Origin of the sequence: Dyella sp. 2YAF14, assembly GCF_052114725.1 — a bacterium.
Classification (GTDB): domain Bacteria; phylum Pseudomonadota; class Gammaproteobacteria; order Xanthomonadales; family Rhodanobacteraceae; genus Dyella.
This window is the reverse complement of the sequence record NZ_JBFRFH010000002.1, coordinates 286,111-342,814: the sequence shown is the minus strand read 5'-3', so window position 1 is coordinate 342,814 and position 56,704 is coordinate 286,111. Positions and strand designations below refer to the sequence as shown.

Below are 56,704 nucleotides of genomic sequence, written 5' to 3'. Positions count from 1 at the left end.
GATCGATGATATCGGCCGATGCCCGGGAAACACCCGTGAAGTACAGCACCAGCGAGGCCTCGAGTTCGGCCCACACCCAGTCTTTCACGCGCAGCGGGTTAACGATCACCCGATCGTTCCCGTAGAACTCCATGAAGTTGAATCCGCCGAAGGTCGCTGCGTACTGGTCCTGCTTTCCGCCGGCCAACCTCAGATCCATGCGTTCAATATCGTAGGCAAGGTGCGCTACTTCGTACTCGCCAAGCGGCAACGCGAAATGCTCCACGAATGCCTGAAGCAATGCGACAACCATGGTCGACGACGATCCAAGGCCCGATCCCGGCGGCGCATCGGAGAAGGTCTGGACACAGAGCGGCGGTTGCTCTCCGCGAAGGAAATCCCGCGACACGCGCGAGTAGACACCCTTCAGGAGCCTGAGGGGGCCGTCGGTGTTGACCTGCTCTTTGGACGTATCGAAAGCTTCCTGGATGTCCACGTCGATGGCGTTGAAGCGAAGCTGTTTGTCGCTCGACTGACCCACCAGGGCGTACGCATAGCGATCGATGGTGACGTTCATGACGTTGCCGCCATAAACATCGCAATAAGGCGACACGTCAGTGCCGCCACCGGCAAGTCCAAGCCTGAGTGGTGCTCGTGCGCGTGTGGTCATGTAGCCTCCTTGGCAGCATGGCGACAAGCCCTGTGCCAACAGGGCGCATCAACCTGGTTCGTTCTCGGAAATTCAGCCCAACGGCCACTCAGGCTGATGGATGCCACACCATCGGGCGTGGCAGACACGTCAACCTGCTGTAAATCATTCAGAATATTCATGGCGCATCTCAGTTTTCAAGCGTTGGGCACTGCCCATCCGCTCCTTGATCCGTCAGCGATTAGCCATCTTCGCGGCAGGCCACTGAACGTCAAGGGACAGGACATCCCATAGGGCCTTCTCCGAGAAGCGGCTCTTCACGAACCGTTGCGACTCACGTGACACCTGGACCCAATGGAGGTCATCCCGCAGGAGTGACACCACGTGATCGGCAAAAATCTCCGCATCATCGCTGGCGGCGAGGAAATGGGACGTTCCCTCCAGGCCCTGAGCGCCGGCCGACGTGGTCACGCACGGCACGCCATAGCGCAGTGCCTCGATCACCTTGCCCTTGAGACCACCGCCAAAACGCAGGGGCGCCACCGCCACCTTGGCGTTCGCGTAGTGGTGATCCAGCTCCTCGTCGCTTACAAACCCCGTGACGGTGATGTCCTCACGGGCAAGCGCCTTCACCTCGTCGGTGGGATTGGAACCAATCAAGTAAAGGTGCACGCCCGGTACGCGCTGCTTGATACGCGGGAGGATCTCCTGCACCAGCCACTTGGCACCGTCGACGTTCGGCGAGTGTGCAAAGCCTGCGACGAAGATCAGATCCTTGCGCTCGCCAAGATTGTTCTCCGGCTGCTCGGGGAACGATTCGAAGGCATATCCCGGCACTGTACGGGCAGGCGTTTCCAATGCATGCGATTGCAGCCAACGCTGCACGTACTCCGTTTCGCCATCAGCCGGGTAATAGATCGTATCGACCTTTGACCAGACCGATTCCTCAAGCGAGGAAAAACGTTCGCGCTCCTTCAGCAATTCGGGAGTCGGCTGGATCTTCAGCTGCTCACCGATGCGCAGATGATGAATGTCGTGGCCGTAGTAAAGGACATTCGCCTTGCTGTGACGACGAATGGGCTCCAGGAACGGACCGGCGACATGCGGGCGACTAACAAGCACACAATCGATGCTTTCACCGTTCTCGCGCATCCATTTGGCAAAGCCGTTCCGGTACTCCACGCCGTAGATCACTTCCACGCCGATCTGCTGCAACTTTTCGCCGTAGGCAGCGTCGTACCAGAGATTCTCCGGCCAGAACTTCACATCGACGCCGTGGTCCCTGAACGTCTTGATGAACTGCCACATGGTGCGCGACCCCGCATCGCGGTCCGGTTGCGGGATGTAGTGGTCGATGATCAGCAAAGTAGGGGTTTTGCCAGTCCGTCCACGGGCCAATTCGACGTGTTCGGCATTGGGGAAATGGTTTGCCTCAAGCGTGGCCTGCCATTTCTTGAAGAACTTTTTCTGGTTCTCGACCTGATAAGCCTTGATGCCGGAGTTCACGTCAGTGCCGTGCGAAACGCCTTCGAAATGGATGACCACCGACTTCGGCTGGTAGTAGAGCTTCAGGCCGTGCGCACGCACCTTGAAGGCAAGGTCTGAATCTTCGCAATAGGCTGGCACATAGATCTCGTCGAACCGACCCAGCGCCTGGAAAAGGTCGTTGCGCAACAGAATCGAAGCGCCCGAACAATAATCGGCTTCACGAACGTAGTTGTAGATGCTGCGCGAAGGATCATCGAGGCGCCCATAGTTCCACGCGCTACCGTCTCTCCAAAGGATGCCGCCGGCCTCCTGCATGCGGCCGTCCGGATACACGAGCTTGGAGCCAACCATGCCGCAGTCGGGAAACGTGTCGAACACCTCGAGCATGGCGTCGAGCCAGCCGGGAGTGACTTGCGTATCGTTATTGAGCAGATAGAGGAATTCGCCCTTGATCAGGGTCGAAGCCCGATTGCACGAGCGAACGAAACCGAGATTAGTCGGATTTTCCTCAAAGCGAAGGCCAGGAACCGATCCAAGCCACTTGATGGCTTCGTCGCCGGAAGCATCCTCGACCACCAGCACCTCATAGGGCACCTTGGGTGGATTTTCCATGATCGAGCGAAGACAGGCACTCGTATAAGCGAGCTGCCCGTAAGCAGGAATCACGATGCTGACAAGAGGGCTGGGGAAGGTCGGAAAAGATAGCCCCGAGATATGTTCAGCCGGCGTCTTTTCCTGTCGCACCTGGTTGACGGCGGGTGCCGTGCGCGGAGCGCGACCTCGCCGGCGTTGCAGCACATCGCGAAAATAACCCACGTCGCCCCGCCCCAAACGGGCAAGCGCCCGCAACGGTCGGGTGATACGCCAGGAATGCGAACCAAGGACGTGCGACATCTGGGTCTGCAAAGCCACCAGTTCGGATTCCAGCGAAGCGGCCCTCAGCTCGGAAGCCTTGCGATCGCGCCGCAGCCGCAAAAGTTCTTCAGTGGAGTTTGTCTGCGTTGCAAGTCTGTTCTGGGCGTCGGAGATCGCTCCAAGCCCTTTACAAAGCTCTACAAGCTCCGCCTCTTCGCGATTCTCCAGTTCCTCGTAAAGCCGCCCCAGAGCAGTTCGCTCGCTCTTGAGATCCTCGACTTCCTTGTTGAGCGATGTCGCCCAGGCGCCAATTTTTCGATGGTCTTCATCCAGTGCGGCATACAACCGTCGGGATGTCCCCAGCTCAGCGTCCAGACCCTGTGCCCAGGCAACCGTATCGTGGTGCTCCTGCACAAGGCTGGCGTAGGTTTGGTTTAGCTGATCGAAATCCTTGCTTACGCGCTGCCCCCAACGAGCTACCTCACGATGGCGCAAGTAAAGATCCTCGCCTTCCGTCATTAACACGGATGGCGTCGACTCCGGTAGTTCCACGTCTTGCGCCGCCGCGACGGCGATGAAGTACACCGGGTCGACCAACTGCGAAGTGCGCGCGACAACCGTGTCGCCCGTATCGGTCAGGGCGGAAATCTCCGGCCTTGCATCCGAATCGTCCATCGGCATGAGCGCGGAGGCCACGGTCATGCGCTGCCCGTAGTAGCGCACACGCGGAAAATGCGCGCGCAGCAGTACGTCCAACTCAGTGAAATCAAGTTCCTTTACATGGAACTCGTTGTGGTGGCCGGCCTTGTCTGAATATACGGGGCGATTGGGCGAGGAAATCACCAGGAAGCCGCCGGGGCGAAGTACACGGCGGATCTCGGTGATCATTTCTTCGTGCTTGTCGTGATGCTCGATCGTCTCGAAGGAGACAACAACATCCACGGAGTGATCCGGCAACGGAATGGCCGCCGCATTTCCTTCCTTGAATTCCAGCCCGGAACGCTCGCCATAGGCTTCGCGCGCATGCGCGACGGCTTCGGCCGAGATGTCCACGCCGATCACCGACGCCGCGTATTGGCTGAGCATGGCGCTGCCATAGCCCTCGCCACACGCGATATCCAGTACGACCTTGTCCTTGACCAACGGGCAACACCAGGCATAGCGATGGAAGTGCTCTTGCCTGATCTCCCCGGCTTCGGTTGGAACAAAACGCTCTCCGGTAAATTCCACAGCTCAACCCTCGATTCGCTGGATCTTGATCGAATGCATAGGTATACCCACCAGGCCGTGCTTCATGGTGCTTTCGCTCGCCCGGAAGGTCAGCGCGTCATGAATCCAGTGCTGCTGGGTGTGGTCGTCCTGAGAACCTGAAGCCAACGCTACATCGATCGAGTAGTCGCCAGTGGGAAGAATGGGCATACGAAAATCGAATTGCGCCCGAAGGACTGTGCCGGCCTGAGCCATCATCGGCGTGCTGCTGTAGGTCAGATAGCTGTTGTCGCCGAACAGCCGTTGCCCAAGGCGATCCTTCACGTAGAAACCGAAAATCGGCGTCTCTACGTCGGCGTTCACCTCGGCATCAATTTGGAGGCTGACCACCTCCCCACCGGTAAACAGCTGGGTATCGGATCCATCGCCGCCAACGAGCTTCGCACCTGAAATGCGCGCCTGCCCCGCGCCGAACTGGTTACCCATGTTCTCGGGATCAAAAGCGAAGACCTTGATGCGGTTGAGACCTTCTTGTCCCTGCAGCACGGCTTGACGAGCGTCCACGACGTCTTCAGGGATCGATGGCGCTGCCGGGCGTCCAATGGACTTCACGCCAGACGTAGAAGCTGGCTTGACGGTGACAGCCTGCCCCCCGGCGAGTCGATCGGCAGCATGCTGTTCAGCCAGGTACCGTTCGACCACATCACGAGTAGAGCCGTCCATCAGCTGGCGTCCCTTGTCCAACCAGATGGCGCGATCGCACAAATTGGTCACTGCGCCCGTATCGTGACTTACGAACAAAAGCGTGCCCCGCTTTTGGAAGTCCCGCAGAAAGCGCATGCACTTCTGGGTAAACCTGACGTCGCCAACGCTCAAGGCCTCATCGATGATGAGGGTGTCCGCATCGACATGAGCGGCAATGGCGAACGCAAGGCGCACGTACATGCCGCTGGAGTACGTCTTGACCGGCTGATGGATGAAATCACCGATGTCGGCAAAGGCCAGGATCGAGTCGAACCGCGCGCGCAACTTGACGTCCGAAATACCGTAGAGAAGCCCACTCAGGTAGACGTTCTCTTCACCCGTAAACTCCGGATTGAAGCCGGCGCCCAACTCGAGCAAGGCGGCAATGCGCCCGTTCGTGCGCACCTCGCCTTCGGTGGGGGTCAACGTACCGCAGACCATTTGCAGCAGGGTCGACTTGCCCGAACCATTGCGTCCGATGATGCCAACCGTTTCACCGCGCCTGACGCTGAAACTCACGTCGCGCAATGCCCAGAATTCGTTGTGGTAGGCAAGATCGTGGCGACCCACCACGCGACCCAGTCGCGGAAGAATCATTTGCTTGAGGCGATCGGCCGGGCGAGCGTAGATATCGTACTTCTTGCCCAGAGACTCCACGGAAATGTTGTGGCTATCAGAGGACATCGGCAAACCCCTTGCGCGTACGTTCAAACCAGCCAAAAGCAAACCAGGCAAAGACACATGCCGCCACGGCGTAACCGCCGAGCAATGACCAGGAGGGCATATGGCCCCACACCAGGACGTCGCGCGACGCCTCGACGATGACGGTCAATGGGTTGAGATAAAGGAGGTTCCGATACTGCTCCGGGATGTACTCCGGCGGATAGAAGATCGGCGCCAGGAACATCAGCATCGCGGTAATGATGCCGATCGCCTGCTTCAGATCGCGCAAGAACACGCCAAGCGAACTAAGCAGCCAGATCATGCCTGCGACAAAAGGAATAAACGGCAGAACCACCAGGGGAAAAAGTATCGCGGTCCAGGGAATGCTGCCGCGCACAAGCAAAGAAAACCCCAACAGGACCACCGTCGAAACGAGCAAGTGAAACAGAGCCGACCCCAGTGTGCTCCAGGAGAGCGTCTCCAGCGGGAACACCACCTTCTTCACGAAGTTGGTGTTTTCCACGATCAAGGTCGGGGCTCGATTGGCACATTCCGCAAACATCGTGTTGATGTTGAGGCCGGCAAAGAGGATGACAGCGAATTCGAACTGCCCCGTGGTCTGCCCCGTCCAGCGCGACTTGAAGATCAGGCCGAACACAAGGGTATAAACCCCCAGCATGAGCAGCGGGTTGAAGAATGACCACAGCAGTCCTATGAAGGACCCGCGATAGCGGCCGATCACATCACGCCGGGCCATTTGCACGACCAGGGGCAGATGACGCAGCAAAGCTTTGTACGGGGAGGCTGGGTCGCTAAGGCGATAGGGTGAAAGCATGCTTATCCAGTGGATCTGAAAAGATGGTGCATCGCCCGGATTTCTGGAACCCGGGCGCTGCGGGACGGCGTCCATGGCGTCTTGCGCTGGAAACGTGCTTACGCCAGGGCTGCGGCCAACTCATTTTGCAGATCACGCAGGTCCTCGACGCCAACCGATAGGCGAATGAGGGAGTCGCTGATCCCCAATCGCTTGCGATTGGCAAGCGGAACGGATGCGTGGGTCATGATGGCCGGATGTTCGATCAGGCTCTCAACACCACCCAACGATTCGGCCAACGCAAACAGGTTGCATCGCTCCAACACCCGGCGAGCCTTCTTCAGGCCGCCCTTCACTTCCACACTGATGATCCCGCCGAACCCGTCCATCTGTCGCTTGGCGAGCTGATGCTGGGGGTGGCTTTTCAGGCCTGGATAAATAACCCGTTCGATCGCCGGATGAGCTTCGAGCCACCGCGCGAGTTCCATGGCGCTTTCGCAATGGGCGCGCATCCTCAGATGCAGCGTCTTGAGACCACGCATGGCGAGGAACGCATCGAAGGGGCCCGAGACGGCGCCCACGGAATTTTGCAGAAAGGCCATTTGCTCGGCGAGTTCCTGCGTTCCCGCCACCACGATGCCGCCGACCATGTCCGAATGACCGTTCAAGTACTTGGTGGCCGAATGGAGCACCAGGTCGGCCCCGTATTCGAGCGGGCGCTGGAGCATGGGCGAGCAGAAGGTGTTGTCCACCACGAGCAGCAGGCCATGCTTCTTGGCGAATGCAGCCAATTTGGCGAGATCGACCAGCTTGAGCATGGGATTGGTGGGCGTTTCGGCCCAGATCATGCGTGTATTGGGCTTCAGCGCAGCCTTCAGGGCCGACGCATCGTTCAAGTCCACAAAGGTGAAATCGAGCCCCGCCGAGCGACGACGAACACGCTCAAACAGCCGGTAAGTACCGCCGTAGAGATCATCCATCGCAATGACATGGCTACCCGAATCGAGCATGTCCAGTACGGTGGCGGCTGCGGCCAGGCCCGATCCAAATGCAAAACCGGCTTTGCCGCCTTCCAGTTCCGCCACGCACCGCTCATAAGCCATGCGCGTGGGATTCTGGGTCCGGGAGTACTCATACCCCTTGTGCTTGCCGGGGCTCTCCTGAACGTAGGTGGAGGTGGCGTAGATGGGCGTCATGATCGCGCCAGTCGTCGGGTCAGGATGTTGCCCTGCGTGTATCGCCAGGGTTCCCAATCCAAACTTCGACTGTTTTGATCCTGCTCTGGTCTTTGTAGCCATAGTTTTAAGCTTCTGTCCCGCCCGAACCGAAAGTTCTACATCTTACCTGTCATGCCTGCGGCAACGTAGGGCCCGAGGCCGTGATCATTCATTAAAGCCCTGCTGGCGGGCTCTGGGTCTCGATTCTGTGAAATGGTTTTATTTACGATAATTACAATATCTTAACTATTGATCGTAGAATCCCTACGCCAAATGTTACGCTTTGATTACGCGGAAGCCGTCGCTAAACTGACGGCATGCGTGCTTCGCCCGTGCTGGTTCACTACCACATATTCAAGAACGCAGGCACCAGCATCGACGAGTGCCTACGCCATTCGTTTGGCGAATGCTGGGGTGCCTACGAGGGGCCTCACGCTCATGCCATCCAGTCGAGCGAACAGCTGGCCGCGCACCTTCAGGCCAATCCGCAGCTGGCTGCGGTATCCAGTCACCTGGCGCGTCCCCCGGTACCCACCCCAAACTGTCTGCCGATCGCGTTTATCCGCCACCCGTTGCTGCGGGCTTACTCCGTCTACCGGTTTACCAGGCAATGTCCCTCGCAACCTTTCTCTGATGTCGCGCTGGCCACGGGTTTCGATGGATATATCCGCTGGGCGCTGCGCAAGGAGCCGGGCAGCATCGTGATACGGGATTATCAGGTAGTGCACTTGTCCGATGCCTCCTGGCGGTGTGACCACATCCTCGACGCCAGAGCGCTGCCGGAGGATCTGGAACAAGCACGCGCCCTGATCTCGTCCTGGGGGGTTGTGGGCGTCGTCGAACAGTTCGACCTTTCCATCCAAACCTATCAGGCGTTGTACGGGCCGCAAATGCCGAAACTGGTCTTGATGCCATGCCGAGAGAACTGCACGACCGGTGGCCGAGCATCCACCGAAGAGCGCGTCGAGGCGCTGAAACAGCTACTAGGACAGGATCTCCACGACCAATTCATGGCTGCAAATCGGTTGGACCTTGCCCTGCATGCGCATGCCACCCATGTCTTGCAGCAAGCGGGACGGCGCCTGGATTTGCCCCGTCTGGATTGAGAGGGCGCGCCAGCGCGCCAGGCGGTTCAAGCGCCAGCCAGCACACAACTGGCGTTAACCGCTCCTTTCCGGGCCGCCTTGGGAATAACCGCCATTCCTTGGTTGTAAGCAATAGTGCAGGCATTATTAGCAGCCATCGGGAAATGGCTGCCAGCCTCGGCTGCCATTGACTTGAAAGCTACGCATCAACGACACACGGAATATGTCCATGAGTTTCAGCTCAAACAGCGGCGCCACCCTTCTGGTCACCGGCGGCGCCGGCTTCATTGGCGCCAATTATGTGCTCCAGGCCGTGGCCCAGGGACATAAGGTGCTCAATCTGGACAAGCTCACCTATGCGGGCAACCTCGATACGTTGTCGTCCTTGGACGGCAATGACCGGCATATATTCGTGCAGGGCGATATTGGCGACCGCGAGCTCGTCTCCAGCCTCTTGAAGACACATCACGTGGATGCCGTGGTCAACTTCGCCGCCGAATCCCATGTCGATCGTTCGATCGACGGTCCTGCCGCGTTTATCGAAACCAATGTCGTGGGCACGCTGGGCCTGCTGGAAAGCACCCGCGATTACTGGCGCTCGCTGGACGGCAGCGCACGAGCAGGTTTCCGCTTCCTGCATGTCTCGACCGACGAAGTCTACGGCTCGCTGGGTGACGAGGGTCAGTTCAAGGAAACGACGCCCTATGCGCCGAATTCGCCCTATTCCGCGTCCAAGGCCGCATCCGATCACCTGGTGCGCGCCTTTCATCACACCTATGGCCTGCCCACGCTGACGACCAATTGTTCGAATAACTACGGCCCGTACCAGTTCCCTGAAAAACTGATACCGCTGGTTATTCAAAAGGCCTTGGCGGGCGAGTCGCTGCCGGTTTACGGCGATGGCCTGAACGTGCGCGACTGGTTGTACGTAGGCGATCATTGCACCGCGATCTCGCGCGTGCTCGAGGCCGGTCGCGTGGGCGAGACCTATAACGTTGGTGGCAATGCCGAGCGTGAAAACCTCACCGTGGTCAAGACCATCTGCGCCCTGCTGGACCAACGCAGCCCGCTGGCCGATGGTCGCAAGCGCGAATCGTTGATCACGTTTGTCAAAGATCGCCCTGGTCATGATCGTCGCTACGCCATCGATTCGTCGAAACTCCAGACCGAGCTCGGCTGGCGTCCATCGCAAACGTTCGAATCGGGCATCAAGCACACGGTCGACTGGTATTTGGGCAACACGGCGTGGGTTGCACGCGTGCTGGATGGCAGCTATCGCATGGAGCGACTGGGCGCATGAGCAACTCAAAGGGCATCATCCTGGCCGGCGGCTCAGGAACACGGCTCTATCCGATCACGCAGGCAGTGAGCAAACAGCTGCTGCCCGTGTACGACAAACCGATGATTTATTACCCGCTGGCCACGCTGATGCTGGCGGGCATCCGCGACGTGCTGATGATCAACACGCCGCACGAACAGGCCTTGTTCCAGCGCCTGCTGGGCGACGGGAGTCAGTGGGGCATCAACATCACGTACGCGGTGCAGCCCTCTCCCGATGGCCTGGCGCAGGCCTTCATCATCGGCCGTGATTTCGTCGGCAATGACCGCAGCTGCCTCGTCCTGGGCGACAACATTTTTTATGGCGTGGGCTTTACCGAGCGCATGAAGCGCGCCGCGGCCCGCGAACGCGGCGCCACCGTGTTCGGTTACTGGGTCAAGGATCCGGAACGCTACGGCGTGGCCGAATTCGACCAGACGGGCAAGGTCGTCGGGCTGGAAGAAAAACCCGCCGTCCCCAAGTCGCATTACGCGGTGACCGGTCTGTATTTTTACGACAACCGTGCACCTGACTTCGCCGCAAGCCTGAAGCCCTCGCCGCGCGGCGAGCTGGAGATCACCGATCTCAACCGCTGCTATCTCGACGACGACTCCCTGCACCTGGAGCAATTGGGTCGAGGCTATGCCTGGCTGGATACCGGTACCCATGAGTCCCTGATGGAAGCAGGCAACTACATTCAGACCATCGAGAACCGCCAAGGCCTCAAGATCTGCTGCCCCGAAGAAATCGCCTACGTCAACAAGTGGATTGATGCAGAACAACTGCTACGCCTGTCGGCGCCACTGTCCAAAACCGGCTACGGGCAATATCTACAGAACCTGATCAAGCAAGGCTACGTGGGATGAAGTTCATTGAATCCTCACTGCCCGGCTGCTTCGTCATCGAACCGCAGGTCTTCGGCGACTCGCGGGGCTTCTTCTATGAAAGCTACAACGAGGCCAAGTATCGCGAGGCGGGCATCGACAGGAGATTCGTCCAGGCGAACGTTTCGCGCTCGGCCCGCGGCGTACTTCGTGGCTTGCACTACCAGTGGCCGCATCCGCAGGGCAAGCTGGTCAGCGTCCTGGAGGGCGAGGTCTACGATGTAGCGGTAGATATCCGCCGAGGGTCGCCGACCTTCGGCCAGTGGGCGGGCGTGATGCTCACTGCGGAGAACCATCGCCATTTCTGGATACCCGAGGGCTTTGCCCATGGATTCTGCGTGGTTTCCGAATTCGCCACGTTCTCCTACCAGTGCACCGATCTCTACGACGCAAAGGCCGATGGCAGCATTCGCTGGAATGACCCGGCGATCGGCATCGACTGGCCCATCTCCGCCCCCCTGCTTTCCGACAAGGATGGCAAGGCGCCCCTGCTTGCCGACGTGGCGCTGGACCGCCTCCCGGAGTATCGCGCTTGAAGATCTTGCTGTTGGGCGCAAACGGGCAGCTGGGCCGCACCTTCTTGAGCCATGGCGGGCTTGCGTCCCGCGGAACAGTGGTCGCCGCCACCCGTGACGGCAAGCTCATCGACCAAGGCGCCGGCATTGCGGCCGACCTGTCGGCCCCGGAAACCCTGGCGACGTTGCTGGATCATCAGCAACCGGACGTTATCGTCAATGTCGCTGCCTATACGGCAGTGGATCGCGCCGAGCAGGAAGAAGCCATCGCCACCCGCATCAACGCCGAAGCCGTCGGCGTCCTGGCCCGATGGGCCAAGGCCAACGACGCGCTGCTGGTGAACTACTCCACCGACTATGTGTTTGCGGGCAACGCCAACCATCCTTATGGCGAAGATGCCGCGGTAGCGCCTGCCGGAGCCTATGGCCGCAGCAAACTGGCCGGTGAGCAAGCGCTTGTGGCCAGCGGTGCGCACTATTTCAACTTCCGCACGGCATGGGTGTATTCGCCGGTCGGGCAGAACTTCCTGCGCACCATGCTGCGCCTCGGCGGTGAGCGAGACGAACTTCGCGTCGTTGCCGATCAGATCGGCAGCCCAACCGACACCATCTTGATTGTCGAAGGCAGCTTGACGGCCATCGATCGCTGGTTGAGCGCCGACGCAAACACGCGAAAGAACCTGGAAGGAACCTACCATCTGACGGCAAGCGGCCAGACGAGCTGGTTTGGCTTTGCTTCCGCCATTGTGCAAAGGGCGGCCCAACGAGGGCTTCTTTCGAAAACGCCCATCGTGCATCCCATTGGCAGCAGCGATTTCCCGACGCCTGCCAAACGGCCCGCCTATTCGGTGCTCGACAATGCGCGGTTTGTCCGCACATTTGATCATCCCCTACCTGATTGGCAGGCAGGGCTGGAGCGCACGCTCGATATGCTCACCCCCGTCCACAACTGAACCCTTATGCTCATTCCCCTCATACTCAGCGGTGGCAGCGGGACCCGGCTATGGCCGATCTCGCGCAAGAATCTCCCCAAGCAGTTCCTTTCACTGGCTGGCAGCGAAACACTGTTCCAGCAAACCGTGAAGCGCGCCTTGCGCCTTCCGGATGTCGCTGCACCCGTCGTCGTTGCAAGCGACGACCATCGCTTCCTGGCGGCCGAACAGCTGCAGGAGCTGCAGGTTCCCGATGCAAGCATCTTGCTGGAGCCGGTCGCCCGCAATACGGCGCCTGCGATCGCCGTAGGTGCGCTGCAAGCCCTGGCCAGGGATCCTCAGGCGATCCTGCTGGTGCTGCCGGCGGATCATCTGATCGGCGACGATGAAGCGTTCGGGGATGCGGTTGCCAAGGCTCGCCCGCTCGCCGAGCAAAACTGGCTGGTGACGTTCGGCATTCGCCCCGATCGACCGGAAACCGGCTTTGGCTACATCCGCCGGGGCAAGCCGCTGGAAAGCGAGACGTTCCAGGTCCAGCAGTTCGTGGAAAAGCCCAAGCTCGAGGTGGCCGAAGGCTATGTATCGAGCGGCGAGTACGACTGGAACTCCGGCATGTTCATGTTCCGGGCCTCCACGTATCTGGACGAGCTTGGCGCACACGCACCGGCCATGCTCGCCGCCGCTCGCGCGGCATTCGATAAGGCGAACACGGATCTGGACTTCATCCGCCTCGACAGCGAAGCCTTCGCCTCGGCGCCGAGCGACTCGATCGACTATGCCGTGATGGAGAAGACCTCGCGCGCCGCCGTGGTACCGGTGGCTTGCCGCTGGTCCGACATCGGTTCATGGGACGCGCTCTGGCTGGCTGCCGAGAAGGACGCCCAGGGCAACCATCTCGAAGGCGACGTCATCGCACTAGACACCACCGGCAGCCTCGTACGCTCACACGACCGCCACCTGGTGGCCACGGTTGGCCTGGAAAACATCGTGGTCGTGACCACGCCCGATGCCACCCTCGTGGCACGCCGCGATGCATCGCAAGACGTGAAGAAAATCGTGGAAGCGCTGAAGGCTGCCGACCGCACCGAACACGATCTGCATCGCGTCGTGCGCCGCCCCTGGGGCATGTACGACTCCCTGGAAAGCGGTGACCGCTTCCAGGTGAAGCGCATCGTGGTCAAGCCTGGCGCTGCCTTGAGCCTGCAGATGCACCATCACCGCGCCGAGCACTGGATCGTGGTCAAGGGCGTGGCTGAAGTCACTTGCGACGACAAGGTGTTCCTCCTCGCGGAGAACCAGAGCACCTACCTGCCCTTGGGCAGCAAACATCGCCTGCGCAACCCGGGCAAGGTGCCCGTGGAGCTGATCGAGGTGCAGTCGGGAAGCTATCTCGGCGAAGACGACATCGTCCGCTACGACGATGTCTACGGTCGCGCGTAAAGGCCGCCCTGCCGCTGCAAGAACACGCATGACCACCAGATGAGAAAGGGCCCCGCAGGGCCCTTTCCTTTACGCGCGTATCAGGTCGGACAACTCGCGAGTCTTCGCTTCCATCAAGGCGGCGTCACCGCGCGACTCCACATTGAGTCGCAGCAGCGGCTCCGTATTGGACGAGCGCAGATTGAAGCGCCAGCTTCCAAAATCAGCGCTGACGCCATCCACATAATCGAGCGTCGGCTGCTGTGCGGCAAAGTGCTCGAGCACTTTCGCCACCACGGCCTTCGCGTCGGCCACCACGAAATTGATTTCGCCGCTGCACGGGTAGGCAGCCATGCGTTCGGCCAACATGTCCGCGAGCGTCACGCGGGTCTTGGAGACGCGTTCGGCCACCAGCAACCACGGAATCATGCCCGAATCGCAATAGGCAAACTCGCGGAAGTAATGATGGGCACTCATCTCGCCGCCGTAGATCGCGTCTTCAGCACGCATTCGCTCCTTGATAAAGGCATGCCCGGTCTTGCTTTCGATAGGCACGCCACCCGCCTGTCGCACCATGTCGATCGTGTTCCACGTCAATCGCGGATCATGGATGATCTTTGAACCGGGGTGCTTCTGCAGCAGCTGGGCAGCAAGCAGGCCGACGATGTAGTAGCCCTCGATGAATTCGCCCTTCGCATCGAAGAAAAAGCACCGATCAAAATCGCCATCCCAGGCAATGCCGAAGTCAGCACCATGCTGGCGGACCGCGTCGGCCGTGGCGTCGCGATTCTCCGGCAGCAACGGATTGGGAATGCCATGGGGGAAGCTGCCGTCGGGCTCGTGGTGAATCCGGATGAATTCCAGCGGCAGATGCGCATCCAGCAGGTCGATCACGCCACCCGCGCCGCCGTTGCCCGCGTTGACCACGACCTTGAGCGGACGCATGGCTTGCGGATCGACATAAGACAGCAAGTGTTGAATATAGGCCGACTTGTCGTGATCGCGCGCGACCGAGCCGCGCGTCGCCGCTATCGGGCCGAAGTCATTCGCTTCGACCAGTTGTTCGACGTCACGCAACCCGGTATCGCCGCTGATCGGTCGCGAGCCTTCGCGAACCAGCTTCATGCCGTTGTAGTCGATGGGATTGTGGCTGGCGGTCACCATGATGCCGCCCGCCACCTGCCGATGGAACGTCTGGAAATAGACCTCCTCGGTGCCGCACAGGCCGATATCAATCGCGTCGCGCCCCTCGTCATTCAGGCCGCGAATGATCGCTTCTGCGAACACAGGGCTATCGCGACGGATGTCAAAGCCAACCACGACAGCGCCCTCGCCAACAGCACGAGCGAAAGCGCGCCCTAGCCGATAAGCGATGTCCTCGTTGAGTTCATCCGGCACGCGGCCGCGAATGTCATAGGCCTTGAAACACTTCATGGAGAGCGACCGCAAGAGTGGGAAGCGCTCATTGTATCGCCTGTGGCAGCGCACTCCTGCCAGCGGGTCGCCCGGCGTGGGCGACGTCGCCGGCTCTCAGGCAAGAGCCGGCGAAACTCCTGGCGTACCAGAGCGCGCGCCTGTGCCGTTACTCCACCGTCACCGACTTCGCCAAATTACGCGGCTGGTCCACATCGGTGCCGCGCAGTACTGCCACGTGATAGGCGAGCAACTGCAGCGGCACGGTGAACACGGCGGGGGCGATGAAATCGCCGCCGCCGTTGATGCGCAGCGTGACGCCGCGGGCGCCGTTGCCTTCGAGGCTGGCTTCGCCATCGGCGAACACCAGCAGTTCGCCGCCGCGGGCGCGCACTTCCTGCAGGTTGGACTTGAGCTTGTCCAGCAGCGGGCCGTTGGGGGCCACGGCGATGACCGGCATGTCTTCATCGACCAGCGCCAGCGGGCCGTGCTTGAGCTCGCCCGCCGGGTACGCCTCGGCATGGATGTACGAGATTTCCTTGAGCTTGAGCGAGCCTTCCAGCGCCACCGGGTATTGCGCACCGCGCCCGAGGAACAGCGCATGCTGGCGATGGATGAGGTGCGCGGCCAGGTCGATCACCTGCGGTTCCAGCTTGAGCGCGTCTTCGAGCGCACGCGGCAAATGCTGCAGCTGGGCACAGAGATCGATATAGCGGGTGTTGTCCATGCCGCGGTGCTGCGCAAGATGAAGCGTCAGCAGGGCGAGCGCGGCGAGCTGCGTGGTGAACGCCTTGGTCGAAGCCACACCGATTTCCGGACCGGCGCGCGTCATCAGCTTGAGGTCGGCTTCGCGCACCACGGACGATTCGGGCACGTTGCAGATCGCCAGCGTCCCCAGATAGCCGCGGCGACGGGACTCGCGCATCGCCGCGAGGGTATCGGCCGTTTCGCCGGACTGCGAAATCGCCACGAACAGCGTGCCATCGGGCACCACGGCCTCGCGATAGCGATATTCGCTCGCTACTTCCACGCTCACCGGCAGGCGTGCGTGTTCCTCGATCCAGTACTTGGCGACCAGGCCCGCGTGGTAGCTGGTGCCGCAGGCAATGATGTGCAGGCCGCGCACCTTGGCGAGCAGTTCGTCGCCGTCCACGCCGAAGATGTTCGGCAACACGCCATGCGGACCGATGCGCGCTTCAAGCGTCGCGGCCACGGCGTGGGGCTGCTCGAAGATTTCCTTCTGCATGTAGTGACGATATTCGCCGCGTTCCACCGCGTCGGCCGAAAGCTCGCTCTCGTGCATGGAACGCTCGACCCGCTGGCCGTCGAGATTGAATATCTCCACCTGGTCGCGGGTGATCTCGGCGACATCGTCTTCGTCGAGATAGATGATCTTGTTGGTGACCTGGATCAGCGCCTGGGCATCCGAGCCAAGGAAGTGCTCGCCAATGCCCACGCCCACCAGCAGGGGCGCACCGTGGCGCGCGCCGACCACGCGCCCCGGCTCCGTGCTGCTGATCACGGCAATCGCATAAGCGCCTTCCAGTTCGCGCACGGTGGCCAGCACTGCTTCGCGCAGGCTTACGCCGGACTGCACATGCTCGTTGATCAACGCCGCCATCACCTCGGTGTCGGTTTCCGAGGTGAACACATGGCCGCGCGCCTGCAGATCCGCGCGCAGCGTGGCGTAGTTCTCGATGATGCCGTTGTGCACCAGGGCCACGCTGCCGGCCATGTGCGGATGCGCATTCGCCTCATTGGGCACGCCATGTGTCGCCCAGCGCGTATGCGCGATGCCGGTGCCGCCGGGAAACGGATCGGCCAGATACAAGGCTTCCATCTCACGGACCTTGCCCTTGGCGCGCACGCGCTGGACTTCGCCTCGATCCAAAACGGCCAGGCCCGCCGAATCGTAGCCGCGGTATTCGAGCGCCTTGAGGCCGGCGATGAGCAAGGGGGCCACGTCACGCTGGGCGGCGGCGGCAACGATTCCACACATGAGCTGTTACTCCTTAGAACGAACGCGGCCAGTCACGGTCGCGAAACCGCGACTTTGGTCGCAGCCGATTTCAGCAAACTTTCGGGGGCCATGGGCGGTTGATCCGATGGCCTATGCTGGACGCACGCTTACACGGTCTTCAATGCACCTTGCGGCGTAGATAGTTCAGCAGATCAATGCGGGTGATCAGGCCCAGGAACTGTTCGCCGTCCACCACGATGGCCACATGGCCGCGGTCGAACACCGGCAGCAGGGATTCGATCGGCGAGCGCACGTCCAGCATGTGCAGGCTGGTGATCATGGCGGTGGATACCGGGTCGCGGAATCTGGCTTCGTCCGCATGCACGTGCATCAGCACGTCCGATTCATCGAGGATGCCGACCAGGCGGCTGCCATCCATCACCGGCAGCTGCGACACGTCGTACAGCTTCATGCGCGTATAGGCCGTCATCAGCAACTCGTTCGGGCCGATCACCACGGTATCGCGCTGGGCGAAGGGACGCAGCAGCAGGTCGCGCAGGTCGCCCCGCTGTTCGCGCTCGATGAAGCCGTTGTCGAGCATCCAGTAGTCGTTGTACATCTTGGACAGGTACTTGTTGCCCGTATCGCATACCAGGGTGACCACGCGCTTCGGCTCTGTCTGCTCGCGGCAATAGCGCAGCGCAGCGGCCAGCAGGGTGCCGGTGGACGAACCACCGAGGATGCCCTCCTTCGCCAGCAGCTCGCGCGCGGCCAGGAAGCTTTCCTTGTCGGGGATGGCATAGGCCTTCTTCACGCGCGTGAAGTCGCTGATGCTCGGCAGGAAGTCCTCGCCGATGCCTTCCACCATCCAACTGCCCGACTTGGTCGAGAGCACGCCTTCGTTGATGTACTGGGCCAGGATGGAGCCGACCGGATCGGCCAGCACGAAGTCGGTGTTGGGCGAATGCTCGGCGAAGAATTTGGACAGGCCGCTGAGCGTGCCCGACGATCCGCAGCCGACCACGATGGCGTCGACCTTGCCATCGAGCTGTTCGAGAATTTCCGGGCCGGTGGTGGCGATATGCGCGGCCGGGTTGTCCGGATTGCCGAACTGGTTGATGAAGTAGGCGCCTGGCGTTTCGCGCGCGATGCGCTCGGCCATGTCCTGGTAGTACTCCGGGTGGCCCTTGGCCACGTCCGAGCGCGTCAGCACCACCTCGGCGCCCATCGCCTTGAGGTTGAAGATCTTCTCGCGGCTCATCTTGTCGGGCACCACCAGGATCAGGCGGTAGCCCTTCTGCTGGGCGACCAGCGCCAGGCCCAGGCCGGTGTTGCCGGCCGTGCCTTCCACCAGGGTGTCGCCCGGGCGAATCCGACCGGCCCGCTCGGCGCCTTCGATCATCGACAGGCCGATGCGGTCCTTGACCGAGCCGCCGGGATTGGCGCTTTCCAGCTTCAGGAAGAGCTCGCACGGTCCAACGTCCAGGCGCTGCGCGCGTACCATCGGGGTACGTCCGATCAGTTCAAGGACACTGTTGTGGACCGACATAAAAACTCCTTCCTGTAGGCAGCGGCTGCTTCTTGGCGACCGCTCGGGAGGACGATGATAACCGAGCGGCTCTCACCCTTCGCCGACCCCAGAAACAACGCGGCCCCGGAGCCGTGAGGCGCCGGGGCCGCGTTCATGCGAAAACGTCGCAGATTCAGTTGATGTGGTGCGCTCGGCTATCCCACATGCGCTGGAGTCGCTCCTTCGCGTGGAGTTTCTCCTTCTTCATGCCCGATAACGTCATGTCATCGATGGGAAGCACGCCGATTTCGGCGTCGTGCACCTTGCTGTCGAGTTCTTTGTGGTGCTGATAGAGCCGACGGAATTCGGCATCGGCCTTCATCAAAGCTTCGACATCATCACGCTGCTGGTTTTCAAACATGATGGAACCTCCTCTGGAGAGTACGGCGGGGACCGTTTTGGGGACACCCGCTGACGAGGAATCACGCACACGCACCCRCCATCCATGCCGGTTGTCCGGTCCATGGAGATCGATAAAGGAGGAAGGTTGGGCGCATGACTCACGTCGGTGACCCAGGCGCGGAGATGCCCCTGGGAACTTGACCCTACTCCCCGATCTGGGGTCATGCAAGCGTCATATGAGCGGCAGGAAATAGCGGAACTTTCCTAAAAAAGACTGCCAGAACAGTCTTTTGCACAAGTCGAACGGCGGCGTCGCGAAATTTGAACAGAGCGGCTCGCGGCCGGCGATATCTCAGCGACACAGGGACAAAACAAAGGCCGGCGGGTTGACCGCCGGCCTCGTGAACACCTGGGCAGGACTTACTTGCCCTGGTCCTTGTTGGTCGTGCTGTCGCCCTGCATCTGCTGGCGCATGGCGCGCGCGGCCTGCGCGGCCAGGTCCGCTTGCTTCTTGGCGGCATTGGCGACCTTGGCCTGGGCGGCGGCCAGCTTCTTGGCCTGGTCGGCCTGGGCCTGGGCCTGGGCGGCGGCTTCGGCGCCGGCAGCGAGCTGGCGGGCCGATTCTTCCTGGGCGGCCTGGTATTGCAGGCGCTGGCGTTCGAGCTCGCGGCGCGCCATTTCCGTCTCGCGGCGGCTGCCGTCGAGCTGGATCTGGTCGTGTTCGCGATCGAGCTTGCCGATCTGCAGCTGCGCGTCCTGCAACTGGGCCGTGGCGCGGGCCAGGTCGACGCGACGCTCGGCGATGTAAAGCGCATGCACGCGGTCACGCGAACGGGCTTGGGCCAGCTGATTCACGGCGTCACGGGCGCGCGCCTGCTCGGCCTGGGCATAGGTGCCGATGGACGGATCGCTGGAGAGCTGGTCGAGGCTATTGGTGAGCCGGGCCACGTCCATATCGTCCTTGGCCGCATGGACGCTGCCCACGGCGGCTACTGCAAACAGCAGCGTCGAAAGGCGGAGGGTCAGGTGTTTCATAGATGGCCTCCCTGGTCAGTGCTCGACGGAGGTGCCGGCTGGTCGGGATTGGGATTCTGCGGGTAGGTCTGGAAGCCCTGCCCCTGCGGTACAGGCTCGCCCAGCGCGGAACTCGGCGGCGCCGGCATATCGCCGGTCTGCTGTTGTTGCGGCAGGCCGGACGCCTGGCTCTGGTTCTGCTGTTGCTGGTCGGCCAGGGACTGGTCGATCTGCTCGCGCAGCTGCTGGTTGGCCGACGTCTTGTTCTGGATCTGCGCCCGGGCGGCGCCCAGGCGGGCCTTGGTGCGGGCCAGTTCGGCGCTGGCCCTGGCCTCGTCGGCCAGTTGGGCGGCGACGTCGTAATCGCGCTTGGCTATCGCGTTCTGGGCCTGCTGGAACTTGTCCTGGGCATTGCCCAGGTCGATCGGGTCGTAGACCGCCGCATCGGCATCCCGTGCCGCCTGCAGCTGCATCTGCGCCTGATTCATGATCCCGTCCGGCGGTGGCGCGGACGCGCAACCCGCCAGCGCCAGCGTCATGGCCAGCGCCAGGGTGGATACCGCAAGGCGCGCGAACTTGGGTCGCTGCCCTGGCGGGGAAAAGATGTGCACCATCACTCAGTCCTCTCAGAGTGTCACAGCGTATTGTGGGCGGGCATAATCCACTTTAGCAATGCGCACGGAACTAGGGGATTCGAGTGGACATTGGTTATTTCCTCAAGCTAATGGTTGACAAGGGCGCGTCGGATATGTTCCTGACGACGGGCGCCCCTGTGAACATTAAGGTCGAGGGCAAGCTTTACCCGCTGGGCAATACCGGCCTGCCGAGCGGCATGGTCAAGAAAATCGCCTATTCGCTGATGGACGAGGGCCAGGTACCGCAGTTCGAGCGCGACCTGGAGCTGAACATGGCGCTGGCTGTGAAGGAAGCCGGCCGTTTCCGCATCAACGTGTTCAAGCAGCGCGGCGAAGTGGGCATGGTCATCCGTGCCATCAAGAGCGAAATCCCCAGCATCGACCAGTTGCAGCTGCCGAGCATCTTCCGTGAATTGATCATGGAACCGCGCGGGCTGATCCTGGTGGTGGGCGCCACCGGCTCGGGCAAGTCGACCACGCTGGCGGCGATGATCGACCATCGCAACCAGAATTCCTCGGGCCATATCCTCACCATCGAGGATCCGATCGAATACCTGCACCGCCACAAGAAATCCATCGTCAACCAGCGCGAAGTCGGCCTGGATACGCACAGCTATCACGAAGCCCTGCGCAACGCGATGCGTGAAGCGCCCGACGTGATCATGATCGGCGAAATCCGCGATACCGACACCATGGAAGCGGCCATCGCGTTCTCCGAAACCGGTCACCTCTGCCTGGCGACGCTGCACTCGAACAACGCCGACCAGACGCTGGAGCGCATCCTCAACTTCTTCCCGGAATCGGCGCACAAGAACGTGCTGATGAACCTCGCGCTCAACCTGCGCGCGGTGATCAGCCAGCGCCTGGTGATCGGCAAGGACGGACGCCGTCTGCCGGCTACCGAAGTGCTGCTCAACACGCCGCTGATCCGCGACATGATTCGCCGCGGCCAGGTGCACGACGTGAAGGAAGCGATGGATCGCAGCCTGCAGGAAGGCATGCGCACCTTCGACCAATCGCTGTATCGCCTCTACAAGGAAGGCCGCATCGAGCTCGAGGAAGCGCTCAACAAGGCCGACTCGCGCGATGGCCTGGCACTCAAGGTGCGCCTGTCCGATAGCGGCGGCAACACGGAAAACACCGAGCTGGCGGGTAACGATCCGTACGGGCTGGGCTTCTAAGTTCGATCCTTCAAGTCGAGGGGCGCACGCCGCCCCGCGCACTTTGCTCAGACCGCCGCCGGCGCATCCGGCTGTGCTTCCGGCGCCGCCCGCTGGAACGCCGGCAGCGCCTCGCAGGCTTCATGGATGCGACGAATGGTCGGGTAATCATCCATCGGCAGCTTCCAGCGCACTGCGTTATAGACCTGCGGCACCAGGCACGCATCGGCCATGCCGGGCGTATCGCCATGACAGAACCGGCCCGTCGCCACGTTGCCCGCCAGCATCGTTTCCATCGCCTGCAGGCCCAGGCTGATCCAGTGGCGGGACCACACGCCCTTGGTGGCATCGTCGACCCCGAGTTGCGAGCTCAGGTACTGAAGCACCCGGAGGTTGCCCAGTGGATGCAGGTCGCACGCGATGACCTGTGACAGCGCCCGGACACGTGCCCGCCCGACCGGGTCCGAAGGCAGCAACGGCGGCTCGGGACGGGTCTCGTCCAGGTATTCCATGATCGCCATGGACTGGGTGAACACCCGCCCGCCATCGACCAGGGCCGGCACCAGCTCCTGCGGGTTCAAGGCCTGGAAGTCCGGCAGATGCTGCTCGCCGCCGTGGTTCACCAGGTGTACCGCTTCGGACTCGTACGGCAAGCCCTTGAGGTTCAAGGCGATGCGCACGCGGTAGGCGGCGCTCGAGCGCCAGTAGCCGTACAACACCAGATCCTGCCCCATACCTTGTCCTCCAACCACGGTGAGGTTCATAGGATACCTGTCATACGGTTTGCATCACCGCGAACCGGGCGGGACAATAGGCGGTTCGCGCCCAACGGCGCCGCATTCATGAATCCAAACCAGGGAGTTGCGCCGTGTCCGTTACCCGCATGAGCGATCTTGATCTGCGCGGCAAGCGCGTGCTGATTCGCGAAGATCTGAACGTACCGATCGAGAACGGCCGGATCACCTCCACCCAGCGCCTCGATGCGGCGCTGCCGACGCTCAAGGCCGCCCGCGACGCCGGCGCCAGGCTGATGGTGCTGTCGCACCTGGGCCGCCCGAAGGAAGGCCAGTTTGACGCCGAGTCCTCGCTGGCGCCCGTCGCCAAGTGGCTGAGCGACAAACTGGGCCAGCCGGTGCGCCTGGTCGCCGACTATCTCGACGGCGTCGACGTTGCCGAAGGCGAAGTGGTGGTGCTGGAGAATTGCCGCATGAACGTCGGCGAGGGCAAGGACGACAACGCGCTGGCGAAGAAGTACGCCGCGCTGTGCGACATCTTCGTCATGGACGCCTTCGGCACGGCGCATCGCGCGCAGGCTTCGACCCACGGCGTGATCAAGTTCGCCCCCATCGCTGCGGCCGGCCCGCTGCTGTCAGCCGAACTGGACGCGCTGGGCAAGGCGCTGGAGCATCCCGCCCGTCCGCTGCTGGCGATCGTCGCCGGCTCCAAAGTCTCGACCAAACTCACCTTGCTGGAAAACCTCATCGGCAAAGTCGACCAGTTGATCGTGGGTGGCGGCATCGCCAACACCTTCATCGCGGCCATGGGTTATTCCGTGGGCAATTCGCTGTACGAACCCGACCTCATCGGCGCCGCCAAGAAAGTGATCGCCGACGCCAAGCGCCGCAACGCTGACGTGCCGCTGCCGGTGGATGTGGTCGTCGCGCCGGAGTTCTCGGCGCATGCGCCCGCCACGGTAAAGCCGGTGGACGCGGTCAAGGAAGGCGAGCTGATCCTCGACATCGGGCCGGAGACCGCGCGCCGTTATGCCGAGATGATCGCCAAGGCCGGCACGGTGGTGTGGAACGGTCCGGTCGGCGTGTTCGAATTCGACGCCTTCGGTCATGGCACCGAGACCCTGGCCCGCGCCGTGGCCGCCTCGCCGGCGTTCTCCATCGCCGGCGGCGGCGACACGCTGGCCGCCGTGGACAAGTACGGCATCGAAAAAGATGTGTCGTACATCTCCACCGGCGGCGGCGCCTTCCTCGAATTCCTCGAAGGCAAGGAGCTGCCCGCCGTGGCAGCCCTCAAGGCGCGCGCGGGCAAGTAATGCTGTGTCTGTTTGATCTCGATGGCACGCTGATCGATTCGGAGATCGGCATCCTGGGCTGCGTCCGCCATGCGCTGACGCAGCTGGGTGTGGCGCATCCCCCGGAGATGCGCCACTGGATCGGCCCGCCGCTGCGGCACAGCTTTGCGCCGCTGCTCGACCACGATCACGAGCGCATCGAACAGGCGGTGGAGTTCTACCACGAGCGCTTCCACACCATCGGCTGGCAGGAGCACTCGGTATACCCGGGCATCGAGGCGATGATCGGGCGCCTTCAGGCCGCCGGCCACACGCTGGCCGTGGTCACCAGCAAGCCGGAACGGCACGCGCGGCCGATCATCGAACACCTGCCGTTCGGTCCCGCATTTAGCCGTCTATATGGCCCGGACCCGAGCAGCCCGCACAGCGAAAAGGCAACCATGATTGCCGCCGCCCTGGCCGATTTCGGCGCCGAGCCGGAGCACACAGTGATGATCGGCGACCGGCACTTCGACATCGACGGCGCCGTGGCCAACCGCGTTCGCGGCATCGGCGTGCTGTGGGGTTTCGGCAGTCGGGCGGAACTGGAAAAGGCCGGCGCACATGCACTGGCTAGCGATCCCGAGGAACTGGGCAACCTCCTCCCGCCCTGACCTAGGCCGAGCGCCCGATTGTTTCTTTCCAACGCCCGCTGGCATGCTTGCCGGGCCGTTGGACGAGGGGGCGGCGCAGCCACAGGGATCAGACATGACGCAGCACGACGCCGCGCCGACGCACGGCAGCGGTTCTGAGCAGGAAACAGTGACGGCGCCCGCCCCTACGGTGGCGGCCGAATCATTCAAGGTGGAATTTGGCCTGCGGGTAGGCCTCAACACCACGCCGGCCGATTCGTTCCGTTTCGTCGGCAAGGGCAGCATCGCCTTCTCCGGCGATACCGTGACCATCGCCGGCGGCCGCAAGCGCCCGTTCATGACGAGCCTCAAGGAAACGCACCGGTTCGCGCGCAACGACATCATCAATGCAGCGCTGTCCGGCAAGACCGTACGTTTTCAGGTGCGCGGGGAAAACCAGCCGCTTCGCACGGTGCAGTTGTCGGCTGCCTCGGTGCCACAGGGCCTGGCGATCATGGCGCACTTGCCTGCGGAGCAGACGCAGGAGTTCGCGCAATCGCAGGCGGCTGTCGCCGATTTCCACCGACGCCTGGATCAGTTCAGCCCGCGCGCACCGGTCACGCCGACCCTGGTGGCCTTGAACGTAGCCATGTTTGTGGCGATGTGCATCGGCGGGATGAACATCCTCACGCCCGATGGCGAAACGGCGGTTCGCTGGGGTTCCAACTTCGGCCCGATGACCATCGGCGGCCAATGGTGGCGCCTGTTCTCGGCCACCTTCATCCACTTCGGCATCATCCATCTTGCGCTCAACATGTGGGCGCTCTTTCAGAACGGCCGCACGATCGAGCGCCTGTTCGGCAGCACGCGTTTTCTTCTGTTGTACGTCTTTGCCGGCCTGACCGGCAGCGTGGCCAGCCTGCTGTGGAATCCGCAGGTGAACAGCGCGGGTGCGTCGGGCGCGATCTTTGGCATCTTTGGCGGCTTGCTGGCATTTGTCATCAATCCTCGCAACGACGTCCCCAAGGAAGTGATGGCAGAGCATCGCAACAGCACCCTGCTGTTCGCCGGCTACTCGCTGTTCTACGGCTTCGCGCACAGCGGCATCGACAATGCCGCGCATATCGGCGGCCTGGCGGGCGGATTCCTGATGGGCCTGCTGCTTTCCCGTCCGCTCAATGCCGAACACCGGATCAGCCCGAATGTGCCGCGCCTGTTGCTGGCCGCGGTCTCCGGCGTCGTCGTGCTCGCAGCGATGCTTTGGCCGCTGGCCAATCCCAACAGCCAACGACAGGCGACGGCGCGCTTCGAGGGCAGCCTGATAACGTTCGACGCGCGCGAGAAAACAGTGATGGAAGCCACCACGGCGCTCTACGAAAAGGCCCACGCCGGAGCCATCTCGACGCAGGCCTTCGCCGACGGACTCGAGAAGGACGTTGCACCGCAGTGGGACGCCATGTACGCCGACGTGGTGGCCGTCAAGCTTGCTCCTGACAATCGTGACTACACCTTCCAGCAGGCCGTGCTGCATTACATCGATGCACGTCGCCAGGCAATTCACGCCTACGCCCATGCCACTACCGACGGTGGCTCGGCGGCGGAGCAAGCCGTGAAGGAGGCCAACCAGAACACGCAGGACGCGCTGGCGGAGCTCAATCGTTTGACGGCGGCCAGAAAGTAAGCGGGCGCACGCATGAAGAAAAAGCCGCGATTGTCGCGGCTTTTTTTGTTTTACCGCTCAAGGATCGACAGCATCATGCGGCTAAGCCCAACCCTTGTGGGAGCGCACCCWGTGCGCGACTGCAACCTGCAGGATTCCTGCTTTGTCGGGCCGTCGCGCACAGGGTGCGCTCCCACAGGTCGGGCGTCACGCGTCGTCGATCAAGCTAGACAAATCGGTCGAACCCACATCCACGCCGGCCTGTGTCAGCAGCGTCGTCACCTGTCCGCGATGGTGCGTCTGGTGATTGAAAAAATGCATGGTCAAAAAGAAGTACGGCTTACGAAAGGCTTCGCCACGGGTGTTCTGATAGGCCAGCGCGTGATCGAGATCTTCCTCGCTCACGGCGTCAGCCCATGCCTCAATCACGGCATCGAGAAAGCGACGATGCGAGGTCAAGGCAGCCAGATCGCCAAAGGGTTGCGCGGCGAGATCGCGTTGAATGGGCACGCCCCGCAACGGTTCCAGCGCCCCATAGTTCGCCGGATGCGCGGCGAAGCGTTGCAGCCAGATCGTGTCGGCCACCGCGATATGGCTGAGCGTGGCATGGATCGAACCGAAGAATGCGCCGCGATCCGTCATCACATCGTCAGGCCGAAGCGAGGCCGCCGCCGCATAGATTTTCTCGTTCATCCAGCGGTTGTAGGCGGCCATTTGCCGTAGGTGGTCGCGGCGCGAGGGAGCGTGTGTATTCATGGCTCAGCGACTTTGTTCCTGGAAAGCGCCAGGGTAACCAGCGGCGCGCAGGGAATCACGTGCCGGTGGGCGCACTCATAAAAAAAGCCGCGGCATGCCGCGGCTTTTTCATTCAACGCAATCGACTTAGCCGAGCACGCGCTTCACCGCATCGACCACATGGGCCACGGTGAAACCGAAGTGCTCGAACAACTGGGGCGCCGGTGCCGAGGCACCAAACGTGGTCATGCTGACCACGTCGCCGTCCAGGCCGACGTACTTGCGCCAGAAGTCGCCAGTCGCCGCTTCCACCGCGACGCGCGCGCGGCACCAGCCCGGCAGGATGGCCTCGCGATATTCCAGCGGCTGCGCATCGAACACTTCCGTGCACGGCATCGACACCACGCGCACCGGCACGTTTTGCTGCGCCAACGTGCGGGCCGCTTCCATCGCCAGCTCCACTTCCGAACCGGTGGCGATCAGGATGGCCTTGAACTTGGTGTCCTGCGGATCGGACAGCACGTAGGCACCGCGTGCGATATCGGCCACCTGCTGCGTGCTGCGCTGCTGGTGCTTGAGGTTCTGGCGCGAGAACACCAGGCACGCCGGGTTGCCCTTGCGTTCAATCGCGAGCTTCCACGACATCGCCGATTCCACCGCGTCGCACGGGCGCCACAGCTGGTTGTTCGGGATGTAGCGCAGCGCGGCGAGGTGCTCGACCGGCTGATGGGTCGGGCCGTCTTCGCCCAGGCCGATCGAGTCGTGCGTGTAGACGTGGATGGCGTGCGCCGGAATCAGCGCGCTCATGCGCACGGCGTTGCGCGCGTAGTCGGAAAACACCAGGAAGGTGGCGTCGTACGGAATGAAGCCGCCGTGCAGGGCCAGGCCGTTGGCGATCGCGGTCATGCCGAACTCGCGCACGCCGTAATACACATAGTTGCCCTTCGGGTCGAAACCGTTGCCGGCGTCGACGCTGCCCTTCCACTTGGTGAGGTTGGAGCCGGCAAGGTCGGCCGAGCCGCCGATCAGTTCCGGCAGCAGCGGCGCGAACGCGTCGATGGTCATCTGCGAGGCCTTGCGCGAGGCAATCTCCGGGCCGTCGGCCTGCAGCTTGTCGACGAAAGCCTGCGACTTGGCCGCCCAATCGGACGGCAGCTCGCCCGACACGCGGCGATTGAATTCCGCGGCCAGCTCCGGGAAGGCCGCCGAATATTTGGCAACCGCGTCATGCCACTTCTGCTCGCGCTCGGCACCCGACGTCTTGTGATCCCAGCCGGCGTAGATCTCGGCCGGAATCTCGAACGGTGCGTAACGCCAGTCCAGCGCGTCGCGTGCGCCGGCCACTTCGTCCTTGCCCAGCGCGGCGCCGTGGCTTTCTTCCTTGCCCTGCTTGTGCGGCGCGCCGAAGCCGATGATGGTCTTGGCGCAGATCAGGGTGGGCTTGTCGGACTGGCTGGTAGCGGCGGCGATGGCCTTCTTGATGGCATCGGCGTCATGGCCGTCGACGCCGCGGATCACGTTCCAGCCATAGGCCTCGAAGCGCTCCGGGGTGTTGTCGGTGAACCAGCCGTGCACTTCGCCGTCAATGGAGATGCCGTTGTCGTCGTACACAGCGACCAGCTTGCCGAGCTTCCAGGTGCCGGCGAGCGAGGCGACCTCATGCGAGATGCCTTCCATCAGGCAGCCATCGCCCAGGAACACATAGGTGTGGTGGTTGACGATCTCGTGGCCCGGGCGGTTGAAGTGCGCGGCGAGCACCTTCTCGGCCAGCGCAAAACCGACCGCATTGGCCAGACCCTGGCCGAGCGGACCGGTGGTGGTCTCCACGCCTGGGGTTTCGCTGGCTTCCGGGTGGCCGGCGGTCTTGGAATGCAGCTGGCGGAAGCGCTTGAGCTGATCCATCGGCAGGTCGTAGCCGGTCAGGTGCAGCAGCGCGTACTGCAGCATCGAGCCGTGGCCGTTGGAGAGCACGAATCGGTCGCGATTGAACCACTTCGGGTTGGTCGGATTGTGCTGGAGGAAGTCGTTCCACAGCACTTCGGCGATATCCGCCATGCCCATGGGCATGCCCGGGTGGCCGGAATTGGCCTTCTCCACAGCGTCCATGGCTAGGGCGCGTACGGCATTGGCAAGTTCGCGACGGGTTGTCATCTAGGGGTCTCCGGGGAAGGCGGCCATAAAAGTACGCATTGTCGCCGATCCCGCTTACCCCTGTCGCCACCAGGGATGCTCTGAAGTCATGCCGTCCATGTGGAATAGATCAGAGCATCCCCACGCCCTCTTGCCCAAATGTTAAGAAAATTAACTCCGCCTTAATAATGAACTAACCAGTATTGAAACTAATCGACCCACTCACCATCTAAGTAAAAGTACCGGGTCCACAAGGTACCCAGCCGCGCTCCACCGAACCCCCGGCGCCGCGGACTGGCCCAATAAGATGATGAGGAGTCCCCCATGAAGAACACCATTCTTGCTCTCGCCCTGGCTACGGCCGGTCTCGCGGTCGTCCCGGCGGCTTTCGCCCAGGACGCCGCTCAAGGCAACGCCCAACAGGGCTGGTACGTCGGCGCCAACGCCGGCTACGCCCAGACGCAGAAGGGTCCTTACGACAACGGCAATTTCGCCGGTGGCGTGAAGGGTGGTTACCGCTTCGCCCTCAACCCGGATACCTCCCTGGGTGCGGAAGTGGGTTACGTCTACCTGGGCCGCGCTGACGCGCGTGGCCAGTACACCCAGAATTACGCCAACTACAACGGCGACAACGGCAAGTCCAAGCTGCAGGGCGCGACCGCCGGCCTGAACCTGCGTTACAGCTTCAGCCCGAACTGGTACGGCGAAGTCCGTGGCGGCGCCTTCTTCGCCAAGGGCTCGGGCCTGACCAACGACAAGACCAACCCCGAGATGGTCAACTTCAACAGCACCCGTTACTACGCCGGCCTGGGTGCGGGCTACAACATCAACAAGAACATCAGCGTCGGCCTGAACTGGGATTACTACGACGGCAGCCAGAGCGACAAGAACATCCACCTGCCGACCAACCTGTACAGCGTCAGCGCGGAATACCGCTTCTGATCTTTCAGATAGTGCGAAACAAAAACGGGCGCCGCGAGGCGCCCGTTTTCTTTTGCAGCGATGAGAAGCGGTCGCTTACTTGGCGTTCCACTGACCCAGCGCGGCCAGGCCGTTGTCCTTGGCGCGAGCCAGGACCGTCTTCTGCGCGTCGGCGAAGTTCGCCTTCATGTCCTTGGACCACAGCTTCAGCGCGGCCTGCTGCATGGCGCGGCCGTAGGAGAAGCTCAGCGGCCACGGGTGCGGGCCCATGCGGTTCATCGCATTGAGGTGAGCGGTGGACTGCTCGTCGGTCTGGCCGCCCGAGAGGAACACGATGCCCGGCAGCGTGGCCGGCACAGTGGTCTTGAGCACGCGCACGGTGGCTTCGGCGACTTCTTCCACTTCGGCCTGCTCGTCCGAATCCTTGCCCGGAATGACCATGCTGACTTTCAGGATGGTGCCTTCCAGCATCACGTTCTGCTCGTACAGCGCGTTGAACAGGCTGCGCAGCACGGCTTCGTGCACTTCGTAGCTGACTTCGATGCTGTGGTCGCCGTCCATGATCACTTCCGGCTCGACCATCGGCACCAGGCCGGCTTCCTGGCACAGCGCGGCATAACGGGCCAGCGCGTGGCAGTTCGCTTCGATCGCGGTGGAGGACGGGTTGTCTTCGCTGATGTTGATCACGGCGCGCCACTTGGCGAACTGCGCACCCAGCTTGACGTACTCGGCGAGACGCTCACGCAGGCCATCGAGGCCTTCGGTGATCACGTCGCCCGGGAAGCCGGCCAGCGGCACCGGGCCCTTGTCGACCTTGATGCCCGGGATGATGCCGTTCTTCTTCATCACCTGGGTGAACGGCACGCCGTCCTTGGTCGACTGGCGGATGGTTTCGTCGTACAGGATCGCGCCGGAGATGTGCTCGCTGAGGTTCGGCGCCGTGAGCAGCAGCTCGCGGTAGGCGCGACGGTTCTCTTCGGTGTTGTCGATGCCGACGGCCTCGAAACGCTTCTTGATGGTGTTGGTCGACTCATCGATGGCGATGATGCCCTTGCCGGGCGCAACCATTGCGAGGGCAACGCTTTCGAGATCTTCGATGCTCATGACAACTCCGGATACTTAGGCGGTGTGGGCCGCACAAGGTGATGCCGCCCGGGGGCGGCAAGGTCGTGAAAGGCCGCGATTATAGGTCATAAGGCCGCCGAGGGCCGGATTGGCCCTGAACGGCGCCAGCGCTGGGCCGGCGCGGCCCTCAGGCCTGGTCGAAGTTGGGCAGCTTGCAGGCGTCGATGATGGCCTGCTTCTGCGCGGCATCGGCGGGCAGGTTGAACGGCACGATGTAATAGGTGGTCACCGGCTCATGCGTGCTGTTCTTCAGCGACGGACCATAGCGAAGATTGGTCACCACGCTCTTGGCCACGGCGTCCAGATCGCTCTGCGGAACCACCTTGCGCACGGTGACGTTCTGCGGAACGCCGTCGGTGCCGATCATGAAGCTCACGGCGACGCAGCCGGGCTTGTCCATGTTGCGGCCGCTGTTGGGGATGTCCGCGTCGACCTTGGTGTTGAGCATCAGCCAGTACGCCTGGATGTGCTCAGGGCCGACCATGCGGGCCTGGGATTGCGCGATGGCCGGAGAAACCATGCCGGCAAAAGCCATGGCGGCGGCCGAACAGATCGTTAAAAGCTTCATTTGCATGATCGTCTCCCAAACCGCGGCGTGCGGCACGCGGCTAGTTTAGCCTTCACGAGCCTCGTCGACTGCAATGGCCACCGGCTGCCCAGCCGTTCGCAATTGCTGCAGATACGCCGTCAAGCCACGTGCGCCAAGCGTCAGCGCGAGACCCGCCACCGTGGCCACCACGTACTCCACAAACATGGTCTTTTCGTAAGGGGGCACAGATACCGGCACGCCACCTTCCATCATGTGGTTATAGGCCAGCAGATTCAGGCCATGCGCCAGCATGCCCGCAAGCCCGGTGATGAGCTTGTAGATGCCCGCCACCGAAAACGCGATGTACTGCAATTGTGTCGCGCTGATATCGCTTTCGAACACATCACGGTGGGCGCTACCTGCCGCCCACCAGGCCAGTAGCCCGGGCTTGATCCACAGGACAAAGGCGAGCACGAGACCCAATCCATCCAACACCAGGGCATCGATCGCCACTTGTCCATCGGCGCGAATGACGAATAGCCGTGGCCATTGCTCGATCAGACCTACCGCCATGAGCACGGCGCCTAGCCTGATGGCCATGCAAAGCACGCTGTACAACGTCGTTTTCATGCATCCCCCTGATGGATTGCCTGACGAAATCCTGCCTAGACAGTATCAGGTTGACGGAGAGCCATCGTCCGCCGACCGGGCCCACACCCGGTCGGCGGACGAGGTATCTCAACGATCGCTTAGAGGTCGCGCAGGCACTCCACCACGCCTTCAGCGCCCACCGAGAGCAGCTTGAGGGTGTTGGTGCCGCCGCCCTGGCCGATGTGATCGCCATGGGTCAGCACCACGCGATCGCCCTCGACGAGCTTGCCGGCGAGGAACAGCTGGCGCACCGCGTCGCGCGCCGAACCGGCCGGCGTCTGCGAGATATGCGTGAACTTCACCGCGGTGACGTCGCGGAAGATGGACATGCGGCGGCGCGCATCGTCGAACGGCGACAGCGCATAGATCGGCACCGCGCTGCGATAACGCGAGAGCCACTGCGCCGTGGCGCCCGACTCGGTCAACGCGACGATGGCGCGTACGCCGAGCTGGCTGGCCAGCACCATCGCTGCGAGCGCAATGGCCTGGTCGGTACGATCGAGCAGATGACCCTGCGTGGCGGGATCTTCCTTCGGCTCGAACTGGCGTTCGGCGCCCAGGCAGATGCGGCGCAGCGCGGCCACGGCCTTGTCCGGATGCGCGCCGGCGGCGGATTCTTCCGACAACATCACCGCATCGGTACCGTCGATGACGGCGTTGGCCACGTCCATCACTTCGGCGCGGGTCGGGATGGGCGAGCGCACCATCGACTGCAGCATCTGCGTGGCGGTGATCACAGCGCGATTGCGCTGCACCGACTCGCGGATGATCTTCTTCTGCAGGCCCGGCAGCTCGGCATCGCCGATTTCCACACCCAGGTCGCCACGCGCCACCATCACCACATCGGAGGCGTCGATGATTTCGCCGAGCACCGGAATGGCGTCGGCGCGTTCGATCTTGGCCACCAGCGAGGCCTTGCCACCGGCTTCTTCGAGCAGGCGACGTGCCTCGTGCATGTCGTCGGCGGAGCGCACGAAGGACACGGCGAGGAAGTCGCAGCCGATTTCGGCGGCGAGCTTGATGTCTGACTTGTCCTTCTCCGACAGTGCGGTCACGGACAGGCCACCGCCCTGGCGATTGAGGCCCTTGCGATCGGACAACTTGCCGCCGATCAGCACACGGCAGCGGATTTCCTGGCCGACCACCGCCTCGACGGTGAGCGCGACGAGACCGTCGTCGAGCAGCAGCACGTCGCCGGCGGAGACGTCCTTGGGCAGGTCGTAATAGCTGACGCCGACGCGCGTGGTATCGCCCAGCGGCGCGCCCGGGCTGCAATCGAGCACGAAACTGTCGCCCACTTTGAGTTCGATCGGGCCGTTGGCGAAACGCTCGACGCGAATCTTCGGACCTTGCAGGTCGGCGAGCACGCCTACCTCGCGACCCAGCTTGGTCGCCGCATCACGCACGGCCACCGCGCGGGCGCGGTGATCGTCCGGCTGGCCATGGGAGAGGTTCAGGCGAACCACATCCACGCCTTCGGCGATGATTTTTTCGAGCATGCCAGGCGCATCGGTAGCAGGACCGAGGGTGGCAACAATTTTTGTGCGGCGCAGCGGATTTTCAGTAGTCATACATCGAGACTAGCAAAATCACGCGGATCTTCCAGAGGGTTGGCGCAGGCTTTTTTGTCCTGTTTTCCTTTGCCCAAGTGGACTGCTTGTGGCATGCGTACCACAGGCCTGCACTGGTATTGCGCATTGACAGTGAGAATGGGGTCAAGACAAATAACTGGTCTGCTCGATGGACGCAGAGACGTCCAAACACTGGTGTCATGGCGAGCCGTCTTCAATTCCACTCTGCCGATCTTCAATGGCCGCAGAGGCATCGGGCAGCAGCCGCCTTTGCGGCGCCCTCCTAGGCGGCGCCATTTCATTTTGCGCCGCACCAAACATGCTAGAAAAATGATCAGCCACGGATGACACCCCTGCACGTCGCATGGACTTGCGACAGCCCATCGGCCATGCGCTAGCATCGCCGGGCGGATGGAGGGATCCGCGAAAGGGACTTAAGGGGAACGCTCATGCCACGTTTCATCCGCACGGCCTTGTTGGCCGCCATGGTTGCTGCCTGCGTGGCGCCCGTCTCGGCGTCGTCCACTGAGGGCGCCGCCAACACCCCGCCGTCGGTGAGCGATTTCATCCGCCCCGCCGAGTTCAGCGAGGTGCAACTCGCACCCGACGGCAAGCACATCGCGGCGCTGGTGCCGCGACCGGACACCCCGTACGAAAACATGCTGGCCGTCATCGATACGGCCACCAGCAAACCGGTGGCGACCATCCGCTCCGGCAGCCGCACCATGATCCGGCGCTACCGTTGGGTCAACGACCACCGCCTGGTCATGGCGCTGGCCGTGCGCACCAGCAGCCTGGAAAAGCCCGGATACACCGGCGAGCTGATCGCCTTCGATGCCGATGGCAGCCACGGTGTTTACCTGTTCGGCGCGCGCGGCGGCACGTATGCCGACAGCAATCACATGCTGCATGGCGGCCAGCGTCGCGAGGCCTATGCGAGGTTGATCGATACAACCCCGCTGCAGGATGGCCGCTACCTGCTAGTGCAGACCCAACCGTTTACCGATGACCCGGCCGGCAGCGTGCCCTCGATCGAGCGCCTGGATACAGTCAGCGGCGACAGCAAGCGCGTGATCGGCGGCCCGGCGCCGGATACGGACATCATCGTGGATCACCAGGGTGAGCCGCGCGCCGCACTCGGCGGTACTTATCATCGGCCCAAGTTGTGGCTGCGCGAGGCCGGCAAGGACTGGAGCTTATTCAACGACTCGGGCAAGACCGGGGTCTCGATCGTGCCGCTCAGTTTTCAGCGCGATGACCACCGGCTCTACGTGCTGGTGTCGCATGAGGAAGGCCCCAGTTCGGTCGAGCTGCTCGATCTGCAGACCGGCCAGCGTAGCCCGGTCTACCGCGGCGTCTTTGGCGATCCCGGCGCCGGCCTCGCCACGGCGGACGGCAAGGACGTCTATGGCATCGTCACCAATGATGGCGCGCGCGGCATGCACTACCTCGACCCCGCCAGTCATGAAGCACAAATCAGCGTAGCGGTGGGCAAGAGTTTCCCTGGTCAGTTGGTCGAGCTCACCTCGTTTACCGACGATGGCGGGCTTGCCATCGTCAAAGTCAGCGGCGATCGCGATCCAGGCGATTACTACTTGTTCGATCTGGACAAGCAGCAGGCCCGCTACCTCTTCAGCGAACGTCGCTGGCTTTCGCCCAAGCAGATGCACGCGATGACGCCAGTCGAACTGGCGGCGCGCGACGGCGTGACCTTGCACGGCTTTCTCACCGAGCCATCGGGCCGCGGCCCCTTCCCCTTGGTCGTGGTTCCACATGGCGGCCCGCATGGTGTCGCCGATCGCTGGGACTTCGATGAGGAGACGCAGCTATTGGCATCACGTGGTTATGCCGTGCTGCAAGTGAACTACCGCGGCTCAGGCGGTTTCGGCTCGCATTTTGAGGCGCTCGGCTATCGCCAGTGGGGAGCCTCGATGCAAGACGACCTGACCGACGCCACCCGCTGGGCCATCCATGAAGGCCATGCCGATGCCCAGCGCATCTGCATCTATGGCACCAGCTATGGTGGCTATGCCGCTCTAGAGGGTGCGGTACGCGAGCCCGACCTGTATCGATGCGCCATTGGCTATGCCGGTATCTACGACCTGCGCATCCAGCTGGACAAGAGCGACACCAAGCGCTCCGACGCGGGCGTCGACTACCTGAAGATCGTGCTCGGAGACGATCGCGCCGAGCTGTTGCGCCGCTCGCCCTTGGCCGGCGTAGACCGCATCAAGGCCAATCTTTTACTGATCCATGGCGGTCTCGATGCGCGCGCCCCGTACGCCAACTTCAACGTCTTCACCTCGGCATTGGACAAGCAGGGAAAGCACTACGAATCGCTGACCGAGGCGCAGGAGGGGCATGGCTTCTTCCTGCAGGAACATCGCCTGGCGATGTACAACAAACTGCTGGACTTTCTCGACCGCAACATCGGTCCGGGCAGCAACGGCGCGACAACGAGTGCCGCGCCGTAACGTTCGCCCACTCAGCCCTTGGCAAGCGTCAGGTTGAGCACCTCGGCAAGGCGACGGCCCGCTTCGCGCAGGCGCAGCTCGGCGATCGGCAGCTCCTTCTCCACATAGGCCTGATCGATCTTGTGGCCATCGGGATAGATGTCGCGCGAGATTGTGCACGACTCTTCGGCCCACTGCGCGTACGCGTTGTCGAACGGCGCGATCGGCTTGGGCAGGGTGACGGTGCCTTCGGCCTCCAGCTTGTCAGCGTAGGCCTTGTAGTCCAGGCCGCGGGTCTTGAGCAGGCCCGAGTCCCACACGCTATGCAGGTTGGTGCCCTTGTCCTGGAACTGCACCTGGTAGGCGTTGCCGCCCTTGTCGTCGCGCGAACCACCGTGCAGCGGCTGATGCTCGTCGCCGATGAAGTGCACCACGAACTTCAGCGCCTCCAGTCGCGTTGCATCCGACTGGCTCTTGTCGCCAAGGATCTTCACGTAATGGTCGATGCCCTCGACCACGCACTGTCCATCCTTGCAGTCGCGCGGCGGCGTGTAATTGCAGTCGCCGGCGGTGAAGTCGACGTAGTGCAGTGCGCGCGTCTGCTTCCACAACGCGTCCTTGGTCGGGTCGTTGCGGATTTCATCCGGCCAGCTGGCGATGTCGGCCAGCGCCTTGGTGTGCTCGGGCGCCAGCAGGCGCTCCACTGCCGCTTCCGCCGCCGGGCTCAGGTGACGCTGGGCCAGATCGGCCACCACGCTATGGCCTAGCTGGCCCCAGGCATGGACAGCGGGCGTCAGGGCGAGGCAGATGAAAGCGGCAGCGGCAGTTCGGCGCAGGAATGGCATGGTGCAGTGGATCTTGTCAGGGGAAAAGCGAAGTCTGCCACAGCCTCGTGACAGCTCCGCGCCAACCTCGGTCAGACGGTCTCCGGCAGCGGGAGCAGCTTCCCTTCCCCGTCGTGCACGCTCACATCCACCTTGATGCCCTGGCGCACGCTCTGCGTGGCGATGCAGAAATCCTCGAACTGCGCCAGCGCGCGATCGAGATGCGCGAGCACTTCCGCCTTGTCGGCCAGCTGCAGGTCCACGCCGATGTGGGTGACGCGCAGCCGGCCGTGCTCGTTGCGGGTCATGGTGAGCTTGGCCTTGGCGCCGATCTTGCCGGGTGAGTTCTTGTACTTGCGCAGCGCGAACAACAGGCTGGCCGCCAGGCAGTTGGCCACGGCGGTGGCAATCAGGTGCGTGGGGTTGGGCCCCGCATCGCCACCCAGCGGCGAGGTTTCGTCGGTGATGAGGTCGGGAATCGCCGTGCCGTCGAAACGGACGCGGAATTCATAGTCCGACACCTGCTCCAGGGTGATCCCAAAGCTCTGTTCTGCCTCGCTCATACCACTCTCCTGCTCGGGCCGCTGCCCGAAAGTAGCCGATTCAAGCGCTTCTGGGCTCCCCTGAACAGCCCCTTCCGGGGGAAACCGCGGCCCGGATGGGACCGCCCGGCCGGTTCAGGCTAAAATGACGGTTTTACGGCGGTCCCACAGCCGCTACTTTCGCCATCCCATCGGAGGACGCTGTCCCATGGCAATCAAGGTCGCCATCAATGGTTACGGTCGCATTGGCCGCAACATCCTGCGCGCGCTGTACGAAGCGGGTCGCACCAACGAGATCCAGATCGTTGCAATCAATGACCTCGGCGACGCCGAGACCAATGCGCACCTGACCCAGTACGACACCGCCCACGGCAAGTTCCCGGGCACCGCGACGGTGGACGGCGGCGATCTGATCGTCAACGGCGACCGCATCAAGGTCTGCGCCGAGCGTGACCCGTCCAAGCTGCCGTGGGGCGCCCTGGGCGTCGACGTGGTGCTGGAATGCACCGGCCTGTTCACCTCCAAGGCCAAGGCCAGCGCGCATCTCGCCGCCGGCGCCAAGAAGGTGATCATCTCCGCCCCGGGCGACAAGGACGTGGACGGCACCTTCGTCATCGGCGTCAACGACGACAAGCTCACCTCCAAGCTGGAAGTGATCTCCAACGCTTCGTGCACCACCAACTGCCTCGCTCCGCTGGCCAAGGTGCTGCACGAGAAGATCGGCATCCAGCGCGGCCTGATGACGACCATCCACGCCTACACCAACGACCAGGTGCTGACGGACGTCTATCACTCGGACCTGCGCCGCGCCCGTTCGGCCACGCACTCGCAGATCCCCGCCAAGACCGGCGCCGCCGCCGCGGTAGGCCTGGTGCTGCCGGAGCTCAACGGCAAGCTCGACGGTTTCGCCATCCGCGTGCCGACCATCAACGTGTCGGTGGTCGACCTGGTGTTTGACGCGGCGCGTCCGACCACCAAGGAAGAGATCGACCAGGTGATCAACGAAGCCGCCAATGGCCCGCTGAAGGGCATCCTGGCCGTCAACACCAAGCCGCTGGTGTCGATCGACTTCAACCACAACCCGGCTTCGTCCACCTATGACGCCACGCAGACGCGCGTCATGGAAGGCACGCTGGTCAAGGTGCTGTCGTGGTACGACAACGAGTGGGGCTTCTCCAACCGCATGCTCGACATGACGGTGGCGATGATGGCTGCCAAGTAAGCCAAGCGCATCGCTGTGAATGCAAAAGCCGGGCATTGCCCGGCTTTTGTTTTTCTCGCCCTGGCGCGCAACACGCCATCGCACCGCGCCCATGGATGTGGGGCGAAGCGACTCAGCCCAGCGCGGCGAGCGCGGCGTCATAGTTGGGCTCGTGCGCGATCTCGCCCACCAGTTCGCTATGCACGACCTTGTTGTGCTCGTCGAGCACCACCACGGCACGCGCCGCCAGACCCGACAGCGGGCCGGACGCAATCGACACGCCATAATTCTTGAGGAAGTCGTGACCGCGCAGCGTCGACAGCGTCACCACGTTGCTGAGGCCTTCCGCGCCGCAGAAGCGCGCCTGCGCAAACGGCAGGTCGGCGGAGATGCACAGAACGACCGCATTGTTTAGCTGGCTGGCGTCCTGGTTGAAGTGACGCACAGACATGGCGCAGGTCGGCGTGTCGACACTCGGAAAGATGTTCAACACTTTGCGCTTGCCGTCGAAGCTGGCGAGCGTGACGTCGGCAAGGTCCTTGCCGACCAGCGAGAAGGCCGGTGCCGCTTCACCCTTGGACGGGAAATGACCGTCGACCTGGACCGGATTGCCTTTGAGCGTGACGTTGGACATGGGACACCTCGTTGGATGGGGTCCACAAGTAGAACATGCCGACGGCCGTCAGGACGATAGGCCGCCCGGGCCGACGGGTTCAGATCGTGCGCGAGTAGCGTGGCCTAGCGGCACTCTTGCCCAGATAGGCGTCAAAGCACATCGCAATATTCCGCAGCAGCGGCCTGCCGCGCGGCGTCACCTGGATGTCGTCGCCATGCCGCGCCACCAGGCCGTCATCGATCAGGGGCTGCAAGCGATCCAGGTCCTGGGCGAAGTGAGCCTCGAAGTGCAGGCCGTGACGTTCGCCGAACTCCCGCATGTCCAGTGTGCCGTGACACATCAGTTCACCGATCAACTGGCGACGCACCATATCGTCGCGGCTCAGCTCGATGCCCTTCTTCACCGGCAGCTGGCCCGCCTCCAACGCCGCGTAGTAACTGAGCAGATCGCGGGCGTTCTGGCTGTAGGTGTCGGCGATGCGGCCGATGGCGCTGACACCCAATCCCACGATGTCGCAATCGCCATGCGTGGAATAACCCTGGAAGTTTCGTTGCAGGGTTCCTTCACGCTGGGCGCGCGCGAGTTCGTCGTCCGTGCGCGCAAAGTGGTCCATGCCGATATACACGTAGCCCGCCGCACCCAGCTTTTCCCAGGCCAGCCCCAGCAGCGCCAGGCGAGTGGCTGCGTCGGGCAGGTCGCCATCGTTGATCCGCTGTTGGGCCTTGAACAAATGCGGGAGGTGCGCATAGCCGTAGATCGCCACGCGATCCGGCGACAGCGCGATCACCTCGTCCAGCGTTCGATCAAAACCATCGAGCGTCTGGCGCGGGAGCCCGTAGATGAGGTCGACGCTCGCCGAGGTGAATCCCCAATCGCGCGCCGCACTCAATACTTCGGCCGTCTGCGCCACGCTCTGCACGCGATTGACTGCCTTCTGCACGGCGGCGTCGAAATCCTGGATGCCCACCGAGATGCGATTGAAGCCTAGTCGGCCGAGCTCGCGGATATAAGTCGCATCGACGTCACGCGGATCGATCTCGATGCCCCACTCGCGTGAGCACGACTGCTGCATATCGAAGTGTCGCTCGAGCATCTCGAACAGGCGTTGCATCTGGGCGATATCGAGAAAGCTCGGCGTGCCTCCACCGAGGTGAAGTTGTCGCACTTCCCGCCCGCGTTCAAACAACGGACCAAGCAGTGCGAGCTCCTTTTCCAGATAGTCCAGATACTGCGTCGCCTTGCGCGCATCGCGGGTGATCACGCGATTGCAGCCGCAGTAGAAGCACGGACTGAAGCAGAACGGCACGTGCACATAGATCGACAGGGGGCCAGCGCGTTCGTTGGAATCGTGCACGGCTCGACGCAATGCGGATTCGCCGAAGCCGTCATGGAACTGCGGTGCCGTGGGATAGCTGGTGTAGCGCGGGCCGGCCACGTCGTAGCGGGCAATGAGCCGGGGATCGAACTCGGGCGCGATGGTAGGTTGACGCATGGGCGACAGTATCGTCGCCGGGTCCCGACCAGCGCCTGATGGGCATCATCGTGGCGCGTCACTTTGCCGCCCGCCGCCGCGCAAGGCGACGGCGGGCCGGTGGACTCAGCGCTAGAGCGGCGCGATGGCCTGTTCGATCGAGCCGAAGATCGACGCGCCCGAGGCATCGGTCACATCGATGCGCAGCGTGTCGCCAAAGCTCAGGAATGGCGTGCTCGGCTTGCCGTCACGCAGGGTCTCCACCGTGCGCTGCTCGGCCAGGCACGAGGCGCCCTTGCCGGTGTCTTCGTTGGCGATGGTACCGGAGCCGACGATGGTGCCTGCCGTGAGCGGACGCGTCTTGGCCGCGTGCGCCACCAGCTGGGCGAAATTGAACTGCATGTCGACGCCGCACTCGGCCTCGCCGAACCACTTGCCGTTGAGCCAGGTGCGCATCGGCAGATGCAGTTTTTCGTCCTGCCAGGCGTCGCCCAGTTCGTCCGGCGTCACCAACACCGGCGACAGCGCGGAGCGCGGCTTGGATTGCAGAAAACCGAAACCCTTGGCGAGCTCGCCGGGAATCAGGCCGCGCAGCGAGACATCGTTGACCAGACCCACCAACTGGATATGCGCCGCGGCCTGCGCAGGCGTCAGCGCCATCGGCACATCGTCCGTGACCACCACCACCTCGGCTTCCAGATCGATGCCGTAGTCCTCGCTCGGCACGACCACCGGATCACGCGGACCCAGGAAGCCGGCACTGGTGGCCTGATACATCAGCGGATCGGTGTAGAACGACTCCGGCACCTCGGCGCCACGTGCGCGCCGCACGCGCTCGACATGCGGCAGATAGGCACTGCCGTCGACGAATTCGTAGGCGCGCGGCAGCGGCGAGGCAAGCGCCTGCATGTCGAGCGCGAAGGCACCAGTTGCGGTGCCTCCATTCAATTCTTCGTACAGCGCGTTCAGGCGCGGCGCGGCACTCGACCAGTCATCCAGCGCAGCCTGCAGCGTCGGCGCGATGCCGGTGGCCTTGACCGCCTGGGTCAGCGCGCGATTGACGACGATCAGCGTGCCGTCCCGACCGCCTTCCTTCAATGAACCCAATTTCATGCTATCGCTCCAACGGGCAGCTCTCAGCTGCACCCTTCCACGTAATCGATTTGTGGCGGCACGCCCACGCGCCACGCCTTTACCTTGCCGTCGGCGCCGATGTCGAAGATCAGCACGGCACCGCTCTCACCATCCACACGAAACACGCTGGCGTCCGGATCGTAATTGTTCGCCCCTTGCTTGACCTTGCCCGCATAGAGCGCCATCACGTCCGCCTTGGCCATGCCGACCTTGCCACCGCCCGGCGCCGTTTCTTTGTCGCCACGCACGTCATAGCGAACGAAACGACCGTGCTCGAGCATGAAGGTGAGTTCGAATGGCGGCTTCGCCCACACCGGAGCGTACATGGCGCAATCGGAGCCCACTTGCGCCCCGCCCTTCAACTCGCCGCCCCAGGCTTTGCGGAACGACGGCTCGTCCATGCCAAAACGCATGTCGCCAAAGCCCTGCCAACGGGCCTGACTCAGCGCGTCGCGATCACCGGGTGCCGTCGCGGTCGACGCGGGAGCCTGCGCCGGTGCCTCGTCGTGCGACTGGCACGACGCCAGCATCACGCATAGCCACAACAGGCAGAACCGGCGCAACGTCATCGCTTCAAGCTCCGCCGAAATGCTTTTGGATGCCCTGCCAGCATTCGTAGTAATTGCCCTGCAGCTCCGGCGATTCCAGCGCTTGCCTGGTCGGATGAATCACGCGGCGCGTCTCGAACATGAAGGCCATGGTGCCCGTGATGACATCGGCCTGCGACAGATCGCGCGTCGACGCCTTCTCATACGTGGCCGCATCGGGACCGTGACCGCTCATGGAATTGTGCAGCGAGGCGCCGCCCGGCGAAAAGCCTTCGGCCTTGGCGTCGTACTCGCCGGTGATCAAGCCCATGAACTCGCTAGCGATATTGCGATGGAACCAGGGCGGACGGAAGGTGTGCTGCGCCACCAGCCAGCGCGGCGGAAAAATCACGAAGTCCATGTTGCTCACGCCTTCGCTGTCGCTGGCCGAATGCAGCACCAGGAAGATGCTCGGGTCGGGATGATCGAAGCTGATCGAGCCGATGGTGTTGAAGCGGCGCAGGTCGTATTTGTACGGCGCGTAATTGCCGTGCCAGGCCACGACGTCCAGTGGCGAATGATCGATCGCCGCGCTCCACAGCTTGCCCTGGAACTTGGCGACGAGTTCGAACTTGCCTTCGACATCTTCAAACGCCGCCACCGGCGTGAGGAAATCGCGCGGGTTGGCCAGGCCGTTGCTGCCGATCGGGCCCAGATCGGGCAGACGCAGCATCGCGCCGAAGTTTTCGGCGATGTAACCGCGCGCGCTGTCGTCCAGCAGCTCCACGCGAAAACGCACGCCGCGCGGAATCACGGCGATTTCCAGCGGTTCAAGCTCGATGACGCCCATCTCGGTCGCCAGTTTCAGGCGCCCTTGTTGCGGCACGATCAGCAGCTCGCCGTCGGCGTTGTAGAAGTAGCGGCCCTGCATCGACCGATTGGCGGCATAGACGTGGATACCCACGCCGGTCTGGTCCGCCGCACCGCCGTTGCCCGCAACGGTGAACAGGCCATCGAGGAAATCGGTGGGCTTGGTCGGCAGCGGGAACGGGCTCCAGCGCAACTGGTTGGGGTTAGCCGGCACCTCGTTGAAGCGGTTGTGAAAGCGGCCGTCGGGCATCGCCTCGAACGGATGGTGCATGGCCGCGGGGCGGATGCGATACAACCAGCTGCGGCGATTGCTGTGGCGCGGGGCCGTGAAGGCCGTGCCGGAAAGCTGTTCCGCGTACAGGCCATGGGGCGCGCTCTGCGGCGAGTTCTGCCCGTCGGGCAGCGCGCCGGGCAAGGCCTCGGTGGCGAATTCGTTGGCGAACCCTGTTTGGTACTGCTGGTGGCTGGCTGACATGAAAGCTCCGCAATCTGCCGAGGCGAGAGGTCACAACGCGACCCACGCGATCCTATTACTCTTGGCTTACGACTGTTGGCACCGCCTCGCGCAAGGGAAGAGGCGACGTTCATTCACTGCAATGACACTCAAGGAAACCGCATGTCCGACTCGTACTCCTCGCTGGGCCAAGCTACCGGGAATCCCTCGATCCAGGACCTCAGCCAACCGCTTGCTTCAGGCAAGGGATGGATGAAGTTCGTCGGCATCGTCTTCATCATCCAGGGCGCCCTCACCGCCATAACCCTGGTCGGCATCATCATCGCCTGGCTGCCGATCTGGATCGGCGTGCTGGTGATGCAGTCGGCCGGGGCGATCGAGCGTGCCCAGCTCAGCGGCGATGCCGTCGCCCTGAAAGAAGCACTTGCCAAGCTGCGTACTTACTTCGTGATCCAGGGCGTGCTGATTCTGGTCGGCATCATCCTGTGGGTGCTTGCGATGTTCTTTTACGGCGCCGTGTTCCTCACCATGCTGCACGGCGGCGGCTCCTGGCGCTGAACCGGCGGCACCAAGGCCGCCCTCCATGGGCGGCCTTGTGGCCAAGTCTTACAGGAAGCCGCGCTTCATCTGGTCGCGTTCGATCGACTCGAACAGCGCCTGGAAGTTGCCTTCGCCAAAGCCCTCGTTGCCCTTGCGCTGGATGATCTCAAAGAAGATCGGGCCGATGTTGTTCTGCGTGAAGATCTGCAGCAGCTTGCGCTGCTTGGTCTCCACGTCGGCATCGATCAGGATCTTGTTCTTGGCCAGGCGCGGCACGTCCTCGCCGTGGTTGGGGATGCGCATGTCGATCACGTCGAAATACGTATCCGGCGTGTCGAGGAATTCCACGCCCGTCGCGCGCATCGCTTCCACCGTCTCGTAGATATTGTCGGTGAACAGGGCGATGTGCTGGATGCCCTCGCCGTGGTACGCGTCGAGGTATTCGTTGATCTGCGACTTCGGATCGCTCGACTCGTTGAGCGGAATGCGCACGATGCCGTCCGGCGCGGTCATGGCCTTGGACACGAGACCCGTCTTGGCGCCCTTGATGTCGAAGTAGCGGATCTCGCGGAAGTTGAACAGGCGCTCGTAGTAATCGGACCACTTCTGCATGTTGCCGAAGTAGAGGTTGTGCGTCAGGTGATCGATGAAGGTGAGGCCAAAACCCTTCGGGTGCTGCTCGGCGCCGGCGATCGGCTCGTAGTCGCCGTCGTAGATGCTGCCCTTGTCGCCGTAACGGTCGATCAGATACAGCATGCAATCGCCGATGCCCTTCACGGCGGGCGCGTTCACGGCCTTGGTGGCTTCGGCCTTCTGGTTGACCGCTTCGCCGCCGTTGCCGAGCACCACGCCGAGCACGTCCTTGGACGGCTTCTGGAAGCGGATGGCGAAACCGGCCGCGCATGGACCATGGGCCTGGGCGAATTCGGCGGCGTAGGATTCGGGGTCTTCGTTGACCAGCAGGTTCACGCCGCCCTGGCGGTAGACCGTGATCGGGCGCGACTTGTGCTTGAGCACGGCGCTGAAACCCATCTTCTTGAACAAGGTGTGCAGCTCGTGGCCGCGACCGGCTGGCGCGGCGAATTCGACGAATTCAAACCCATCGATACCCATGGGGTTTTCGAAGGTGGTGACCTGCATGCCAAGATTGGGCTGCGCGCTCATGGGGCTCTCCGGGTGGATGGCTGCTCAATGGCCTACGTCCAAGCGTGCGACCATTCTCATAAGCCCTACGTTATAGTTACATATGAAACCATTTGCAAGGAGCGCCGCAGCAGTGCCCGACGAACATCACCCCGACCACGCACCGCTGGAGCTGGAACATTTCCTGCCCTACCGGCTCTCCATCCTGTCCAACGCGGTCAGCCAGGCCATTGCCGACGACTATCAGCGCCGCTTCGACCTGAGCATGACGGAGTGGCGCGTGATGGCGGTGCTGGCACGTTTCGACGGCCTGTCCGCGCGGGAGGTGGCCGAGCGCACCCTGATGGACAAGGTGGCCGTGAGCCGCGCCCTGTCCAAGCTGGTGGAAACCGGCTGGGTCACCCGCGCCATCCACGACGGCGACAAGCGCCGCTCCGTGCTGGGCCTGAGCGAGGCCGGCTGGGCCATTCACGAAGTCGTAGCGCCGATGGCCCGCGAACATGAGCGCAACCTGCTGTCCAAGCTGGACGACGAGGAGCGCAGCTGGCTGGTGCGCATCCTGGACAAGCTGCAGGCGATCGAGCCGAAGTGACCGCTCAGGGGCGAGTGAAAGGGCGCACGCTGCTCCTTCGCCCCTACTTCACCCCGTGCATCAACCGATTGATCAACGGCGCGATCACGAACAGCAGCACGCCGGCACCCGCCAGCAGATAGAAGCTGAAGGTGAAGCCGCTGAGCGCCGAGGCCACGGTCATGCCGCTCTCGCCGCTGATATGGCCGGCGAACAAGCCGGACAAGTTGTTGCCGATCGCGGTGGAAAGGAACCAGCCACCCATCGCCAAGCCCACCAGCCGCGTTGGGGCGAGTTTCGTGGTCATCGACAAGCCGATTGGCGACAGGCATAGCTCGCCCGCCGTCTGCAGCACATAGCAAAGCGCCAGCGGCCAGAACGGAATCATGCCGTCGCTGCTGACCAGCTCATCCAGCGCATACATCAGCACCACGAAGCCCAGCGCATTGCCGAGCAGACCCAGGCCGAATTTGCGCGGAATCGAGGGCTCGATGCGCCGCTTGTCCAGAAAGCCCCAGGCCACCGACACGATCGGCGCCAGCACCACGATGGCCACCGGATTGACCGACTGGAACCAGCCCACCGGGAACTCCCAGCCGCCGAACATCTGGCGATCCACGATGTTCTGCGCAAGGAAATTGAACGAGCTGCCGGCCTGCTCGAAGAACATCCAGAACAGCACGTTGAAGGCAAAGATGATCAGCATGGCGATCACGCGCTGCACCTGCACGTGACCATTGCGCACCGCCTCGATCACCAGCATCACGCCCACGCCGACGAACAGCGCAGTAAGCAGCCACTGCAGCACCACGGCGCCGGCCTTGGCCATCAGCAGGTAGAACACCGGGATCGCCACCAGCATGCCCAGCGACACGTAGACCACGCGCATGCGGTTGGCCTGGTCGGGTGCGGGACGGCCCACGCCCTTCAATTGGCGGCGACCGATCCAGAACCACAGCAGGCTGATCAGCATGCCCACGCCGGAGGCACCGAACACCAGCTTGTAGTTCTGCTGCATCGGGGTCTCGGTGAAGTGGCTGGCCAGCCAGCCGGTGAGCAGCGGCGCGATCAGCGCACCCCCGTTGATGCCCATGTAGAACAGCGTGAAACCGCGGTCGCGGCGCGAATCGCCCTGCGCGTAGAGCTGCCCCACCATCGAGGAAATGTTCGGCTTGAACAGGCCATTGCCGACGATGATCGTGGCCAGACCCACCAGGAAGATCTGCTCATTGGGCAACATGATCATGAACAGACCCACCGCCATCACGCTGGCGCCCAGCAGGATGGAGCGCTGGTAGCCGATGATCTTGTCCGCCACGTAGCCGCCGAACACGGCGGTGGCATACACCAGCGCCAGATAGGCGCCGTAGGTGCGGCTGGCGAAGGCCTGGCCGGAAGCATCGCCGTTGAAGAACGCCGCCACGATGTACAGCGTGAGCGCCCAGCGGATGCCATAGAACGCAAAGCGCTCCCAGAACTCCGTCATGAACAGCATCCACAGCGGGCGTGGGTGACCGAGGGTCTGCGGGTAGTCAGGCACCGTCGAGGCGCTGGTTGTGTTCGTACTCATGTGCTGCCGTCATCCGTCGTAATTTCTTGCGCAACGACTTCTAACCGGGACACGTAACGCCCGTCAAATGCACTGCACCAAAAAGCGAGGAGTGAGTTGAGAGGAGTGAGAAGTGAGAGAAAGCCGCAGACCAAGCTCTACTCTCACTTCTCACTCCTCTCCCCTTACTCCTGCTTCATCGCACCCTGTGCATCAGGCGATTGATCAGCGGCGAGATCAGCAAGAGGAAGACGCCTGCGCCTGCCAGCAGCCAGAAGCTGAAGGTGAAACCCGCCAGCGCAGACGCGGCCGTCATGCCACTTTCGCCACTGATGCGCCCGGCCAACAGGCCCGACAAGTTGCCACCCACCGCCAGCGACAGGAACCAGCCGCCCATGGCCAGACCCACCAGGCGCGGCGGCGCCAGCTTGGTCACCATCGACAGGCCGATCGGCGACAGACACAGCTCACCGATGGTCTGCAGCACATAGCAGGCCGTCAGCGGCCAGAACGGGATCAATCCCTTGCTGTTGACCGAATAGGTGAGCGCATACATCAGCGCGGTGAAGCCCAGGCCGTTGAACAACAAGCCGAGGCCGAACTTGCGCGGAATCGACGGCTCCTTGTGGCGTCGCGCCAGGAACGACCACACCTGGGTCACCAGCGGTGCCAGCACGATGATGGCTAATGGGCTCACCGACTGGAACCAGCCCACCGGGAACACCCAGCCGCCGAACATTTCGCGATCGACCATGTTGGCCGCGAGGAAGTTGAACGAGGTGCCGAGCTGGAAATAGAACATCCAGAACAGGATGTTGAACGCAAAGATGATCAGCATCGCGTACACGCGATGCAGCTGCACGCGGTCGTGGCGCATCGCCTCCACGATCAACATCGCCGCCACGCCAATGAACAGCAGGCCCAGCAGCCACTGCAGGCCATTGGCGCCGACAAAGGCCAGCAGCAGATAAACCAGCGGCACCGCCACCACGATGCCCAGCAGCACCCATAGGACACGCATGCGGCTGGCCGCTTCTGGCGCCGGACGACCCACCCCGTGCAGCCCGCGGCGACCAAACCAGAACCAGAACAGGCTCAGCACCATGCCCACGCCGGCCGCGCCGAACACGATCCGGTAGTTCTCCTGCATCGGCGTGTCGGAGAAATAGCTCGCCAGCCAGCCGGTGAGCAGCGGCGCCAGCAACGCGCCGCCGTTGATGCCCATGTAGAACAGAGTGAAACCACGGTCGCGGCGTTCGTCCGTCGGGCCATAGAGCTGCCCGACCATCGAGGAAATATTCGGTTTGAACAGGCCGTTGCCCACCACGACCATCGCCAGGCCAAACAGGAACAGGTCCTTGCTTGGCAGCATCACGACGAACAGGCCCAGCGCCATGACCGCCGCGCCGATCAGGATCGAGCGCTGGTAGCCGATGATCTTGTCCGCCACGTAGCCGCCAAAAATGCTCGAGGCGTAGATCAGCGCCGTATAAGCTCCGTAAATTTTGCTGGCCCACGCTTCGCCGGACGCATCGCCGTGATAAAAATGCGCCACGATGTACAAGGCCAGGGCCCAGCTGACGCTGTAAAACGCGAAGCGTTCCCAGAACTCCGTCATGAACAACATCCATAGCGGACGCGGATGCCCCAGCGTCTGCGGAAAATCAGGCGCCGACGCGTGCGCGGTCTCAGTGGTGTTGCTCATGCATGCCCCTTTGCAAACGAAACGGCGCTGCACGCGCCGTCAGTAGTTATCGAATGATGAATGTCGAAGATGACACGCACGATCAGGTGCCCAGTTCGGTGCGCACGTCCAGCAACTCCGGGAAAAACTCCAGGTCCAGCGCCTTTTTCAGGAAGGACACGCCGGAGGAACCACCGGTACCGCGCCGGTGTCCGATGATCCGCTCCACCGTTTTCATATGGCGGAAACGCCAAAGCTGGAAACTCTCTTCCACATCCACCAGCTGTTCGCACATGTGGTATTCGGGCCAGAACGTTGCACGGTTTTCGTAAATGCGCTTGAGCACGGGCAACAGGCCGTCATGCCGCTGATAAGGCTGGGACCAGTCGCGTTGCGTCAGCTCGCCCGGCACGTCGTGGCCGCGCCGCGCCAGATAGCCGAGGAATTCGTCGTACAGGCTGGGCGCTTCCAGCACGGCGCGCAGCGTGTCCTGCGCCGCAGGATCGTACGCAAACACCTGCAGCATCTGCGCGTTCTTGTTGCCGAGCAGGAATTCGATCTGCCGGTACTGCAGCGACTGGAAACCCGAGGAAGGCCCGAGCACACCGCGAAATTCCAGGTACTCGGCGGGGGTAAGCGTTTCCAGCACACCCCATTGCTCGAACAGCTGGCGCTGCACCTGTTTCACGCGCGCCAGGATCTTCAGGCATGGATCGATCTCATCGCGGCGCAGGTGCGCCACGGCGGCCTTCAGCTCGTGAATGATCAATTTCATCCACAGCTCGGCCACCTGGTGCTGCACGATGAACAGCATTTCGTCGTGGTGCGCCGGCTGGCTCAGCGGTTGCTGGGCCGACAGCAGGGTGTCCAGCCGCAGGTAGCCGCCATAGGTCAGTCGACCATTCAGGTCGAGTTCGATACCGGCCTCGAGGTCGCGCTGATTCTCGGTCATGGCCTTCCCTGTAACGGAAAAGCGTCATGGTAACCGGTGTTTGGGCCCACCCCGTACCACCCCGCATGCTGCACCGTGCCTTGCAGCGCAACATGCCCCCCTGTAATCATTTCCGTCTTGCTCAGGGCTTTACGTCCGCTGCTGGCCCCACTGGATGGGCCGCCGACGCCCGGCACCCCACTTTCTCATTACTCACTCCGGGAGCGAGTCGTGTCTATCGCCGCCAAGTTTGAAATCGAATACCTCCAGTATCTCGATGCTGAAGGCAAGCAGGTCCGTGACGATCTGCCTGAATTCGCCAAGGATCTCGACCACATGGTCGAGCTGTACAAGCTGATGCTGTCGACCCGCGTGTTCGACGCCAAGTCGGTCGCCCTGCAGCGCACCGGCAAGCTGGGCACCTATGCCAGCTGCCTGGGTCACGAAGCAGCGCATGTGGGCATCGGCAGCGCCATGAAGCCCGAAGACGTGCTGGCCCCCAGCTACCGCGAATACGGCGCGCAGCTGTATCGCGGCGTGCAGCCGCGCGAGGTCTACATGTACTGGGGCGGCGACGAGCGCGGCAACGACTACCAGAAAGAACCGGCCCGCCACGACTTTGCCTGGTCGGTGCCGATCGCCACGCAGTGCCTGCATGCCGCCGGTTCCGCGCTGGCGTTCAAGATCCGCAACGAGAAGCGCGTGGCCGTGTGCACCATCGGTGACGGTGGTTCGTCCAAGGGTGACTTCTACGGCGCCATCAATATCACCGGCGCGCAGAACCTGCCGATGGTGGCGGTGATCGTGAACAACCAGTGGGCCATTTCGGTGCCGCGCAAGATCCAGTCCGGCGCACCGACGCTGGCGCAGAAGGGTATCGCGGCCGGCCTGTTCTCCATCCAAGTCGACGGCAACGACATCATCGCCGTGCGCAAGGCGATGGAAGACGCGCTGGACCGTGCACGCAACGGCCAGGGTGGTTCGGTGATCGAGGCGGTGACCTATCGCCTGTCCGATCACACCACCGCCGACGATGCGCGCCGTTACCGTGGCGAGCAGGAAGTGAAGGACGCCTGGGCGAAGGAGCCGATGAAGCGCCTGCGCAACTGGCTGGTAGCCAAGGGCGTGTGGGACGACGCCAAGGAAGAAGCCTGGAAGGCGGAATGCGACGACTGGATGGACAACGAGGTGAACGCGTACCTCGAGACCAAGACCCAGCCGGTCACGGCGATGTTCGACTACACCTTCGCCGAAGTCCCCGCCGATCTCGCCAAGCAGCGCGATCTCGCCATCCAGCTCGACAAGAAGGCCCATTAAGTCATGGCACAGATCACCCTTATCGAAGCCGTCACCCAGGCACTCGCCTATGAAATGGCCCACGACGAGAGCGTCATGGTGCTGGGCGAAGACGTGGGCGTGAACGGTGGCGTGTTCCGCGCCACCCAGGGCCTGCAGGAAAAGTTCGGCGAACTGCGCGTGCTCGACACGCCGCTGGACGAAACCACCATTGCCGGCGTCACCGTGGGCCTCGCTGCCCAGGGCATGAAGCCAGTCGCCGAAGCGCAGTTCGAAGGCTTCATCTACCCGATGATGGAGCAGATCGCCTGTCACGCCGCGCGCATGCGCAACCGCACGCGCGGCCGCATCACCGTGCCGGCCGTGTGGCGCGCACCGTGGGGCGGCGGCATTCGCGCGCCGGAGCATCATTCGGAAGCGAACGAGCACCTGTTCACCAATATCCCGGGCCTGCGCGTGGTGATGCCGTCGTCGCCGGCGCGTGCCTATGGCCTGCTGCTCGCCGCGATCCGCGATCCGGATCCGGTGATGTTCTTCGAGCCCAAGCGCATCTACCGCCAGTACAAGGAAGAAGTGCCCGATGACGGCGAAGCCTTGCCGTTGGACGTGTGCTTCGTGCTGCGCGACGGCACCGACGTCACCCTCGTCTCGTGGGGCGCACAGGTGAAGGAAGCGCTGGAAGCCGCCGATGCGCTGGCTGAGGAAGGCATCAGCGCCGAAGTCATCGACGTGGCCACGCTGACCCCGCTGGACTTCGACACGATCGCCGAATCGGTGCAGAAGACCGGCCGCTGCGTGATCGTGCACGAAGCCCCGAAAACCGCGGGTTTCGGCGCCGAAATCGCCGCACGCCTAGCCGAGGAATGCATGTACGACCTGCTCGCGCCGGTCGAACGCGTCAGCGGCTACGACACCCACATCCCGCTGTTCCGCCTGGAAATGAAGTACATGCCGAGTGCCGAGCGCGTGGTGGAAGCCGCCAAGCGCGCACTGGCTGCCAGCTAAGAACATGCCCTTCGATGTCCCGGCCATGCCGGGCATCGCACAATGAACACTCCGCCTGACCACGGAATCAATCTCATGGCCGACATCAAGACTTTCTATCTGCCCGACCTCGGCGAAGGCCTGCCCGACGCCACCATCGTCGAGTGGCACGTGAAGGAAGGCGACACCATCAAGCTCGACGCACCGCTGTGCTCGATGGAAACCGCCAAAGCCGTCGTCGACGTGCCTTCGCCGTACACCGGCAAGGTGACCAAGCTGCACGGCGCCGCAGGCGACATCATCGAAACCGGTTCGGCACTGGCCGAATTCGAGCCCGATCCGAACGCCAAGCAGCGTGCCGAGGCCGAGTCCACCGGCCACCACCACGGCCCCAAGAAGGGCACCGGCAGCGCCACGGCCGATACGCACAAGGTCGTTGCCTCCGATGAAGGCGGCGAGATCGACAGCGGCAATGGCAAAGCCGATCGCGAAGACGAAGGCACCGTGGTCGGTGCGATGGTCTCCGGCAGCCACGTGCACGTGGAGCAGGCCTCCAGCGTCGGCGGCGTCAAGGCCGTGCCGGCGGTGCGTGCGCTCGCCAAGAAGCTCAAGGTCGACCTCGCCCGCGTGCAGCCCTCGGGCGCCGACGGCGTGGTCACCATGCAGGATGTGAAGAACGCCGCCGCCAACGGCAGCGCCGCCCTGGGCGCCGCACCGGCTCGCAGCAGCGTGCCGGCTTCCGCCGGTCGTCACCTGGTCCCGCAGCTGCCGGAACCCGACGCTCCGCGCACCGCCACCTCGCTCGCCGGCAAGCCGGTGCGCACCGCGCCGCCGAGCGTGCAGGCCAGCGGCCAGCCCGAACAGCTCAAGGGCGTGCGCCGCAATATGGCGCGCGTGATGGCCGAAGCCCACGCCAACGTGGTGCCGACCACCCTGGTGGACGACGCCGACCTGCACGCATGGATCGGCAAGCAGGACATCACCGCCCGCCTGATCCGTTCGATCGTGGTTGCCTGCAAGACCGTGCCGGCGCTCAACGCCTGGTTCGACGGCAAGAACCTCACCCGCACGCTGCACCCGCATGTGGACATCGGCATCGCCGTGGACACCGAGGAAGGCCTGTTCGTGCCGGCCCTGCGCAATGCCGACGTGCTCGATGGCGCCGGCATCCGCGCGGCGATCAAGCGCCTGCGCACGTCGGTGGAAGACCGCACGATTCCCGCGTCGGAACTCAGCGGCTACACCATCAGCCTGTCGAACTTCGGCATGTTCGCCGGTCGCTACGCCACGCCGGTCGTTGTGCCGCCGTGCGTTGCCATCATCGGTGCGGGCAAGCTGAGCCACGACGTGGTGGCCGTGATGGGCGGCATCGAAGTGCATCGCCGCATGCCGATCTCGATCACCTTCGATCACCGCGCCGCCACCGGCGGTGAAGCGGCACGCTTCCTCAAGGCGCTGCTCGACGATTTGTCGCTGCCGAACTAAGGCAATCTAAGCGTACGAAGAGCCCCGGCCATGCCGGGGCTTTTTTTATGCGCGAAACGTTGACGGCCCCTGCACCCGGCCTCGCACTACGATCGATGGCCGCTCATCACGGGACCGCCGCCATGCATCACAGCCGACTGTGCACCATCGTGATCGACTGCAAGACGGACAACCTGGCCGATGCCGCCACCTTCTGGAGCCACGCCCTGGGCAAATCCATCGTCACCCTGGACGAGGATGGCGATGGCAAGTACGCCCGGCTTGCGTCCGCCGATGACGAGCCCATCATCCTGTTGCAACGCGTCGAGCACGACAACCGCGTGCATCTGGATATTGAAACGGACGATATCGAAGCCGAAGTGCAGCGCATGGAGAAGCTCGGCGCCACGCGGGTCCATTACGTGCCCGACCGCTGGTGGGTCATGCAGGCGCCGAGCGGGCATCGCTTCTGTGTGGTTCGCCCGCAGCGAGAGGAATTCGGGCCGCATCTCAATCGCTGGGGTTAGTGCCACCTAGAGCACCATGCCACACCTGTGGGAGCGCACCCTGTGCGCGACGCAGCGCCACGTCGCTTCCGCTCCGTAGGTTTGTCGCGCACAGGGTGCGCTCCCACAGAAAATCCAGACACCCTACCCTTGTAGGAGCGCACCTTGTGCGCGACCGCGGCGCGATGGCGTCTACGCTCCGTAGGATTGTCGCGCACAGGGTGCGCTCCCACAGAAGATCAGCGGTGGTGTTTCAGTAATCGCGAATATCCAGCGCCACAAACCCGCGCACGCTGTAACCCTTCTCCGCTGCAGGCCACGAGAGCGACGCCAACAGGCGATCGCCGGCCGGCCACGCGGCATTGTCGAGCAAGGCCTCGGCGGTAACCGCGCCATCGTCGCCACGACGATAGAACAGCCGCACCCAATGCAGCTCCGGGTTCAACGACTCGCTCTGCAACGCAGTGCGAAGCTGGGCGACCAAGCCGGCGGGCGGCTCCACGCCATCCTGACTCGACAGCCACGGCGCAACGAACACATCCCACGTACGGATACCAAAATCCCAACTCTGCAGCTGCATGCGCCGATCGTCGGTGACGTACCAGCACGCCGCCAGCAACACATGGAACACGCCATGCTCAAACGCGCGCAGCGCATCCAGGCAACCCGCTTCACCACCGCCAACGCCGGCGAAACTCTCTTCGATATGGCGATCCTCACTGATCACCACATCGACATCCAGACGGCCGGGTTCGCCCGCGGCGCCTTCGAACCAGCTGGCGCGCACGGCGGGGAAATCGCCGTCCGTCATCAGCCACTCTTCGTCGGGTTCCAGTTCGACGTCATGGCGTTCGAACAGGCGCAGTAGGTATCGCTGGAGGTCGGCGTCTTGCATGGTCGTTTCCTGCTTCAGTGCGCGTGAGGGCGCCATACGAGCTGGCGCACGATCAGCGCCAGCACCAATACCACGACGCATGCGCCGTAACCGTAGAGCGCCGGCAGCACCTGCTGCCAGATGGCGCCGCTGGAAGGGCCGTACTGGCCCACCGTGGGCACCGTCGCCGTATCGAACGCCGTGCTCGCACACTCCACCGCGGCGAACGCAGCGAGCAGCAAGGCCGCCACATCGAAGTATCGGCGCAGGCGCGTGCGCGGCAGGCTCTTGGGATAGGACCAGAACGCCCAGCCCAAGATCAGCAACCAGGGCGCGAGCATGAGGATGGCCAGATAACGCATACGTCAGTTCACTCCATGAAAGCCGAGCGCTTTATTCTTGCGCTGCCAGTTGGTCGAGCGCGCCGCGCAGGCGATCGAGCGCTTCGTCGCGTGCCTGCTCGCCGTCGTATGCCGGCGTGGCGCCGACCTGGTCGCCGTCGATTTCCAGCACCAGGGCCTGCGGCTGCACCTGCACCACGGCCGATACGCTGCCCAGTTCCTTGATGCGCTTCTGCATCGCGCCGGCTGCCTTGGGATCGGCAAACGAACGCGACAGCAGCAGCTCTTCGCCGTCGGCGGAGAACAGGCGGAAACGGAAACTGCCATCGGCATCGCGGAAGCTGGCGAAGCGCGCGGACTTGCCACCCTTAGCAGCAGTCGCCTTGGTGCCACCGGTGCCCGATGCCACCGCTGCACCCGAACGCAGGCCAATCGCATCACGCAGTTCTGCAATCTTGGGCGCAGCAATCGCACGCGCCTTCTTGGCGCCTTCCTGCAGGATCTCCTCGATCACCGCCGGGCGCGCCATCAAGGCGTTGTAGCTTTCTCGCATCGGCGCAACATCCACTTCCAGGCGCTCGAACAACACCTGCTTGGCCTCGCCCCAACCCAGTCCATCGACCAGTGCCTGGCGGAACGCGGTGGACTCGGCGTCGCTGGCGAAGGCGCGGAAGATGGTGAACAGCGAGGAGCTGTCCGGATCCTTCGCTTCGCCCGGCAGGCGCGAATCGGTGACGATGCGCATGATGGAATCGCGCAGATGCTTCTGCCCACCCGCGAACAGCGGAATGGTGTTGTCGTAACTCTTGGACATCTTGCGGCCATCGAGGCCGGGCAGCGTCGCCACCTGTTCCTCGATCACCACTTCGGGCAACGCGAAGAATTCGCGGCCGTAGATATGGTTG

Annotated in this window: 51 protein-coding genes (2 of these 51 running past the window's edge); 19 read left to right on the top strand and 32 right to left on the bottom strand. The window is 63.0% G+C overall.

The genetic code is table 11. The features are described 5' to 3' along the window. The 5 genes from AB4Y82_RS06170 to AB4Y82_RS06150 form a co-directional block, all read right to left on the bottom strand. Positions 1–649, bottom strand: partial view of a GHMP family kinase ATP-binding protein gene (locus tag AB4Y82_RS06170; RefSeq protein WP_441604661.1) — the 5' portion only. It extends 383 nt beyond the left edge of the window; only the first 649 of its 1,032 coding nucleotides appear in the window; its start codon is at positions 647–649; its stop codon lies off the left edge, out of view. A gap of 213 nt (positions 650–862) precedes the next feature. Continuing rightward, positions 863–4,201: a glycosyltransferase gene (locus AB4Y82_RS06165; protein ID WP_441604662.1), complete on the bottom strand. Its 3,339-nt coding sequence runs from the start codon at positions 4,199–4,201 to the stop codon at positions 863–865. Between the two features lie 3 nt (positions 4,202–4,204). Continuing rightward, positions 4,205–5,608 (bottom strand): ABC transporter ATP-binding protein, encoded by a 1,404-nt coding sequence (locus AB4Y82_RS06160; RefSeq protein ID WP_441604663.1) that lies wholly within the window; start codon positions 5,606–5,608, stop codon positions 4,205–4,207. Beyond that, positions 5,598–6,497, bottom strand: coding sequence for an ABC transporter permease (locus tag AB4Y82_RS06155; RefSeq protein WP_441604664.1), 900 nt, complete (start codon positions 6,495–6,497; stop codon positions 5,598–5,600). The genes AB4Y82_RS06160 and AB4Y82_RS06155 overlap by 11 nt, the downstream gene beginning before the upstream one ends. Before the next feature lie 23 nt (positions 6,498–6,520). Then, positions 6,521–7,699 carry a cystathionine gamma-synthase gene (locus AB4Y82_RS06150; RefSeq protein WP_441604665.1) on the bottom strand — a complete coding sequence of 393 codons (1,179 nt, stop codon included), beginning with the start codon at positions 7,697–7,699 and terminating at the stop codon, positions 6,521–6,523. A gap of 236 nt (positions 7,700–7,935) precedes the next feature. Between AB4Y82_RS06150 and AB4Y82_RS06145 the strand changes: the two genes are divergently transcribed. The 6 genes from AB4Y82_RS06145 (at position 7,936) to AB4Y82_RS06120 (ending at position 13,792) form a co-directional block, all read left to right on the top strand. After that, positions 7,936–8,724, top strand: a complete 789-nt coding sequence (locus AB4Y82_RS06145) for a hypothetical protein (RefSeq protein WP_441604666.1) — start codon at positions 7,936–7,938, stop codon at positions 8,722–8,724. Between the two features lie 208 nt (positions 8,725–8,932). Further along, positions 8,933–10,003, top strand: coding sequence for a dTDP-glucose 4,6-dehydratase (gene rfbB / locus AB4Y82_RS06140; protein ID WP_441611161.1), 1,071 nt, complete (start codon positions 8,933–8,935; stop codon positions 10,001–10,003). Then, entirely contained in the window at positions 10,000–10,887 is an 888-nt protein-coding gene (gene rfbA / locus AB4Y82_RS06135; RefSeq protein ID WP_441604668.1) for a glucose-1-phosphate thymidylyltransferase RfbA, read from the top strand. Before rfbB ends, rfbA begins: the two co-directional genes overlap by 4 nt. Continuing rightward, the gene (gene rfbC / locus AB4Y82_RS06130; RefSeq protein WP_441604669.1) at positions 10,884–11,441 is read left to right on the top strand and encodes a dTDP-4-dehydrorhamnose 3,5-epimerase; all 558 of its coding nucleotides are present in this window, start codon (positions 10,884–10,886) and stop codon (positions 11,439–11,441) included. The genes rfbA and rfbC overlap by 4 nt, the downstream gene beginning before the upstream one ends. Next, a complete protein-coding gene (gene rfbD / locus AB4Y82_RS06125) occupies positions 11,438–12,373 on the top strand; it encodes a dTDP-4-dehydrorhamnose reductase (RefSeq protein ID WP_441604670.1) in 936 nt (311 codons plus the stop codon). Before rfbC ends, rfbD begins: the two co-directional genes overlap by 4 nt. A gap of 6 nt (positions 12,374–12,379) precedes the next feature. Next, complete coding sequence (locus AB4Y82_RS06120) at positions 12,380–13,792, top strand: mannose-1-phosphate guanylyltransferase/mannose-6-phosphate isomerase (protein WP_441604671.1); 1,413 nt, start codon at positions 12,380–12,382, stop codon at positions 13,790–13,792. Between the two features lie 69 nt (positions 13,793–13,861). Here the strand turns inward: AB4Y82_RS06120 and AB4Y82_RS06115 are convergent, their stop codons facing one another. From AB4Y82_RS06115 to AB4Y82_RS06090, 6 genes are all read right to left on the bottom strand, one after another. Then, on the bottom strand, positions 13,862–15,205 hold the full coding sequence (locus AB4Y82_RS06115; protein WP_441604672.1) for a phosphomannomutase: 1,344 nt from the start codon (positions 15,203–15,205) through the stop codon (positions 13,862–13,864). Positions 15,206–15,353: 148 nt separating this feature from the next. Then, on the bottom strand, positions 15,354–17,183 hold the full coding sequence (gene glmS / locus AB4Y82_RS06110; RefSeq protein WP_441604673.1) for a glutamine--fructose-6-phosphate transaminase (isomerizing): 1,830 nt from the start codon (positions 17,181–17,183) through the stop codon (positions 15,354–15,356). A 139-nt stretch (positions 17,184–17,322) separates the two neighbouring features. Continuing rightward, positions 17,323–18,693: a pyridoxal-phosphate dependent enzyme gene (locus AB4Y82_RS06105; RefSeq protein WP_441604674.1), complete on the bottom strand. Its 1,371-nt coding sequence runs from the start codon at positions 18,691–18,693 to the stop codon at positions 17,323–17,325. A 154-nt stretch (positions 18,694–18,847) separates the two neighbouring features. Then, a complete protein-coding gene (locus AB4Y82_RS06100; protein ID WP_046972765.1) occupies positions 18,848–19,075 on the bottom strand; it encodes a YdcH family protein in 228 nt (75 codons plus the stop codon). A 401-nt stretch (positions 19,076–19,476) separates the two neighbouring features. Then, positions 19,477–20,091, bottom strand: a complete 615-nt coding sequence (locus AB4Y82_RS06095; protein WP_441604675.1) for a hypothetical protein — start codon at positions 20,089–20,091, stop codon at positions 19,477–19,479. Further along, entirely contained in the window at positions 20,088–20,684 is a 597-nt protein-coding gene (locus AB4Y82_RS06090; RefSeq protein WP_441604676.1) for a DUF4398 domain-containing protein, read from the bottom strand. Before AB4Y82_RS06090 ends, AB4Y82_RS06095 begins: the two co-directional genes overlap by 4 nt. 110 nt (positions 20,685–20,794) lie before the next feature. Between AB4Y82_RS06090 and AB4Y82_RS06085 the strand changes: the two genes are divergently transcribed. Further along, the gene (locus tag AB4Y82_RS06085; RefSeq protein WP_441604763.1) at positions 20,795–21,886 is read left to right on the top strand and encodes a PilT/PilU family type 4a pilus ATPase; all 1,092 of its coding nucleotides are present in this window, start codon (positions 20,795–20,797) and stop codon (positions 21,884–21,886) included. A 47-nt stretch (positions 21,887–21,933) separates the two neighbouring features. On the opposite strand, the gene maiA is transcribed toward AB4Y82_RS06085, so the two are convergent. After that, on the bottom strand, positions 21,934–22,599 hold the full coding sequence (maiA, locus tag AB4Y82_RS06080; RefSeq protein WP_441604677.1) for a maleylacetoacetate isomerase: 666 nt from the start codon (positions 22,597–22,599) through the stop codon (positions 21,934–21,936). A gap of 134 nt (positions 22,600–22,733) precedes the next feature. On the opposite strand from maiA, the gene AB4Y82_RS06075 reads away from it, so the two are divergent. The 3 genes from AB4Y82_RS06075 (at position 22,734) to AB4Y82_RS06065 (ending at position 26,183) form a co-directional block, all read left to right on the top strand. Further along, complete coding sequence (locus AB4Y82_RS06075) at positions 22,734–23,912, top strand: phosphoglycerate kinase (protein ID WP_441604678.1); 1,179 nt, start codon at positions 22,734–22,736, stop codon at positions 23,910–23,912. Next, complete coding sequence (locus AB4Y82_RS06070) at positions 23,912–24,544, top strand: HAD hydrolase-like protein (RefSeq protein ID WP_441604679.1); 633 nt, start codon at positions 23,912–23,914, stop codon at positions 24,542–24,544. Before AB4Y82_RS06075 ends, AB4Y82_RS06070 begins: the two co-directional genes overlap by 1 nt. Positions 24,545–24,638: 94 nt before the next feature. Next, complete coding sequence (locus tag AB4Y82_RS06065; protein WP_441604680.1) at positions 24,639–26,183, top strand: rhomboid family intramembrane serine protease; 1,545 nt, start codon at positions 24,639–24,641, stop codon at positions 26,181–26,183. A gap of 186 nt (positions 26,184–26,369) precedes the next feature. On the opposite strand, the gene AB4Y82_RS06060 is transcribed toward AB4Y82_RS06065, so the two are convergent. Together AB4Y82_RS06060 and tkt are read right to left on the bottom strand one after the other, a co-directional pair. Continuing rightward, positions 26,370–26,918 carry a DinB family protein gene (locus AB4Y82_RS06060; RefSeq protein WP_441604681.1) on the bottom strand — a complete coding sequence of 183 codons (549 nt, stop codon included), beginning with the start codon at positions 26,916–26,918 and terminating at the stop codon, positions 26,370–26,372. A gap of 126 nt (positions 26,919–27,044) precedes the next feature. Next, a complete protein-coding gene (tkt, locus tag AB4Y82_RS06055; protein ID WP_441604682.1) occupies positions 27,045–29,048 on the bottom strand; it encodes a transketolase in 2,004 nt (667 codons plus the stop codon). Between the two features lie 303 nt (positions 29,049–29,351). Here tkt and AB4Y82_RS06050 point away from each other — a divergent pair, with 303 nt between their 5' ends. Beyond that, on the top strand, positions 29,352–29,969 hold the full coding sequence (locus tag AB4Y82_RS06050; RefSeq protein ID WP_441604683.1) for an outer membrane beta-barrel protein: 618 nt from the start codon (positions 29,352–29,354) through the stop codon (positions 29,967–29,969). A 75-nt stretch (positions 29,970–30,044) separates the two neighbouring features. Here the strand turns inward: AB4Y82_RS06050 and AB4Y82_RS06045 are convergent, their stop codons facing one another. The 4 genes from AB4Y82_RS06045 to pyk form a co-directional block, all read right to left on the bottom strand. Beyond that, a complete protein-coding gene (locus AB4Y82_RS06045) occupies positions 30,045–31,052 on the bottom strand; it encodes a class I fructose-bisphosphate aldolase (protein WP_441604684.1) in 1,008 nt (335 codons plus the stop codon). 148 nt (positions 31,053–31,200) lie between these two features. Further along, positions 31,201–31,641, bottom strand: coding sequence for an energy transducer TonB (locus AB4Y82_RS06040; protein ID WP_441604685.1), 441 nt, complete (start codon positions 31,639–31,641; stop codon positions 31,201–31,203). Between the two features lie 45 nt (positions 31,642–31,686). Continuing rightward, positions 31,687–32,232: a hypothetical protein gene (locus tag AB4Y82_RS06035; protein WP_441604686.1), complete on the bottom strand. Its 546-nt coding sequence runs from the start codon at positions 32,230–32,232 to the stop codon at positions 31,687–31,689. Between the two features lie 119 nt (positions 32,233–32,351). Next, positions 32,352–33,824 (bottom strand): pyruvate kinase, encoded by a 1,473-nt coding sequence (gene pyk / locus AB4Y82_RS06030; protein WP_441604687.1) that lies wholly within the window; start codon positions 33,822–33,824, stop codon positions 32,352–32,354. Between the two features lie 449 nt (positions 33,825–34,273). Here pyk and AB4Y82_RS06025 point away from each other — a divergent pair, with 449 nt between their 5' ends. Next, complete coding sequence (locus tag AB4Y82_RS06025; RefSeq protein WP_441604688.1) at positions 34,274–36,298, top strand: alpha/beta hydrolase family protein; 2,025 nt, start codon at positions 34,274–34,276, stop codon at positions 36,296–36,298. Positions 36,299–36,309: 11 nt separating this feature from the next. On the opposite strand, the gene AB4Y82_RS06020 is transcribed toward AB4Y82_RS06025, so the two are convergent. Together AB4Y82_RS06020 and AB4Y82_RS06015 are read right to left on the bottom strand one after the other, a co-directional pair. Further along, the gene (locus tag AB4Y82_RS06020) at positions 36,310–37,122 is read right to left on the bottom strand and encodes a S1/P1 nuclease (protein ID WP_441604689.1); all 813 of its coding nucleotides are present in this window, start codon (positions 37,120–37,122) and stop codon (positions 36,310–36,312) included. Between the two features lie 71 nt (positions 37,123–37,193). Continuing rightward, complete coding sequence (locus AB4Y82_RS06015; RefSeq protein WP_441604690.1) at positions 37,194–37,664, bottom strand: OsmC family protein; 471 nt, start codon at positions 37,662–37,664, stop codon at positions 37,194–37,196. A 187-nt stretch (positions 37,665–37,851) separates the two neighbouring features. Here AB4Y82_RS06015 and gap point away from each other — a divergent pair, with 187 nt between their 5' ends. Continuing rightward, on the top strand, positions 37,852–38,865 hold the full coding sequence (gene gap / locus AB4Y82_RS06010; RefSeq protein WP_441604691.1) for a type I glyceraldehyde-3-phosphate dehydrogenase: 1,014 nt from the start codon (positions 37,852–37,854) through the stop codon (positions 38,863–38,865). Positions 38,866–38,977: 112 nt separating this feature from the next. On the opposite strand, the gene tpx is transcribed toward gap, so the two are convergent. From tpx to hmgA, 5 genes are all read right to left on the bottom strand, one after another. Further along, positions 38,978–39,478, bottom strand: a complete 501-nt coding sequence (tpx, locus tag AB4Y82_RS06005; RefSeq protein WP_441604692.1) for a thiol peroxidase — start codon at positions 39,476–39,478, stop codon at positions 38,978–38,980. Positions 39,479–39,557: 79 nt separating this feature from the next. Beyond that, positions 39,558–40,952, bottom strand: a complete 1,395-nt coding sequence (gene hemN, locus AB4Y82_RS06000; protein ID WP_441604693.1) for an oxygen-independent coproporphyrinogen III oxidase — start codon at positions 40,950–40,952, stop codon at positions 39,558–39,560. A gap of 111 nt (positions 40,953–41,063) precedes the next feature. Beyond that, positions 41,064–42,044 (bottom strand): fumarylacetoacetate hydrolase family protein, encoded by a 981-nt coding sequence (locus tag AB4Y82_RS05995; protein WP_441611160.1) that lies wholly within the window; start codon positions 42,042–42,044, stop codon positions 41,064–41,066. Between the two features lie 23 nt (positions 42,045–42,067). Further along, on the bottom strand, positions 42,068–42,634 hold the full coding sequence (locus AB4Y82_RS05990; protein ID WP_441604695.1) for a lectin: 567 nt from the start codon (positions 42,632–42,634) through the stop codon (positions 42,068–42,070). A 4-nt stretch (positions 42,635–42,638) separates the two neighbouring features. Beyond that, positions 42,639–43,937 carry a homogentisate 1,2-dioxygenase gene (hmgA, locus tag AB4Y82_RS05985; protein ID WP_441604696.1) on the bottom strand — a complete coding sequence of 433 codons (1,299 nt, stop codon included), beginning with the start codon at positions 43,935–43,937 and terminating at the stop codon, positions 42,639–42,641. 141 nt (positions 43,938–44,078) lie between these two features. Here hmgA and AB4Y82_RS05980 point away from each other — a divergent pair, with 141 nt between their 5' ends. Beyond that, a complete protein-coding gene (locus AB4Y82_RS05980) occupies positions 44,079–44,474 on the top strand; it encodes a DUF5362 domain-containing protein (RefSeq protein WP_441604697.1) in 396 nt (131 codons plus the stop codon). A gap of 48 nt (positions 44,475–44,522) precedes the next feature. Here the strand turns inward: AB4Y82_RS05980 and hppD are convergent, their stop codons facing one another. Continuing rightward, entirely contained in the window at positions 44,523–45,620 is a 1,098-nt protein-coding gene (gene hppD, locus AB4Y82_RS05975; protein WP_441604698.1) for a 4-hydroxyphenylpyruvate dioxygenase, read from the bottom strand. Between the two features lie 82 nt (positions 45,621–45,702). Here hppD and AB4Y82_RS05970 point away from each other — a divergent pair, with 82 nt between their 5' ends. Next, positions 45,703–46,191, top strand: coding sequence for a MarR family winged helix-turn-helix transcriptional regulator (locus AB4Y82_RS05970; RefSeq protein WP_046972790.1), 489 nt, complete (start codon positions 45,703–45,705; stop codon positions 46,189–46,191). 43 nt (positions 46,192–46,234) lie between these two features. Here AB4Y82_RS05970 and AB4Y82_RS05965 read toward each other — a convergent pair whose 3' ends face one another. The 3 genes from AB4Y82_RS05965 to AB4Y82_RS05955 form a co-directional block, all read right to left on the bottom strand. Continuing rightward, positions 46,235–47,740 (bottom strand): peptide MFS transporter, encoded by a 1,506-nt coding sequence (locus AB4Y82_RS05965; RefSeq protein WP_441604699.1) that lies wholly within the window; start codon positions 47,738–47,740, stop codon positions 46,235–46,237. 175 nt (positions 47,741–47,915) lie between these two features. Next, positions 47,916–49,424, bottom strand: coding sequence for a peptide MFS transporter (locus AB4Y82_RS05960; protein WP_441604700.1), 1,509 nt, complete (start codon positions 49,422–49,424; stop codon positions 47,916–47,918). Positions 49,425–49,506: 82 nt separating this feature from the next. Then, entirely contained in the window at positions 49,507–50,355 is an 849-nt protein-coding gene (locus AB4Y82_RS05955) for a tryptophan 2,3-dioxygenase (protein ID WP_441604701.1), read from the bottom strand. Positions 50,356–50,565: 210 nt separating this feature from the next. On the opposite strand from AB4Y82_RS05955, the gene pdhA reads away from it, so the two are divergent. The 4 genes from pdhA to AB4Y82_RS05935 all read left to right on the top strand — a co-directional run bounded on the left by pdhA (position 50,566) and on the right by AB4Y82_RS05935 (position 54,605). Beyond that, on the top strand, positions 50,566–51,651 hold the full coding sequence (gene pdhA / locus AB4Y82_RS05950) for a pyruvate dehydrogenase (acetyl-transferring) E1 component subunit alpha (RefSeq protein WP_204636063.1): 1,086 nt from the start codon (positions 50,566–50,568) through the stop codon (positions 51,649–51,651). 3 nt (positions 51,652–51,654) lie between these two features. Beyond that, positions 51,655–52,635, top strand: a complete 981-nt coding sequence (locus tag AB4Y82_RS05945) for an alpha-ketoacid dehydrogenase subunit beta (RefSeq protein ID WP_441604702.1) — start codon at positions 51,655–51,657, stop codon at positions 52,633–52,635. Between the two features lie 75 nt (positions 52,636–52,710). Further along, positions 52,711–54,099, top strand: coding sequence for a dihydrolipoamide acetyltransferase family protein (locus AB4Y82_RS05940; RefSeq protein WP_441611159.1), 1,389 nt, complete (start codon positions 52,711–52,713; stop codon positions 54,097–54,099). Positions 54,100–54,221: 122 nt separating this feature from the next. Further along, a complete protein-coding gene (locus AB4Y82_RS05935; protein WP_441604704.1) occupies positions 54,222–54,605 on the top strand; it encodes a VOC family protein in 384 nt (127 codons plus the stop codon). 232 nt (positions 54,606–54,837) lie between these two features. On the opposite strand, the gene AB4Y82_RS05930 is transcribed toward AB4Y82_RS05935, so the two are convergent. The 3 genes in view from AB4Y82_RS05930 to AB4Y82_RS05920 are tightly spaced (at most 31 nt apart) and all read right to left on the bottom strand, a layout consistent with a single transcriptional unit that may run on beyond the window. After that, entirely contained in the window at positions 54,838–55,479 is a 642-nt protein-coding gene (locus tag AB4Y82_RS05930) for a DUF6348 family protein (RefSeq protein ID WP_441604705.1), read from the bottom strand. A 14-nt stretch (positions 55,480–55,493) separates the two neighbouring features. Then, entirely contained in the window at positions 55,494–55,820 is a 327-nt protein-coding gene (locus AB4Y82_RS05925) for a hypothetical protein (RefSeq protein WP_121877849.1), read from the bottom strand. A 31-nt stretch (positions 55,821–55,851) separates the two neighbouring features. Next, positions 55,852–56,704 carry the 3' portion of a tryptophan--tRNA ligase gene (locus tag AB4Y82_RS05920; protein WP_441604706.1) on the bottom strand. 515 nt of this gene lie beyond the right edge of the window, so the window shows 853 of its 1,368 coding nt (coding positions 516–1,368); its start codon lies off the right edge, out of view; the stop codon is at positions 55,852–55,854.

Coding starts and splice junctions, on each gene's coding strand:
- AB4Y82_RS06160 (WP_441604663.1), bottom strand. CDS start 5,608: ATGTCCTCTGATAGCCACAACATTTCCGTGGAGTCTCTGGGCAAGAAG.
- AB4Y82_RS06155 (WP_441604664.1), bottom strand. CDS start 6,497: ATGGACGCCGTCCCGCAGCGCCCGGGTTCCAGAAATCCGGGCGATGCA.
- AB4Y82_RS06150 (WP_441604665.1), bottom strand. CDS start 7,699: ATGGCTACAAAGACCAGAGCAGGATCAAAACAGTCGAAGTTTGGATTG.
- AB4Y82_RS06145 (WP_441604666.1), top strand. CDS start 7,936: ATGCGTGCTTCGCCCGTGCTGGTTCACTACCACATATTCAAGAACGCA.
- rfbB (WP_441611161.1), top strand. CDS start 8,933: ATGAGTTTCAGCTCAAACAGCGGCGCCACCCTTCTGGTCACCGGCGGC.
- rfbA (WP_441604668.1), top strand. CDS start 10,000: ATGAGCAACTCAAAGGGCATCATCCTGGCCGGCGGCTCAGGAACACGG.
- rfbC (WP_441604669.1), top strand. CDS start 10,884: ATGAAGTTCATTGAATCCTCACTGCCCGGCTGCTTCGTCATCGAACCG.
- AB4Y82_RS06120 (WP_441604671.1), top strand. CDS start 12,380: ATGCTCATTCCCCTCATACTCAGCGGTGGCAGCGGGACCCGGCTATGG.
- AB4Y82_RS06115 (WP_441604672.1), bottom strand. CDS start 15,205: ATGAAGTGTTTCAAGGCCTATGACATTCGCGGCCGCGTGCCGGATGAA.
- glmS (WP_441604673.1), bottom strand. CDS start 17,183: ATGTGTGGAATCGTTGCCGCCGCCGCCCAGCGTGACGTGGCCCCCTTG.
- AB4Y82_RS06105 (WP_441604674.1), bottom strand. CDS start 18,693: ATGTCGGTCCACAACAGTGTCCTTGAACTGATCGGACGTACCCCGATG.
- AB4Y82_RS06100 (WP_046972765.1), bottom strand. CDS start 19,075: ATGTTTGAAAACCAGCAGCGTGATGATGTCGAAGCTTTGATGAAGGCC.
- AB4Y82_RS06095 (WP_441604675.1), bottom strand. CDS start 20,091: ATGAAACACCTGACCCTCCGCCTTTCGACGCTGCTGTTTGCAGTAGCC.
- AB4Y82_RS06090 (WP_441604676.1), bottom strand. CDS start 20,684: ATGGTGCACATCTTTTCCCCGCCAGGGCAGCGACCCAAGTTCGCGCGC.
- AB4Y82_RS06085 (WP_441604763.1), top strand. CDS start 20,795: ATGGTTGACAAGGGCGCGTCGGATATGTTCCTGACGACGGGCGCCCCT.
- maiA (WP_441604677.1), bottom strand. CDS start 22,599: ATGGGGCAGGATCTGGTGTTGTACGGCTACTGGCGCTCGAGCGCCGCC.
- AB4Y82_RS06070 (WP_441604679.1), top strand. CDS start 23,912: ATGCTGTGTCTGTTTGATCTCGATGGCACGCTGATCGATTCGGAGATC.
- AB4Y82_RS06065 (WP_441604680.1), top strand. CDS start 24,639: ATGACGCAGCACGACGCCGCGCCGACGCACGGCAGCGGTTCTGAGCAG.
- AB4Y82_RS06060 (WP_441604681.1), bottom strand. CDS start 26,918: ATGAATACACACGCTCCCTCGCGCCGCGACCACCTACGGCAAATGGCC.
- tkt (WP_441604682.1), bottom strand. CDS start 29,048: ATGACAACCCGTCGCGAACTTGCCAATGCCGTACGCGCCCTAGCCATG.
- AB4Y82_RS06050 (WP_441604683.1), top strand. CDS start 29,352: ATGAAGAACACCATTCTTGCTCTCGCCCTGGCTACGGCCGGTCTCGCG.
- AB4Y82_RS06045 (WP_441604684.1), bottom strand. CDS start 31,052: ATGAGCATCGAAGATCTCGAAAGCGTTGCCCTCGCAATGGTTGCGCCC.
- AB4Y82_RS06040 (WP_441604685.1), bottom strand. CDS start 31,641: ATGAAGCTTTTAACGATCTGTTCGGCCGCCGCCATGGCTTTTGCCGGC.
- AB4Y82_RS06035 (WP_441604686.1), bottom strand. CDS start 32,232: ATGAAAACGACGTTGTACAGCGTGCTTTGCATGGCCATCAGGCTAGGC.
- pyk (WP_441604687.1), bottom strand. CDS start 33,824: ATGACTACTGAAAATCCGCTGCGCCGCACAAAAATTGTTGCCACCCTC.
- AB4Y82_RS06025 (WP_441604688.1), top strand. CDS start 34,274: ATGCCACGTTTCATCCGCACGGCCTTGTTGGCCGCCATGGTTGCTGCC.
- AB4Y82_RS06020 (WP_441604689.1), bottom strand. CDS start 37,122: ATGCCATTCCTGCGCCGAACTGCCGCTGCCGCTTTCATCTGCCTCGCC.
- AB4Y82_RS06015 (WP_441604690.1), bottom strand. CDS start 37,664: ATGAGCGAGGCAGAACAGAGCTTTGGGATCACCCTGGAGCAGGTGTCG.
- gap (WP_441604691.1), top strand. CDS start 37,852: ATGGCAATCAAGGTCGCCATCAATGGTTACGGTCGCATTGGCCGCAAC.
- tpx (WP_441604692.1), bottom strand. CDS start 39,478: ATGTCCAACGTCACGCTCAAAGGCAATCCGGTCCAGGTCGACGGTCAT.
- hemN (WP_441604693.1), bottom strand. CDS start 40,952: ATGCGTCAACCTACCATCGCGCCCGAGTTCGATCCCCGGCTCATTGCC.
- AB4Y82_RS05995 (WP_441611160.1), bottom strand. CDS start 42,044: ATGAAATTGGGTTCATTGAAGGAAGGCGGTCGGGACGGCACGCTGATC.
- AB4Y82_RS05990 (WP_441604695.1), bottom strand. CDS start 42,634: ATGACGTTGCGCCGGTTCTGCCTGTTGTGGCTATGCGTGATGCTGGCG.
- hmgA (WP_441604696.1), bottom strand. CDS start 43,937: ATGTCAGCCAGCCACCAGCAGTACCAAACAGGGTTCGCCAACGAATTC.
- AB4Y82_RS05980 (WP_441604697.1), top strand. CDS start 44,079: ATGTCCGACTCGTACTCCTCGCTGGGCCAAGCTACCGGGAATCCCTCG.
- hppD (WP_441604698.1), bottom strand. CDS start 45,620: ATGAGCGCGCAGCCCAATCTTGGCATGCAGGTCACCACCTTCGAAAAC.
- AB4Y82_RS05970 (WP_046972790.1), top strand. CDS start 45,703: ATGAAACCATTTGCAAGGAGCGCCGCAGCAGTGCCCGACGAACATCAC.
- AB4Y82_RS05965 (WP_441604699.1), bottom strand. CDS start 47,740: ATGAGTACGAACACAACCAGCGCCTCGACGGTGCCTGACTACCCGCAG.
- AB4Y82_RS05960 (WP_441604700.1), bottom strand. CDS start 49,424: ATGAGCAACACCACTGAGACCGCGCACGCGTCGGCGCCTGATTTTCCG.
- AB4Y82_RS05955 (WP_441604701.1), bottom strand. CDS start 50,355: ATGACCGAGAATCAGCGCGACCTCGAGGCCGGTATCGAACTCGACCTG.
- AB4Y82_RS05945 (WP_441604702.1), top strand. CDS start 51,655: ATGGCACAGATCACCCTTATCGAAGCCGTCACCCAGGCACTCGCCTAT.
- AB4Y82_RS05940 (WP_441611159.1), top strand. CDS start 52,711: ATGGCCGACATCAAGACTTTCTATCTGCCCGACCTCGGCGAAGGCCTG.
- AB4Y82_RS05935 (WP_441604704.1), top strand. CDS start 54,222: ATGCATCACAGCCGACTGTGCACCATCGTGATCGACTGCAAGACGGAC.
- AB4Y82_RS05930 (WP_441604705.1), bottom strand. CDS start 55,479: ATGCAAGACGCCGACCTCCAGCGATACCTACTGCGCCTGTTCGAACGC.
- AB4Y82_RS05925 (WP_121877849.1), bottom strand. CDS start 55,820: ATGCGTTATCTGGCCATCCTCATGCTCGCGCCCTGGTTGCTGATCTTG.